The organism is Photobacterium sp. NCIMB 13483 (genome assembly GCF_003025475.1).
GTDB lineage: Bacteria > Pseudomonadota > Gammaproteobacteria > Enterobacterales > Vibrionaceae > Photobacterium > Photobacterium piscicola.
The window spans coordinates 57,672-102,322 of sequence record NZ_PYLV01000015.1 but is presented as its reverse complement, the minus strand read 5'-3'; the positions used below and the strand labels follow the sequence as shown (position 1 = coordinate 102,322).

The following is a 44,651-nucleotide window of genomic DNA, read 5'->3' as shown; positions in this document are numbered from 1 at the left end:
TATATATTGCAGCATTACAACACTAAGCGGGGCCATAGTTATAACAACTATTTACCGCCAGTGGTGATGGAAACAGCCGCTTAATTTAAACACCTATAAAGGTGTACAGTTTTACTTGACCACTTCAGCTCCTGATGAATATCATAAAAATTGTTTTTATATGTAGCAATGTAAGTCGCAAGGCTTTGCGGTGTGTGGTGTCGAATTGGTGAAATATATGTTTCTAATTCAAGGTGTCTTTTATCAACATCAGAAAGTTTGTCTTCCTTAATTTTTTCCTTATCAGAAAAACTAATTTCACGTTGGCGATCTTCAATTCCTTCTAAAATCTCATGTAAACTGAAACCTTCTCGGTGTATCGCTGTAGAGATGCGGAAAGAAGTATCGATCAATTTAGATTCTAGATAGTTGTAATTAACACCATCTACGCGTTCAAATAATGCACATACAGCTTTATATCGATCTATAGCCCGTCTGATTATTCTCAAGTTATCTAATTCGAGGGATTTAAGGCATTTTGCTACTTCAGACTGTTCATGGTCATTGAGTTTCTTCACACCAATATAGATCTTCTTGACTACATCTAGAGATTCTGTGGGTGTTGGCTTTATATAGACGATATCGCTAAATACCTTTTCTATATCAGCATGAGCACCAACCTTAACTTGGTTACCAATAACGACAATTTTTATGTGTTGCTTATTTTCTGTGAGGTTTAAACACTCGCCAATGACTTGAGTCCGTACCTTTTCACATGTAATTCGTTCGAGGTCATCTAATAGAAGTACTAGGTTGTCGAGCTTATTGAAGTAGTGGTGCTTGATAATTGAAGTAACACCCCCTAGAACAGCACCTACACCTCTAGTACCAGAAAGCACTTGAGCAGATGAACCAATAAGGTCAGTACTTTGCTTTGTAAGCCAACTTGATTTTTTATTCTCTGTATAGGTTAAGGAGATAACTCTATCTTTGAAATCGTCTAGGCTAGTCACACCGTACAACGATAAATAAATGACTTTGTATGGGGCAAGGTAATTGTTAACTAGATATGGTTGTAGTTCATGCTTTACATAGTAAGTCTTTCCGACTCCCCAATGACCATCCAATAAAACCATACTCGGAAAACTGCGGTCTTCTAGTAGTGAATATATTCGCATGTTTGTATTCATATTAAATCCTTGTAATTTCTCTACAAACAGAATATAGGACAGCCATACATTTACTGTATAAATTCAATACGCTGTAAGTAAATTTCCTATCTCCCGCTCAATAATTCTCGATTAGAAATGACAGTAGGTAGATAAAAATTATGGGTTCCAGTTTTACTCTTCCGCGACACATATCCTTATTTGTTAAATTTAATATTACTATAAACCGTAATATTTACTAATACCAGTTCCTAAAACGTTAGCTGCTGTTGCCAAAGATATTGCCCAGCCGCCACTAACTGCTTTGGTACACATATTTCCGACCCAAGAGCTTACACTTGAGCCAAATTGACCTGTAGAACCAATATTTCCATCACTGTCGATTGCTTGCTTTAATTCCACAATATCGTTTTCTGGGACATTATGCTCTACTAAATACTTTGCAAGCTCATCAAAATTGTTTGGCTCGCTAATAGTCATTTCTAAATTTTGATTAAGTTCACTATCTGTAACGTCACCTAAAACACCCTGAAAATTCTTTATGTTAATATGCGTACTCATATGTGCCTTTCTTACTTCATCTGAACTAAAACTAAGCCCTTCCCCTGTTACCCCCTCTTGCTCTAACCTCAAAGCCCATTTCAAGATTGTATTACGAACATTATCAACTATAGGAACTAATGATGTAGCTGAAAAATTTAGTCTAAACGGAAAGTCCGATTGAAAAAGATCTTGGAGTGATATCAATGGAGAACCTGTAAATGGAATTAAAAATCCTTTACTATGATTACTAATAATGCCTTCGATTTCAGCAATTGACTGACGAAAGTGAAACACGGAAATAGTATCTTCCATTTCGGTATTACCGACCTGAGCAGGAATAGGCCCTCGATATGGATTTACAGCCTGTAATGTACCTTTTATACACCGGTAAACTGGTACATCACTACCAGCATCATACCCATTCATTTCAGCTTCGATCCATTGCCTTGAATCTTCAACTGATAACTTTATAGCAATAGTGTATGCTTTACGTAATAAGGATTGAATTGAAACATTGTCATTCATTGCATCCGCTTGCAATTCTAAGATTATTGAACTCATACATCCCCGTAAATTTAATAGTGTATTAACAAGCCTTCTTACTTTTTACGTAAAAACACTCTTATATCTTGTATCGATCATATTCCATTCGTATCATAATTACATGAGATTTGTCGTATTTTTTGTTTCAAAGTATTTATTTGAAATGTAGAAAATAAGAAATGTATTAAGTAAAACTGATAATCAAAATAATATGTTAATAAAATTAATCCAAAATCACGTTAATAAGATATGAATAAGTATTTGGTCTAAACAATTTTGGGGCAACTATAATTCACACACCCTCAGTAATCACATTCCCCGAAACGGAGCTAGATCGATCCCCTCTATCTCACAAAAAATGAACATAGGACAGCCATATCTTTACTTTATAAATTCAATACACTGTGAGTAAATTCTCTATATCCATCTCAATAATTCTCGATTAGAAATGACAGTAGGCAGATAAAAAATTATGGGTGTCCAGTTTTACTCGTTAACATGTCATAACGTTATTATTGTTATTTTAACAGGTTCTTATTGGCGTCTTTAAGGCTCAAGCGCGCAATGATTAGATCACGGATAGCTCGTACCTCACTTCCGAGATGACGGATAATAACCCGTGTAATTATCGGGATTATGTCCAAAATTAATTATTCATCATCCCCTACAGAACAAGATCAAAAATCTATCATCAACATATCGTAACGTTATTATTATTGTTATTTTAATAGGTTCTTATTGGCGTCTTTAAGGCTCAAGCGCGCAATGATTAGATCACGGATAGCTCGTACCTCACTTCCGAGATGACGAATAATAAACCGGGTTATTTTTCAACAGAGCGTGATAACAATAGTGAGAGGAAATCTAATGATTTAAAAAATGGTCAGCTAATTATTAGGGTTGATATAAATTTGAGTTTCAATAAATATACGCCCGACTTTACTTCGTATAGATTACAAGTTAACCATTCAGTTAAAAGCGCGACTAAATAACCTTATTTTTTTAAATTTTTGCGAGCTAGGCTACAAAACACCACTACTAATCGTTGTCTAATCTCACCCTATAAAATTATTTTAATAATCATACGATTGTACAGCTAACGAAGATAGATATGAACAATATAACGATAGCACCATCACAAGCTACAATAGCATTAACAACAGATTTGCTTATTACTCAAGTAAACGCAGAACTTACGTTACATCCTCTTGATTTAGTCAAAATAAAAGGTTCATACTCGCAGTTTTTTGCTTATTTTCATGCCAAATTAGCACCATCTATTGATGGTTGGGTTGATATGGTGAACCACGATGATATTACGTTGGCAAACCTTAATAGTGACTATGGCTATTTTGCTTTTGCACATTATCTCGCACGTCAATACGATCCTACACGCTGGTCAGAAGAAGTGATGGTGATGACGAAAGGCTTTATTAATATTACTGATAAAAAGCTTTCTTTTAATCCTATCAGCATTCATCATATTTACGATTATCTGATGGCAGAATTATTAGATATGAATAATTTAAAACACCAGCTACGCCATTTATTGATTACCGATAATATTAACTATTTATACCGTAACACTCCACCTTGCATTCACCGATATGCGGTTGACGATTCAGAAAATATAGCAAAACGTATTCAGCAGAATATCTGTTTCTTATTCATGTTATATATCAAAACAATCGCGACAACGACAAAATCAATCATTAGCAGTAAATAAGCACTGATATCAATCTCCACATCATTCCTGATGTTTTATATTAATGAATGATGTGGTGATAGTAATCAATAATAGTCTTAACGGGATTATCTTACAGTAGCTGTCTTAGTTTATGTTCAACTAATGGGTCGTTAGGAACCAGTTGCTGCGCCATTTCTAGTAATTGAATCGCATCTTGTGGATGATCATCTTGATGTTTCAAGGCTATATCAATCAAAGGTTGTACATCAATTTGAGCTTGATGCTCTTGTACATGCGCTTCTTTTTCATCAATCAAAATATTATGTGCTTTACTCAATAACCCTAATCGGTGTTCTGAATATGCATTGGCCTTACTTAGGCTTTGATAATAATCTTCTTTAAAGCGTAATGTTTTTGTTTGTTGACGAAACTGAGCAATATCAAGTTGCTGATAGCGAATAAAATCAACAGCGACCTGCTTATAGAAACCAAACTTATTAAGGTAAGTAGCATGAGTGCCATGCCCCATTCCAAATACACGTAAATGGGTCAATTCTGGATAACGTTTGGCATGTAAGCGATCGATATTATTGGTGGGGTCGTAAATAATATAGCCTTTAGCTTTACCTAAATCGAGATCATGGTAATCCCCTTCCCAATCAAATTGCTGCGCTAGTTCAGTACTAGAACGACTATCCCACGGGGCGATGGTTTTATTCTTGGTACTCACTGGATGAAATAATAAAACTTGATCAAGTTGCAATAAATTGGCAAAAGCACCCACCGCAAAACCACCACGACTGAGACCATAGCCTAAGCGATAGCTAAACGGTTCAAGCAACGTAGTTAACTGTTCAAGAAAGAAAATTAAGTTACGACTACGAAACCAATTACTCTTTCCTAAATGTTGAAAAGAGATAACATTCACGTTCTGTTTTTTAGCGAGGTGGAATCCCCAAGGTGCAAAATTCTCATCAATATCTTGCTGCTGTACGTTGGTTCCCGCAGGCGAAAATGTAAACAGTAGCGGCTTATTTACATCAACAAACTCATACTTAACAAACACATCATCAAGTAAGTCCCCTCCTGACATTGGAAGTTGCGCTTGCTGCTGTGAACGAGAGTGTGTTAGCCACTCATCTAACCAATACAATAATTTCATTTTACCCACCTTTAAAAACAACCGCGGGATTGTAGCAAAGATAGGCATTAAACGAAAATTTTAGTTAGAACACTAATTATTTAATTTAACTTGCTCGATTTTAAAGATAAAAAATATTCCATACGGTTTTTTACTTTTTAATGAAAAATAAACCAAATAATATTGACCTGTCTATAGCTTTACACTTCATACTAGCCAAATATTAACAATACACATATACACATCGGATCCGTCATGTATTTGATTTCAGAATTAGCGACTAAAGCAGGAATATCACGTACCACGCTACTCTATTATGAGAAGCAAGGGCTGATTAAAGGCCACCGACTGGATAATGGATATCGTCATTACAGTGAAAGCGATTTGCAACGGTTATTTTTAATTAAACAACTTCAAAGTGCAGGCTTGACGCTAAAAGAATGTCAAAGCTGCTTAGAAGCAAAGTTGGATAAAAGTATCTTGTCAGAACGGTTAACTCAACTGACAGAAGACATTCAAAAAAAGACCCAAGCGCGTGAGTTGTTATTAGGGTTACTTGGGGAACGATCACAGCGAGAATTACACAGTTCTTTAAGTAAAAGTGCACCCAATGTCCACCTTAACTGGCTCAACACGCAAGGCTATGATGAAAAAGAAGCTCTCAGACTAAAGTGGTTATCAAAAGACATGAATGAACACAATGCGTACATGAACGATTTTATGACAATATTTACACCATTAGAGCAATGGGCTCCGGGTAGTAAACAAGATACCTTAAATGCCATATCACTGATGCCTAATCAGCAAATGCGCCGTATTTTAGAAATTGGCTCAGGCAAAGGCGGATCGACAGTATTACTGGTTAACAACACCAAAGCACATATTACCGCGGTAGATAATGAACCCGTTGCAATTGAACAACTTAATCAAAAAATCAAAGACTCACAATTGGTCGATCGTATATCACCTGTTTGCGCATCAATGACAGCTCTACCCTTTGAAGCCAAGAGTTTTGATGCTATTTGGGCTGAAAGTTGTGTTTATATTATGGGAATGGAAAATGCACTTCAACAATGGAAACCGTTATTAAAAGATGATGGTATTCTGGTCGTCAGTGATTTGGTTTGGCTTACTGATATGCCTGATGAAAACGTTAAACAATTTTGGCTATCCAATTATCCCGATATTCAAACGATACCTACAAGGCTCAAGCTATTTCAGGCTCAAGGTTATGACGTAATTGATCATTTTTCACTGGGGCTAAACGCTTGGGAAAATTATTGGCTACCATTAAAAGCAAGGGTTGAAGCATTACAACCAACCATGCCAACCTCTCAAGCACTACTGGATGTAGAACAAGAAATTGGTATTTATGAAACCAGTGTTGCCAAAGATTTCACCTATCATTACTTTATCGTAAAACCGAGTAAATAAAGCTTATGAGCACACCATCATTAGTTGATTTAGGTTTACGTCCTTTTTTCCAACAACAATTATCGTTAGAAGAAGTCGTAAACTGTTTCCTTGGACGAATCATTGAACAACATAAATCCGACGTGATTATCTTAGCTGGTGATGATGCACTAAGGTATAAGCTACCACCAAATTTTGAGGCAATATGTGTTGGCGACTGGGTGGTTTTTAATCAAAACAGATTGGTTCGCGTTCTTGAAAGGCAATCCCTTTTTCAGCGAAAAGCCGCAGGTAGTAGCCGAGACCGCCAACTTATTGCAGCAAACCTCGATGTGGTATTTATCGTTAGCTCACTTAACGACGATTTTAATTTAAATCGAATCGAACGTTATTTAGCGCTGGTAAAAGAAACCCATGCCGAGCCTGTTGTGATCTTAACCAAAGCTGATTTATGTGATGACGTAGAAGATATTCGACAACAAGTTCAACAGTTAGACTCACTGTTAAGTGTTCACTGTGTTAATGGGCTTGCCCACAATAGCCTCTCCGTATTAAAAAGTTATTGTCAGCGTGGTAAGACCGTCGCCTTTTTAGGTTCATCTGGCGTGGGTAAATCGACACTGGTCAATAATCTACTTAACCATAATGAAATGGAAACCAATGCGATACGAGAACAAGACAGCAAAGGACGTCACACAACAACGTACCGTACTATAAAATGGCTACCTGAAGGCGGGCTGTTGATGGACACCCCTGGAATGCGAGAACTACAACTTAGTGATGTAAAAGAAGGGATAAAACTCACATTTGCTGATATTGAATCTCTCGCTACTGCATGTCGTTTTAAAGATTGTCAGCACCAAAATGAACCCGGCTGTGCGGTAGTAAAAGCAATCGCAAGCGGCGAATTATCGACAAGAAGATTGAATAACTTTCATAAACTATTACGCGAAGACGCTCATAATAGTGCGACATTGGCACAAAAAAGAGCAAAAGATCGCACCTTTACTAAAATGGTCACCGCCATTCAAGATCAAGCGAGGTCGATAAAAAAATTCAAATAAAAGAAAAAACAGCATAATCATCTTGACCTTCCCTGTAATGGAAGCTTTATGCTGTCATTCTAATAACAAATACATATCGAGCTCATCATGAAAAAATTATCTTTAGCTATTGTTTTATCAGCACTACTTTCTACCACTGCATTTGCAAGTGAAAATGTGGTCGATCACAGTCATGCAATGCCAACTAAATCAGTCGTTAGTCTACAAGCATCACAAACAATGATGAAAGACTCGATGGCGGCAATGTCAGGTATGCATACGTTAAAATTAACCGGTGATCCTGATTTAGATTTTATAGCGGGTATGTTGCCTCATCATGAAGGGGCTATTGTGATGAGTGAATCAATTCTACCAACACTGACTAACCCTGCGGTGCATAAATTAGCACTTAATATTATTAAATCACAAAAAGAAGAAGTGGTTTATATGAAGCATTGGTTAGCCACACACAAAGAAATACCACTAGCACAACGTGATATTGCTAACTCACAAGAAATGATGACCAAATCAATGAAAATCATGCACAACATGATGGAAGTTAAATTAACCGGTCACCCAAATGTTGATTTCATTGCGGGTATGATCCCTCACCATGAAGCAGCAGTAGAAATGGCAGAAGTCATCATGCCTTATCTAAAAGATCAATCAACGAAGACTCTCGCACAAAGTATTATCAAGTCACAACAACAACAAATTAGCTTTATGAAAACATGGCTAAAAGATAATACACCAGCGACAGTGCCTGCGAAGTAAATAAGATCACACTTACTTATACATAAATCCGACTTAAATAAGTCGGATTTATTTTATCTGTTTTTAATCAATCGAAAACTCTCGATATTGACCACTTTCAAGCCCAGCTACCGATAAGTGTCCTACCGATACACGATGCAGTGCTAATACTTCATTTTGAAAAAAGCCAAACATACGTTTCACTTGGTGGTACTTCCCTTCAACCAATGAAAGCCGTGCTTGATACTCTGAGACGATCTCTAAATGCGCGGGCTTAGTGGTGATATTCTCATACCCAAAATAAATACCCTCTTTGAACACGGTAATATATTCTTCAGTAACAGGTTTTGATAAAGTCACTTCATATACTTTTGCGAGTTTGGTTTCAGGTAAACTTATTTGACGTGACCATGCGCCATCGTTAGTTAACAACACTAATCCTGTCGTATTAAAATCTAATCGCCCAACAATATGTAATTCATCTTTTTGAGGATGATCAATTAAATCTAATACAGTTGTATGCTTAGAATCTTTGGTCGCACTGACAATACCTTGCGGCTTATTCAACATAATATAAATCGGTTTATTATCTTGAAGGCTGTGACCATCTAATTCAACATGCATAAATTGAGTCACTTTCTGATGCGTTGAATGTGCGGCTTCTCCATCCACGATGATCCTTTTCTGAGCAACCAAAAGACGAGTGTCTGATATAGAGTAAATACTATGTTGACTTATAAAACGATCGAGTCGAGTGGTAGACGATTTCATAACATAACAATATCCGCAGTATGTAAAAATGCATTCGAAAATGTACTTTTTAAGAAGTGAACATCTTTACATATAACAACAAAAATAGAACAGCTATATTTTGAAAATTAATGTTCAGGTGTACTTGATGTTATTTACTTTTAATAACACTTTAAATATTGATTAATTATCATGGGCTAAATATGATATTATTCTGTTAAATATTTCACCACAGAGTTAATTTTTTGAAATTCTCACTCTTACAATATAAGCGTCAAACTCTCGCTTCATGGTCACTGATTTTAGTGAGTATTGTGCTATTGATGTGTATTTCTCAAAATTTAGGCCTTTCTACATTATGTTCTTTAACGCCGATAACTGACGCAACTGAACAGCTTCAATCTCATCCACAAACGCACTCAGATCTAGAAACGCAATGCAGTAATAGTGAGCATCTTGTTAATGCCAACACGATTAACATTGATTTTGCGATTCCAATGTTTATCCTCGCCCTTGTTATTATTGCAGCGATATTAAAGCAATCGGGTGTTAAGTACTTCCCTCCTGAGCCAACAACCTCCTATGGTGTACGGCGACATTTAGCTTTTTGTACCTTTCAAGAATAAACACAATCAGGGTCTGAAGATCGAGCATTATTACGCCTTAAAAAACCAAGGCATCATAGTGTGTGATAACAGCCCCTCCTAATACTTATATCTTTTTATATAATTATTCACGGAGCAACATTGTGTTTAAAAATCAAATTATTAGTACTGTTTTATTTACGGTATCGTTAGTATCAGTGCTATTTCTAGCGACGATCCCTGTCGCTACGCCATCGTTAAAAACAGGCATGTTAACCCATCCACCAGCACAACTCTGTTTAATACTAACGGAATTACTCAATCACGATACGGTGATGCAAACACTAGAATTTGGAAGGGGGAAATAATAATGACAACTAAAAAAAACCAATCTAAAAAAGCGACCAATGTAGCAACTAAGCTATGGCTAAAAGCAAAAGAAATCATAAAACTGGTGCTCATTTTATCACTCTTTTTTATCGCTATAGATGCTTGGCGCAGTAAAGATATGCCATCAGACGTGATCCCTACATTAGCGGCAAATACACTGGATCAGCAATGGGTTGATATTAAAAAGATGAGTGATGAAAAACCCGTATTACTCTATTTTTGGGCGACATGGTGCTCAGTGTGTAAATTGGTTAGCCCTAGTGTTGATTGGCTTGCGGATAATCATCAAGTGGTATCGGTTGCGGTTACATCTGGCGAGAACCAACGGGTTGCCCAATTTATGAAGTATAAAGAATACAATTTCCCGGTCATCAATGATCCAACAGGTAAAATTGGTCGAGAATGGGGCGTTACTGCGACACCTTCAATCATAATTATTAAAAATGGTCAGATTTCATCAATAACAACCGGAGCAACAACCCCGATAGGCTTATGGTTACGGCTGATTTTTGCTTAGCTCGTGATATAAATCATGTCATAGTTACTACCAACAATGGTTGTTGGTAGTAACTTATGCAATAACTATCGTTGTAAAATAAGCTGTGCAAAATAGCCGAATTAACGCTTAAATTTATCAGCCCATTGTGGCCATATAGCCGCGAGATCCATGTGCTGTTCGATAGTATCTGCAATACGATCAATGCCTTGCTGACGAATTCCATCAAAATCAGGAGTTTGAGTCGCTTCTAAACCAGCCCATCGTAAAATAGCATCACATGCACCTTGTTGTTCGAAAATGCCATGCAAATAGGTGCCAAACACGTGATCATCACAACCTAATTGGCCATCAGGACCATCGGTTAACTGTAATGGTGCATTGGCACTCACACCTTGAGTAACACCCGCATGAATTTCATAACCTTTAACGGTAACAGGCATTTGATTAGGCATGGTTAGTGTGCCCTCTGTTTGTTGCAGGCATTTGTTTTTCTCAATGGTGGTAGCAATAGATAAATACCCTAAACCTTGGCTAACCCCCGCTTCACCTTCAATCGCATGCGGATCAGCAATGGTTTCACCTAACATCTGATAACCACCACAAATACCCATCACTTTGCCGCCTAAACGCAAATGACGTTGGATCTGTTTATCCCAACCTTGTTCACGTAAGAACGCTAAATCACTGCGAACGCTTTTGGTTCCTGGAATAATGATCAAATCGGCGGCAGGAAAAGGCTGACCTTTGCCGACAAACTGCAAGTTAACTTGCGGATGCATGCGCAGGGGATCAAAATCAGTATGGTTACTGACGCGGGTTAAAACAGGCACTACCACCTTTAATTGATGATCAGCGGCATCAACTTGTTGGCAGTTAATCGCATCTTCAGCTTCTAGCATTAAGCCATGTAAATACGGTAACACGCCTAATACTGGCTTACCTGTTTTTTGTTCTAGCCACTCTAAACCCGGTTCAAGTAACTTAATATCACCACGGAAACGGTTGATAACAAAACCTTTGACGCGCGCTTGTTCTGATTCAGACAATAACGCTAACGTGCCATAGATATGAGCGAACACCCCACCGCGATCAATATCTGCAATAATGATCACCGGCACATGGGCTTTTTCAGCAAAGCCCATGTTTGCCACGTCATTTTCACGTAAGTTGATTTCAGCAGGACTACCCGCACCTTCAATAACAATGGTTTGGTATTGTTGTTGCAGCAATGCGAATGATTCCATGATCGGCGTCATTACCACTTTCTTGTAGTTATGAAAACCCACAGCATCCATATCAGCTAAAGCGTGACCTTGTACGATCACTTGTGCGCCAACATCGGTATTGGGTTTAAGCAATACAGGATTCATATGTACACTAGGCTCAATACCACAGGCTTGAGCTTGAACGGCTTGTGCTCGCCCAATCTCACCGCCATCTTTGGTCACAGCGCTGTTTAATGCCATATTTTGTGATTTAAACGGTGCCACACGAATACCTTGGCGTGCCAACACGCGACATAATCCAGCCACCAGCACACTTTTACCTGCATCTGACGTCGTACCTTGTACCATTAATGCACGTGTTGTCGATTGTAATGTATCCGTCATTTCCTAATTCCATATTCATATAATAAAAGTGAGTAATCGCAGATCATCGTTATCTATATCGAATTAACCATCTTAGCTACTGCTCATATTTGGTAATAAATCATAAAAAACAAGTTTGAATAATCATCAATTTGGTGTATATGATAACGATTATCATTTTTTATCACTTCTTTTTTATGAATTATCTTATTTTACCGACCATGTTGGTATGGCTATTGTTGGCAATTAGCATCGGTTGTGCGTTAACAAAAACAACTTCTTGGCGTATACCACTACTATTGTCACTGATCACAGCCGTAACGTTTAACGTTTTAACAGTTATCGGTGCAGCCATTATGATCAGTGGTATTGCTATTGCCAGTTTTACTGCTCGGCAACAATCTAAGCCCTTGATCTACGCGGGTCATACCATTGTGATTTTGTGGGTCATCGGGCTAATTCTACATTTATACCCTGGTATCAATAATTTGTTGGTGCTTGATCACGTCAATAGTGGCCCACTTAGTCGATCATTTACGCTTTACTTTAATATCGATAAACCCATACTTATTTTTGCACTGCTACTACTCGTGCCCAATATAGTAAGCAATAACGAATATAACTGGCATCATCTTTCGCTCTCACGCATGCAAAAAAGTATTATTGGTGGCGGATTAATCACATTACCGTTATTAGCATGGGCATTACAACTGGTGCAGCCTGAATTCACTTTACCGTCATGGTGGTGGATCTTTGCTATTAATAATCTCATTTTTACTTGTGTCGCTGAAGAAGTACTTTTCCGTGGTTATATTCAGGGACTGCTATGTAAGAAATTAGCTCCACCTATAGCGATTATTATTGCGAGTGTTTTATTTGGATTTGCACACTTTGCTGGTGGTCCATTGTTTATCGTAATTGCGACACTGGCTGGCATACTTTATGGTTTAAGCTATTATTGGACTAAGAAGATAACGGTCGCTATCGTGGTTCATTTTGCATTTAACTTACTTCATTTAGTCTTTTTTACTTACCCACTGCCCTTGTAATAATGCAAAATAAAAAAGAAGTCTTATCCCTTCTTTGAACACAGCACCGTGTGCTTCAAAAGCATAAACAGGGATAAGGAACAGGATGGAATGTCACAATTATTGCTTATAGATGTTCTCAATAATCCAACACTATTATTGAATGCTAATCATAAATGCAGTTATCAGATCATGACTGAAGCCCGCCACCTCTCATTATTAGGGCAATTAAAGGCGTGTTGTGAGCGGGCGAATATCGAACACGATCTTCCCCTCCACACCCAACAGCAATTACTGTCTGGGTTTCACAGCTACCAAAAACAACAACAACAATTGTTACTTGAACATCAATATCTCACTGAGCACTTACAAGGGGTTATTAGTTCATGGCGCTACTTACGCGGTAGCGCCTTGCAATTACTTGATAACGATATGTTTGCTGGCAGAATTAAGCATAATATTGATATTTATGTTCCACAGCAACACGTTGCCAATGTAGAAAAAGCACTGTTAAATAATGGCTGGCGCTATAAAAACATTGCTGATTATGAAGAAACGTTTTATCGTCGTTGGGCACAGCAAACCACGCCATTGATCCATAAACAAAGGCGTACTGAGCTGGCAATTCACTTTCAATTATTACCTAAAACATTAATCAACAAACTCGACCCAACCCCTTTACTCCACCACCACTTATCACCGCCATTGTGTGAACCTGCCACATTATTATCGCCAGATGCAATGGTACTTCATCAAGCAATTATGTTATTTCACCAAATGGATTACCATTATGGCTTACGGGATATTTACAGCCTATATTTGCAGTTTGTTTTCTTCAGTAAAGACCCCACGTTTTGGCATAATTTAATTCAACTTCACCAACAAGTCGGCAATGATAATAGCCTTTATCTTGCGGTCAATTTATGTCACCGCTTATTTGATTTATCTGTGCCTGATAATGTATGGGCATATTTTAAGCAACATAAGTTAAACCGATTATCCTATTGGTTCTATCAACAACATTTTATTGATGCCTTTCTCTACCAGTTTCCTTTGCATCGCAACATTGGTTATCGTGACGCCGTAAAATCACTGCGTTTTCGTGGCCGTTTAAAACAAATGCCAGTCTACTGTATTGTGCCGCATATTATTAAACGATTAATTGTTAATAGTATTCCGCATGACGATGAAGAAGTGATCAACTAAATACGACTAACTTCCAATTATCATTCTTTGATACCTAATAAGACAGGCACGCGTAAGAATTCTCATGTTACTATGTTAAGCCATTCTCAAGGAAGGAAGAAGAATTTGGATAACATGCTGTTTTACAAAACATACCCACATAAACAAAGTAAAGAGTGGGTCGTATTTGTCCATGGTGCGGGGGGAAGCTCTGCTATTTGGTTTAAGCAAATAAAAGCCTATAAACAGCATTTTAATTTATTGCTCTTAGATTTGCGTGGTCACGGTAAATCTAACACCATGTTTCAGGATGTGATGGACAATCGCTATACCTTCAAAATGGTGACTAAAGATATTATAAATGTGCTTAATCATCTTAAAATTGAGTCGGCTCACTTTGTTGGTATCTCATTAGGAACAATCATTATCCGCCATCTGGCTGAACTGGCGCCAGAGCGAGTACAAACAATGACATTAGGTGGCGCGGTAACACGTTTAAATACACGCTCTCAAGTGTTAATTAGCTTGGGGAACTTGAGCAAACATGTTCTGCCTTATATGTGGTTATACCGTATATTTGCTTATGTAGTGATGCCACAAAAAAACCAACGTCAATCACGTCATTTATTTATTCGAGAAGCTAAAAAGCTTTGCCAACAAGAATTTAAACGATGGTTCAAATTGGCAACGGATGTTAACCCGATTATGAAATACTTTAAGGAAAAAGAACTCGCTATTCCGACTTTGTATTTAATGGGTGAACATGACTACATGTTTATTAAGTCTGTCAAAGAGATGATTAAACGTCATCAAAATAGTGTGTTAACCCAATTATCAAATTGCGGCCATGTGTGTAATGTTGAACAGCCAGAAGCATTTAATCATCATTCAATTGAGTTTATTCAATTGCACAGCCAACCATTACCGGCCCACTAAAATAATAAAACCCAGTGAGAATTGAATCTCACTGGGCTTAACTTATACTGTACTGAAACACGCTTTAGTTAAGTAAACTGAGCTTACATCACCACCACTTTATTTAAAAAACGCTGCAATTGAGCGGTAACAAATTGTGGTTGTTCAAGGTTACTAATATGCCCAGCCTCAGGAATCAGCACATATTCACTGCCATCAATCGCGTCATGCATTAATTGTGCTTCAAGTGGCGGGCGCGGATTATCTTCTAAGCCTGACATAATTAATGTCGGAACCGTAAGTTGCTCGATATCATCAAACGTATCACGACGCCCAAACACCATGCGTCCCATCTCAGACACTGCCACCGCGCGATCCCCTTGTAATTGTGCAAGAGAATTACGGAATTCACTCACTAACTGCGGATTATGCAAATGACCATCACGACGGAAAAATAATGGTGCAATCATATCGATCAATGGCGCAGGAACATGTTGTTGATCGCGTAAAGTATCTAACATCGCAAAATATCTCGCGTGCAGTACTTCAGGCTCATAACCTAAGAAGGTATCCATTAGTACTAATGCCGTCACTCGCGCAGGCGCTTTAAGGGCTAATTCTGCGCCCCACATCCCCCCCACGGACAAACCAATAACAGCAAATTTTTCAATCTCTAAGTGATCCAATAATGCCAACACGTTATCAGCATAATCACGCAATGTTCGTGTTGCTGATGGCGCACTGTCAGAGCCACCATGCGCCCAAAAATCTGGCACAATACAACGGTAATGTTGGCTTAATACCGCGATCTGCGGTGCCCACATTGCACTATCCCATAAATAGCTGTGACCAAAAACAAGCACTGGCCCTGTTCCTTGATCACGGTAAGTCATTTGCTGACCATCAATAGCGAATGTTTGCATTGCAGGTATCCTTTCTTGATTCACATATCATGAATATTAATTCGTTATTTTATTATTAAGCTAAGATTATCCATCTGAATTATCACGCACATTATCATAACCGTTACGCCATTGATGTAACTCGATACTTATTTCTAATGTGGACTAATCCTTGGCGATAGAACACCCACGCGCAGAGTCCAGCGGCAATATTACCCAACATTGCGCCAGTGAACAGCCCTGACAAACCTGCGAAATGCGCACCCAACCATAATACGGGCAAATAACACACAAATAATCGTAATGCAGAAATCAATAAAGCTCGCATCGGTAATCCCATGGCATTACAAACAGAAACCATCAGCATGCAAACCCCTAATGCACCAAGACTAATAGGCACCCGCGTTAAATGGATCATCAAAATGTGTTGTACCGAACTATCACTGGTTAATAGCTGGGTTAACGACGGCGCACTTAAAAAGAGCACGATCGCGATAACCACTTGCCATATCAATACAAATCGCACCGCTATCATGATCAATTTTTCAATACTGACAATATCTTTACGACCAAGTAAACGTCCCACCATCGGTGGCATCGACATGGTTAATGCCAAAACGATAACCAGTGAAAAGAACTCTAATCGTGATCCTAATGCCCAAGCAGCAACGGTTGCCGCACCAAAACTAGCCACTAATTTTGTTGCTAAAATGGCAGAAACAGGGGGTAACAATTGGCTTAGCATTGCTGGAGCCATGATATGTACTAATTCTTTGATGGCTTTATAAACGGCCAATCCACGCCAGTCAAAACTCAACCATTGGCGTTTAAATAATAATGGAAACACCACCAGCATACCGATGCTAAACGACACAATAGTCGCCCATGCCGCACCATTAATACCCATATTAAAGGTAAACATAAACAGTGGATCTAAACCAATATTTAGCACACTGGTGATCACCATCATAATGCCGGGTAACAAGGTATTACCGTTGGCACGACAAATACTGTAGGCAAAGTACACCATCGAACCGCACCATGCACTTGTTAGCCATACGGGCCAATAGCTATCAATAACACCAAAAACATTATCAGGCGCACCAAGTAACCATAACAACTGATGTCGGCCAAACCAGATTGCCGCACACAGCGCCATGATGCCAATATCGCCAAGGATCACCACTACCCCGCCTAATTGACGCGCACGATGATGATCATTATTACCTAATACCCGTGAAATTAAGGCGGTGGTTGCAATTCCTAATCCCACTTGTAAACCAATGACTAACATTTGCATCGGTAAAGTAAAACCTTGCGCGGCTAACGGTAAAATACCAAGTTGGCCAATAAACGCACTGTCGACTAACTGAAAACTCATCAGTGATAATACGCCAAAGAGCATTGGCCATGTCATGGTAAACAATTGATGAGCTAAACTGCGGGACGCTGGAAGTGTCATTGTTTTTACATTCATAATAACAACTTAAATAAAACGTTAGTAACGAGTACAACGCATCGATTTTCGACTTGGTACTGATTACCAATAAAAAATCCCCGCCATAGCGAGGATCAAAAATAACTTTAGATGTGAATTAACGAATAACTAATTTAACAAGATCAGCCGGACGGTAATAAACAGATTTCAAAACTTTACCGGTGCGGATCAGCTTACCATTGACTTCAACATCTTGTGCACATTTAGCAATGATATAATCACCTTTGGTACTTGCCATCAATGCAACACCTTGCTCGGCGTAAAAAGCTTCAGTCTCGTCATACTGCTGCTGGCTACGGCATACTTTGCTCATGTTGCTTGAGTGGACTTCATTCCAACAATCAATGAATGTAAATCCTAAACGCTCAGACATCTGCAATAAAATATCAATCAAGTAACTGATACCAATATTATCAGTGATTTTTTTATCACCTAAATGTACTAAACGCCCCATTAATACATACACCGAATCAACAATCGCGTCAGCTTGCTCAACCAATGAATCAGCTTCAGCAAGCTCTGTCATTTCTTCAACAGCTAATGAAGTATGTAATGCATCAGCTTGAGCATCTAGGCTCGCAGGGGTTTCAATATCTAAGTCAAAGGTAGAACGAAACTCTCGAATATCGCTGTAAAGGTGATCGAAAAGGGGTTGGTCTAGCGCAGAAAGCTTCATTCGAATATCCTTGTTTCAGATTTAAGGGAAGAGATTATTTTATTACTCACAGCGCAAGGTTATGCTTAATAAAATAACACGACGGGCAAAGATACTAATCCAATCTCGCACCAGATACAAAACCAATCACCTAAAATCTGTTAGCTTGATGACAAAATAGACTTAACCATTATAGCAATGAGTTAAAACGTAACAATTGAGATATCATTATTCGTATTTAATCACTTGCGAATTAAAGGAAAGCCAATAAAATTTCAACCGTAACTCTCTATGTTGAGATAATAATATGTATGTTGGAGAAGTGATGATTGCAGGTCACCGTGGCGCGCGCGCAGTTGCCCCAGAAAACACATTAATATCCATGAAAGCCGCGGCAAATGCTGGCGCTACATGGATTGAAACGGATACCCAACTTTGCGAGGATCTCATTCCCGTTATTATTCATGATAAAAGTGTCCGTCGTTGTACCAATGGTTCCGGAAGTGTGCGTCATAAGCCACTCAGTGAGCTAAAGCAATTAGATGCAGGAAGCTGGTTTGCTGCTGAATTTGCCGATGCTACCATTCCAACATTGACAGAATTACTGCAAGCTTGTGATGATTATAGCTTAAATATCAACCTTGAAATTAAAGTCCATTATGAGGAAGAAGTTGAGCTTCAAGTTCGAAAAACCATTGAAACAATTAAAGATTATGGTTTCGATACCGATAGGCTCATTTTATCTAGTTTCTCTTATAACGCAGTAAAACACTGCTTAAAACTATGGCCTGAAGTTCGCCGAGGCTTAATCATTGAAGACTGGGTGCCAGACATCGCTCGTTTAGATGCCAAACTTAACCTATACAGCATCCACTTAGATCACCACTTACTCAATGAGAAGTTGGCAAAAGAAATTACGGATGCAGGGAAAGTACTACAAATATGGACCATGAATGATCCTCAGCAAATAGATAAATTTACCCGTTGGGGTGTTAGCACTATTATTAGTGACAACCCTGGTTTATTAATCTCAGCAGCAAAGCAATAATCATCACCTCTTAATATATTGTTCACGAGTCAATGAATAGCCAATATTGACTCGTAACAAACCTCACTTTCATTTCCTCTTATTCTTTTTACACCCCACATATTGATTTTCATCTATATTTTATACGGCAGTTTTATTACCACTAAAAGTGGAACTTTACATTTCAAAACAATATAAACAATTTATGTTTGATATCATTAAAATGTAAAAATATGTTTATAGAGAATATAAATTAAACCCCATTTATTTATAACTCTCTTTTATTACACACAATATCAGATAATTATGCCAACAACTGTCTAACGACAACTTATTTGATGCCTAGTGGAGCACATTATTCATGTCAGCTTATGACACCGTCTGTATAATGGCAGCCATTGCTGTCTTTATCTCAATTATTAACCACCGTATTGGTAAGTTTCAACCAACCATTGCCATCACTGGCTGGTCAATTGCAATATCACTGACTCTCTTAACACTCAGTAAATTAGGCTATATTCCTCATAAAGAGGAACATGAAGTCATTCAGATGATACAAGCAGTCAACTTTGATGACTTCTTACTCAAAGGCGTATTAGGCTTTCTCCTTTTCGCTGGTGCATTAAATATTCAATTGCCTCACCTTAAAGATCAAAAATTTGAAATCACGTTTTTAGCACTTATTGGCACTCTTTTCTCAACCTTCTTTATTGGGATTGTGTTATGGGCGTTATTTAAGCTTTGTACTATTGATATCGATTTTATTTACTGCTGCCTATTTGGTGCTTTAATTTCACCAACCGATCCTATTGCTGTTTTAGCTATTGTTAAAAAGCTTAATGCTCCTCAACGTATTTCAACTCAAATAGAAGGCGAATCGCTGTTTAATGACGGTGTTGGCTTGGTTATTTTTGTTACCTTATTTGAAATTGCATTCAGCAAAACAGCACCGACAGTCGCTAGTACTGCGCTATTATTTGCCCGTGAAGCATTAGGGGGTATTGCATGTGGTGCGGTTATTGGAGTGGTATTCCACTTCTTAATTAAAAGCTCACATGACAATATGTTCCGCTTAATTTTAACGATTCTAATTCCAACATTTGGGTATGTCGTTAGTGAACATATTGAGGTCTCTGCACCATTGGCGATGGTGGTTGCGGGTATTATTATTGGTAACTGGACTCGTAATTCAATCTCAGAAGAAGCTGCACATCAAATATCACATTTATGGGAACTCGCTGATGAGATCTTAAATGCGGTCTTATTCTTATTAATTGGCTTAATGATGATCACGTTCACCTTCCATGCCATTGATATCGTAGCAGTAGTGATTGCAATTCCATTAGTATTACTGAGCCGTTACCTCAGCGTAAAATATTCTTATAAAATCTTTAACCGTTACCGTACCTATAACCCATTATCGATTAAAATTCTAACATGGGGTGGATTACGTGGCGGTCTAGCGCTTGCGATGGCAATGGCGATTCCAAGCGGCATTCCAATTGGTTTTAGCCCAGACATTGATGTAAAAGAAATCGTGGTGTTAATGACTTATGCTGTAGTTATTTTCTCTATTATTGTGCAAGGTTCAACAATTACACCAATGATTTACAAAGCGAAAGCAGAACAAGAGAAAATGGATCACACACCAGCAAATTCTGCATCAGCAGTGAACATTTCAAATACCACAACAGAAACTAATACAACTAACAGCTAACCAGACGCGATTGTAAGCTCAATTTAATAGCCACTGTTGATCACGGTGGCTATTTTTTATGTTGTTATTTTTATTCAACAAATACGTAACAAAAATATTGACCATCGCAAAATTAGTCATATGATAATAATTACCTATTGATGAATAGTTATGACGCTTATGAGCAAGGATTGCACTCTCGTTGAATGGGCTACAAATCGTATTTGGTATTGTGATATGCCATACCGAGTAGCCGGAGCACCTATGGGTCACCGAATGACCATTATTCGATTAGATAACCATAAACTCTTTATCCATTCCCCCGTTGAAATAACAGCAGCCTTACAACAGCAACTTAACCAACTGGGTGAGATTGCCTATGTGGTAACGCCTAATAAAAACCACAATATTTATCTCTCTGATTGGTGGTTAACTTATCCTCAAGCGTATTTTTATGCTCCTCCGGGGCTAGTATATAAGCGAAGCGATCTTACTTTTGATGGTGCGCTTAGTAGTCACACCCCCTCCCTCTGGCAAGGACAATTACTACAAACGGTAATCAGAGGCAGTGACAGCATGGAAGAAATTGCTTTTTGTGATCCACAATCAAAAACCCTGATTGTCGGTGACGCATTAGCATGGATGGTCGACAGTCATCACCCTCTCACCTTTGCTCTTGCTGTAATTAATGGTTGTTATTTTCATCCAGCAATGCCTTGGTATTGGCGGATCACCTTTCGCAATCACACCCAATTACGCCAATCAATTCAAGAAATCCTAACATGGCCTTTTGATCGTATTATTTTGTCTCATGGGCGGGTGATAGATAACAATGCAAAAGCTTATTTTTCCGCCGCATTTCAGTGGGTAATACCGCATAAATTAAACATCACACCAGTTCAATAAATAGAAACACGCATATTTATCGGCTATTTAAATGTATAAGCATTAATTTATGTGCAAGATCAATATTGCTCTTATTTTGAAGGCGCATAGTAATAAAATAACGGTGGAAACACGCTCTTATTTATTCTTTATGCAATAACAAACCGTCGAGGTTAGGAGTTAATTAATGAACCTTTTTAAACTTTACTCTCGAGATATTCTTGGTCTTGGTGTCGTTGGCTTTTTTATATTAAGTATTCTCGGTGTTATTTTTGGGACAATTGCATTCTTCAATTATGCCAGTGGTAACACAGCATTAGCTGCGTCAAATGTGCATTTAGCGTTATCACACATTATCTTTGTTATTCCCGCACTGATCATCGGTCACTATATCAACCGCCCAGCTTGGGTTGCAGAGGTAGATAAAATTAAATTTGCACGCGAAATACAATGATCACACACGAAAATAACCCTGCTTCATCGTATTATTTATTGTTGATCTGCAAATCTCTCACGTAACATCGTCACCATTGCGCGCGTTTTTTCTGGTAAAAAACGCCGTGATGGGTACACCACTGTCATCATGATATCGGAGTAATTAACATCCGTTAGCACTTGCACTAACTTTCCCTGCTGTAAAGACTCTTGCATTAAAATGTTAGGTAACAACGCGATTCCCTGCCCTAAAATAGCCATCTGCTGAATCATATTAATATCTTCAGACATTAACCGTAACCGTGTTCCCTCTTGCAGCAACGTTGAATTATAACGGCTCGCTAATAGCCAATGCTGTTGCAGCTCAGCCGTTGATTTAGGCTCCGTATGCTTTTTTAAATAATCAGGTGATGCAAATAAACCATTACTAGAGGTCAAAAAGGCCTGCTGTACATAATCTAAATTAATAATTTCAGCCATATTCGGCAACAGTTGAAGATCAATATTTTCTCTTTCTAAATCAACACTTTTCTGCAAATATAATAACTCTATCCGCACCAATGGAAACTGACTCGCATAATTATCTAGCACTTCAGCAAACATCGATGATGCAATAAAAGATGATGTAGCCGCTAAACGTAGAACCCCTTGCAAACTGTTTTGCTGGCTTTCAAGTAAATTAACAGCATGGTTCACTTCCGTTAATGGTTGATTGATATGTTGATACAATAAGCGCCCATTTTCGGTTAATTCTATGTGGCGGGTAGTACGAATTAATAACTGACAATGCAGCGCTTTTTCTAATTCTTGTAAGCGGCGGCTAATTTTTGAACGTTGTAATCCATGCGCTGTTGCCGCAGCACTGATTCCACCATGACGTACCGTTAACATGAACAAATACAAGTCATCCATTGATGCTTTCATTATGCGTCCCCACATTGTCCTATATTTAGCTCACAAGTGTGACATTTGTCGCAGTATTCTAGCAAGTTAATTTTTCTTATACTGATCAGCTTGATTGTGATCACTGGAATATCTCATGCCTAATTCTCATACTACTTTTCAACATTGGATGCGGTGTCTAATTGTTATTTTTATTTTATTTATGGCCTATATTGTTATTGCAGATAGGTATGTACCGTTAACCAGTGAAAGTCGTGTGCAAGGTTATGTAGTACAAATTGCACCTGAGGTTTCAGGCACAATCACACAAGTAAATATTAAGAATAATCAGGCCGTTGTTAAAGGTGAATTATTGTTTAGTATTGATGATCAAAAATACCTTTTAGCGGTAGATCAAGCGCAAGTTGCTTTAGAGCAAGCACATCAACAAGAGCAAGCTCTGTATGCTCAAGCCAGTGTTGCTAAAGCCAATATTGCCACCAGCCAAGCAAATTACAATAATGCCCATAACGACTTTAACCGCATAAACAAATTAGCGAAAAAGAAACTGGTTTCAGCGTCAATGCGTGATAATGCTTATGCTAAAAACCAAACAACCCAAGCAAATTTAGCCGCAGCAAAGCAACAAGCTGTTGTCATACAAACTCAATTGGGCGCTAAACACGGCCAAAGTACTATTGTACTCGCGGCTGAAAATGCCCTTGCACAAGCTAAACTTAATTTAACCCATACAAAGGTTATTGCACCCAGCAATGGCGTAATCACCAACCTGCAAGTTGATGTTGGTACGATGGCAAACACTAACCAACCTATGCTGACCTTTATTCCAACCGATTCAATGTGGGTTGCGGCAGATTTTAGAGAAAAATCAATAGCTAACTTTCACTCCAAGTCAATGGCTTATGTCGTTTATGATGCTTTGCCTGGCCAAGTATTCCCGCTCACTATTAATAATCGTGACTTTGGTGTTGCCGCGGCACAACAAGTCGCCAATGGACACCTAACAAGCATTGAAACCAGTAACCGTTGGGTACGAGATGCGCAGCGAGTACGAGTCAATTTCATCAGCCAACAGCCCTTACCACCCCAATTATTCGTAGGTTCACGTGCGACTGTTGTTGTCTATCCGCAAAACAATCCGGTATGGCAATTATTAGCAAAAATAGAAATCCATTTAGCCAGTGTGCTGCATTATATTTATTAACCACAACAATAAGTTAAAGCGATTAATTATTAATTTTCGGAGTCATAACTTATGAAAACAATGCGCCTTTGGTTTGGTTGTGTCGTGGGCTTAGCAATCAGTATGATCTTTGGGTGGTCGTACGGTTTTTTTATTGCCTTATTACCCATTAATATCATGATTAATTCAGATAGTTGGCATTGGGATAGCTATGTCCAATTAGTGATTGGTGTGGTGTGGGTGACGCTTGAGGTCAGTTTTATTCATGGCTTTTTTCAGTCATCACCACTGCTATTAACCATTGTCGTCGGCATATTCTTCCTTGAAAAATGTGTTGCGATGAGTAACAAGAATAGCTATTTGTTTGGCTTTATCGGACTACTTGTTGGCTCAATAGCGCTTAACTTTGCCAGCTACAGTAGTTTTGATTTAGAAGATTTTTCAATTACTTTATGGTTCAGTGCGATTGCAACGGTACCAGTCTGTGCGCTGGCTTATTACTTTTTTCCAGAACCCACAACTGAAACAACAATAGATGCCGTAAGTGATACCACCAACAATGTGCAACGTTACGACCATATTGGCATGATAAGACAAACCGCACTAGGCTGGATCATCGCTATGCTTGCATTTTTGGTGTTTCAATTTGGCGATCTGAATGATTCATTATCGGCGCAAGCATCTATATTGATCGTACTTTCACCGATGACATTAATTGGATCACTCGCTGCATCAAAAATACGTATTATAGGAACATTTCTAGGCTGTTTAGCGGGATTATTTATTCAAATAGGACTCTATTCATGGGCTGATAATGGAGTGTTATTTATTATGGCTTATGCGATTGCAGCAGGATTTTTTTGCTCTTGGCTTGCCCTTGGCACCATCAAATCTAGCATTGCGTTTTCGGCAATGTCGGCATTAACGGTTCCCTTAACGACATCACTGATTCCCGATCAAAAAGATGCGGTATTTGCTATTTTCTATCGCTTTAGTTCTATTTTGGTTGCCGTCATTTTAACCTCAATGGCTATTTGGATTATTCACCATTTCTTAGTACGAGTGATCAAATCACCCAATGAACATTTTAGTCACGGCTAAGATTTTGTTGGCACAACCATAACTTGATATTGGCTCTTTTTATAGCTGAAGTGGATTATAAATTGGATCACAACGTTAACGTTCTGGGTATAAAGGCAACTAATTCAAATTGCGAGGGGTGAAATCAGCTTCTCACTTTGGGGTGTTTTTTAGTTAGCCGTTCTGACTAACTAAAAAGTGGACAAATTTGAGCTAGCCATTCGAGCCAGCTCAATTTTGGACAGAAACGGCTTAGATTATTTGCTCTATTTCGGTTAGCAGGTATTAGGAAAAGTAAGGATATGTTCAACTTTTAACATCACCCTTCATGATATTTACTTATATAAGGTGGCTTGGTCTTGTCCAACACTTCGGATAGGTGTCGGCTACGCGACACGTATCCTTATTTATTAGCCGTCTTGTTCAGTAAGGCAGCTTAAACATACGTCTTGCCCTAGTTCACACCCATCATCAATAGTAAAGATCACATCTGATTTACAGGTATCACTTACACAATCTCTTCTAGTGAACTCGAATTCTCCCTGACATAAGTAACAGGTTATAACATCTTGACCTGGAGTAATAAGTGCATATTCTACGTCAAAAATAGAGCCTGCTTCTTGACGGTTAAATTCACATGAAGGACACGTAAACCGCCTGCCCTTATTAGGCATTCTGATAAGTTCATTGCAAGCGGTTTTATTAAAGTATTTTTCAAACAGCTTATAATACTTAAGGATTTTAAGGTCTTCACATGCTTCGCTGTCTACACCATATATATCCTCAACAAGAAGTACATGCCTAAATTCAATAAGCCAATTGTCTTTCCAAATTTGAGATAAGAAAGAGTGCATTATTTCTAATATATATAACGGTAATAGCAATTCCCTTAGCACGCCGTGAGTGCATTTATTACGCTTTTTACGTAACTCTTCGAAATCCTGCTTTAAGTCTTCACCTAAATTTTCACCCAGCAATTCTTGATAAATGACCAGTAAATCATCAAACTGATGAAGATATAAATCCTCGAAATCTTTATCAGCATTTTTAACATTCCACTCTGATGGTTTTTGCCCTAACAATAACAATGGTGAAACTTTACATATTTCGCTCTTCAAGTAATTTTCGATACTTAGAAAAAGCATGATCAGCGAGTTACCTAGAGTGCCTTGATGAAATTCCCATAGCTCATCGGTTATATCTTCGCTATTGAGAAAGTAATCGCCAAAAGCGAGTTCAGTATTTAAAATCAAGTCTATTGATTGAGCTAGATATTGTACACTCAGAGTTGTGAAGTCGCCCGACTTCGGAATGTTTTTGATCAATTTGTAACTCCTTTACGAAGGCTAACAGTTTATTAGTAAGCATTCTTACTTTCACGCAAAAGAATGCCCCTAAAGCCCTACAATCATAATCAATTTAATTTATAAATATTATGAGTTTGATTGCATTATTTTGTTTCAAAGTATTTATTGGAATGTTAGAAGTAAGAAATTTATTAAACAAGTCTGATTAGGATAAGAATATGTAAATAAAACTAATCCAAAATCACGTTAACGCAATATGAACGAGTAAAAGCACTAAGTAGGAATGGGGCAATTTTGAGTTAGCTGAATAGCTAACTCATCTGTGGACAAAAATGAGTTTCGTTTTCACGGAAGTACCTTTTTTCAGATTAGTTCAGGTAGCAAAAGGTAAGTTTTGATGAGCATGTCTGGCATCCAAGTAGTGGTTTGAATGCCAGATTACGGTTTTGAGGGGTGCAGTGAGATTAACGTCGGTTATTGGATCTTAATATTTAGCTATTTCATAGCCTAAGCAGTAATATTAGTTAAATTTGACAACTAAAAATGAATTATGGAACGTGTTTGCGAACAAGTTAAACAGTGTTTAATAGAGGGAAGTTTTGCATCAATTGTTCTCCTGTCAGGCCCTTGGGGTAGTGGAAAGACACATTTTGCTAAAAATAAACTCATCCCCGAACTTAACAATATCCCTGACATGAAGGCTCACTATATTTCTTTGTTCGGGTTATCCAGCCTAGATGACTTTAGAGATCGTGTTCTAGCTAGTACAAGTTTAGGGGCTAGTTCAACAATGAATGTTGGGGCATATATTAAAAATTTGGTTGGAGCTTCGACTGCAATAGCTGGAGACAGTGGGACAACTTTGAGTGCTATGAACGCTATGACTAAGCCTATTAAACATAGACTTCTCTCGAAAGTTAGCAACCGAATACTAGTCGTTGATGATCTTGAACGAGCTTCTAGCGATCAGTTAATTTCAGAAGTTTTAGGAGAATGCTTAAACTTTGCTGAAAACAACACTAATGTTTGGGTGGTAGTAATTGCTAATAAAGACCAGATTAACAACACTGATTTATTAGAGAAAACATTTTTAGACCAAGTTCATATTAGCCCTACTACGACAGACATAATTAACTTTGTTAACAAAGTTTCCCCAAGCCTGTTGGATCATGAAATAAAGCAACATTTTAAGCACGTTGTCGAACAACTCAAGTTAACAAACCTTAGGGTTGTGCAGCGTATATTGCAGCGCTATGCGCGAATAAAAAGCTCGATTAAACACTTAGAGAACGTCGATTACCAAGTAGCAAAGGCCGTTTTAATAGACTCCGTAGCTAGAATCTGTCATGCGCATTATGAGCATGGCTTTAAATTTGATGAGTTGTGTGAAAACTCTGAATCTAAGAAACAAAAGTTCTTAGACATCATTGATAAACGAAAGAAACCTCCTGAAGAGGCTAAATTGACCGAAGAGGACAAGCGCCAAGATTTATTGGAAAGTATTATGAGATCACCCAGAGGACGCATTCCACCCGCCATGATCAAGCTCGCTCTAGGACTCGGTGATTTACCAGATAACCCATGTGAAGTGCTTAATCTTCCTTTAAAATCTAACCCATTAGATACGTTGATTTCGCTCAATTTTGCAGGTATGAATGAGCCAGATTTTCAACTAGGTATTGATGCACTGAAGAAATTTGTTTTTGAAGGAGAATCTAAACCATTTTATAAATGGATAAACGCTTTAGACACCTTACTTTACTTAACGGAACACGGTTACCTACTTGGAAACATTCCTGATTCAATAAAAAAAGCACGTGCTGTTTGTTTCCACAAGGGCTTCTTCATACATGAGTTACACTCATTTGCCAGATTCTCCTCACGCGATCTTTATAACTCTGAGGTAGCTAAGCTTAGAGACGAGGTTAAAACAAAATTACTTAGTTTCGTTTCAATCAAGGAATCAAATGAGCTTCAGGAACTGTTTGTTCGATCGTGGAGCGAACCTAGTAGCGTTATCTACCAAAAGTATGACACCAAGCCATTTCTTGATTCTGTTGATCTAGATGTTGTGGTTGAAGGAGTTGTCAATAATTGGAGCCGCTACGATACTATTATGTTTGGTCAATTTATGGCGGCTAGATATAAAATATCTAACATTTACGAATTCCTATCTGATGAGTTCGATACGGTTGGGCAGTTAAAAGAAAAACTAGAAGTAGCCCATAAGTCCCTCAGCGAATCTTTACAGAAAGGAAAGATTAGTGAACTGCTCGAATATTTAGATGAAGCTGTAAAACTTATTAAAAATGCTAAAACTAGACAGGCAATAGCTCAAGCAAAGGAATAAATTATGTTTAAAACCGTTTAAACGCTGTTTAATTTAAAAGGAAGCCCTAGCTCACGACAAGAGCTAGGGCTTTTGCAAATTTCAATACTTAGAATCGCTTACAGTGCGTTTTCGCTTTTTGACTAAAGTTGATGATTAATGGGGCGCGGCGTATACACAATAGAGCGAATGCGACACGGTGATATTCTCCCGGCCGTAACACGCAGTAGGAGTAAGCTTACGTGAGTTGAAATGCTATGTGGGGTTGCTGACTTAGTCAGATTGAGAGGCCCCACCATTCGCTTAGTTTTCCCTTTCCTTCTTAACCGGTTCAACTCTTAATCTCGCTTGGCCTCATCGGTCGACAGCCTCCTAAAGTTGCTGAGAAATACCGCTTTGCCTGATTGAGTGGCTTTCACCACTGAGACATAACCGGCTTGCTCGTGAATGTAGATGAGTGTGGTTGCGGTATCTTGAATCACTTCGCACTGGTCTTGCATCAAGGTGAACCAATCCAGTGTTGCCGTCGGTGTAACTGCCCATGTATTGGCACTGCATCAACTAACCAATTTGCGCACCCATTCCAGATAATATTTTCTAAGGAAAAATGAAGCTCAGCATTTTAAGGAGAGTCTCTACGCTAAAACGTTTCGGGGCAAATATGAGTTAGCCAAGTAACTAACTCATATGTGATCACCAAGCGATTCTGTCGTACCTTAACTACCAAGCGACTTTAAAGCCTCAAATTAATCAAACTTTTTTGTATCTGAACAATTTTTATCGTGGTCGATCAGACTATCTTGTTAGCCGACAGCTAACCGAGAATATTGAGATAGTGGCGAGAGTCAGCGCGGTAATTAAAGGCCAGATAAAACAAAACCGCCATGCTCGGCGGTTTTATTAGCGATAGCACGGCGGCTATTAATCAATGAAGGTTTCAAAAGGTAAATTGAAATACTCACTGAAGCCTTTTGCTTGAGCTAAATTAATAGCTCTTTTGCCATTTAAAATATCGCTGATCACGCTTTGAGGCGCGATATGTTTTAAATCAGATTGTTTAAGCTCCTTAATATCCATCAAGCCCTTTAGCATTTCTACAGCGGGAACTTTAGGCATAATTAAATGGTTCGTTTCAAATTCTTCGATGCGGTCTGAAATTGCATGGGCATAAACCATACAAACATCAGTTTCAGAGGTCGCCATATCCATTAGCTCATCCATTAATTCAGCGCGTTCTAGCACTTCCGCTTCAGTTTCAATTGGTTTCGTTGAATAGTTAAATAAAATTAGGGCATTCTGTGCGTAGTCACTTAGGACATCTGACATTGCCTCAAACATGCCGCTTAGATTTGCGGTGTTCAATCCAACATTTTCATGGTGTTTAATCATAACTGCTCCAAAATATACGGAGGTGATTACTTAATATGACTTTTAATCCATTTGTCATAGTCTGCATGAGATAAAATCTCACGAATAAAAATCTTGCTGCGAGTGCTATCAATACGAGCCAAAATGCGACAGTCGTTCTTATGAACGTCAAAAATGTAAAGGTCGTAATTGTCACCGTTAAAAGCCGTTTCACCTACTTTACGCGCAGGGACACGATCAATATTCCAGCCACTTTGTGTACGCCAAAGCGCTTTAATTTGAGTAAAAGATTCAAACTTTAAGCCTGCTCGATTGAATGTCTGTTGCCAGAGAGTCAACCCAACTCGCCACAGTGGGAACATCAACATTGCCTGTTTAGTTCGAGTTGTAGTGATGATCCGCACGCATATTAACCCTTTACTGTGAATTTTAGACCAAATTATCGCAAAGTACGATATATAGCGATATGGCTTGTTTTCAGAAATGAGATGCAACAGGAAAAAAAAAAGCCTCCACTGTGGGAGGCTTGGTATGATGCAAATACTGACTATTACTTACAGAATACGCGGGCTTGACGTGGTGTATAAATACCAAATGTAACGACACTCAATAGACCGTTAACAAACGTTTGTTGCACTTCAACTTTAGCCACGTTATCGGCACCGCCACATAGCTTCGCAGCATCAACAGTTTTATGTTGACCAATACCTGAAACGAAAAATGGTTGTGATTTATTTAATTCAGCTGTTTTTGTTTGTGGTGCAGGTGACATAATAAATGTTTGGCGTGCACAACCTGTCATAACCGTCGCTGCAATTACTGTTGCTAAAATTACTTTTTTCATTAAGTTAACTCTAAAATGGATAAATAAAAGTGATACTCATTTAATCACATAAACAACAGTTAACATATTCTTTTGGGGTATAATTGTGCTATAAATTCATACTCTCAATTTTTTAGGTTATATTTTAACCACAATTGGATAATAAATATATAAATCATAGCGTTATTTATAAGATGCTAAGCTAAATCATCTTTAGTAACACTCACACCTTTTATCTGAGCAAACACCTGATCACCGACTTTTAGTGCTAATTCATCCGCTGCCCATGCGGTAATATTGGCCCATAAATGGGTTTCACCAATACGTAATTTAACTTCCACACGTTCATCATTAGCGTAATGAATCTTATCAACCCTTGCCGCAAGAATATTACGAATACTGCTCGCTTGAGGATAATGACGCGCAATTGAAACATCATTAGAAAATATACGTACCCGCACCCACTCCCCTCGTTGATGTGGCAACTGTGTCACCCATAATGAGGCATCGTGGCTCAACATTACTTGTGTTAAGGCATAACGAGGATGGTTAATATTTACTCGCGCACTTAATAGTGAACTCTGTTCTTTTGCAGGTAACCACGGTCGCATTTCAGGAGAACTCCACACAGAATTCACATGCCCTGAAATCAGTACCTTGCCTTGGTTTAACATCACCATTGAATCGGCTAAACGTAGAATCTCATCTAAACTGTGGGTCACATAAATTATCGGTGTATTGACCTCTTTGGCTAACTTCTCCAAATAAGGCATCAGTTCTTGTTTACGTGGCATGTCTAATGAAGCTAAAGGCTCGTCCATTAATAACATATCGGGTTTAGTCAATAATGCTCGCCCAATGGCTACCCGTTGCTTTTCACCACCAGATAACGAAGCCGGATAACGTGATAATAACGGTGCAATACCTAATAAATTAACCACATCATCAAAATGTTGTTGATCGGTATGTTTAACGCCGTAATTCAAATTACCTTTTACCGTATAATGTGGAAACAAACGCGCATCTTGAAATACATAACCAATATTACGTTTATCAGCACTTAACGCTATACCTTGCTGGCTATTGAATAAGACACGATCACCAAGCTGTATATAGCCATCGTCAGGATGACTTAACCCACTCAGCACATTCACTAATGAGGTTTTTCCTGCACCTGAGCGTCCAAAAATGGCCGTGATCCCTTGCATCGGCACATTAAGATCAATGGCTAACGCAAGATCACCTAATTGTTGGGTAAAGCACATTTTTAATCTTTTTTGCGCTGTTTTCGTACTCATTACGCAGCCCCTAATCGTTTTCTTGCCACGCGGGTTAACCATTCAGAAGCAAACAATGATAATAATGCAATCACAATAGCGACAATACATAAGCGTGCCGCTTCACTTTCAGCACCGGGGGTTTCAATAAAGGAGTACATCGCCAAAGGAATGGTTTGAGTTTGACCCGGTATATTTGACACAAAAGTGATCGTTGCACCAAACTCACCCAGAGCACGCGCAAAAGCTAAAATTGTACCCGTCAAAATACCAGGGATCATTAATGGTAAGGTGATGGTCATAAACACACGAGTAGAAGATGCACCTAGCGTGCGAGCCGCTTGTTCTAACTTCTTATCAACACCTTCTAAAGCTAATCGAATTGAGCGTACCATTAAAGGAAACGACACCACCGCAACAGCTAACGCAGCACCGCGCCAACTAAAACTGAACGTAAATCCAAACCAATCATACAGCCACTTGCCCACCATGCCTTGGCGACCCATAGTGATTAATAATAGGTAACCGATCACCACAGGTGGTAGCACTAACGGTAAATGAATCAGTCCATCGAGTAATGATTTACCCCAAAACTGGCGGCGTGCCAATAACCAGGCACAGCCAATCCCTAATGGTAAACTGAAAATTACCGCGACACTGGCAATTTTTAAACTTAAAAATAACGCTTCTAATTCATATTCAGTGAGCACTACCAACAATCCTGTAAAAACTTTTATTCGTTATAGCAATAGCATAGGTAATCATTTACCGTCAGTCAGCAATGATTTGATTTCTGTGCTTTATTCGCTGTATTTTTAAACACAATCAAGGGTAAAACATAAAAGGTACTAAGCTTTCACTCAGTACCTTATCGTTAACCTATTACTATTATGCGTTTAATCAATCACGCTATTTTTTTGTAACCTGATCAAAGCCATAAGATTTGAAAATTGCTGCGGCTTGAGGCTGTTGTAAATACTGGTAAAAACCTTTAGCTGCTGGTGTCACATTGCCTTTCACTAGCGCCATTGGATATACAATCGGTTTATGTGAATCAGCGGGGAATTGATAGACTGTTTTTACTTTTTTAGAAATTTCAGCATCTGTTTTATAGACAATGCCCAATTGAGCTTCCCCACGTTCAACTAACACCAGCGCTGAACGCACATTATTGGCGCTGGCTAACAGTGGTTGTGCTTGTTTCCATAAACCTAAAAACTCTAATGCTTGTTTTGCATAAATACCAGCAGGCACATAGTTAGGATCACCAACCGCTAAACGGGTGCCATCTAATGCCTTGGTTAAATTCCAGCTCGCGCTAACATTCACTTTATTTTGTGGGTATGCCAAAGGAGCAACCATCACTAAGCTATTTTTAACGATATCTTTACGGGTATTGGCCGCTATAGCCCCCTGCTGCTCGGCATAATCCATCCATTTTTCATTCGCAGATAAATAAATATTAGCGGGTGCACCTTGGCTAACTTGGCGTGCTAAAGTTGATGATGAAGCAAATGATAATGTGGTTTCAACACCTGTTTGCTGTTGATATTTTGCCGCAATGGCATTTAACGCATTGGTTAATGATGATGCAGCAAAAACAGTAACATTATCAGCAGCGAAAGCGGGTTGTGCAAAAAGAGATAATACAGCAGCAGTAATAACCGCAGATTTAAGTGACATAACAACCTCCATAATATTTCGATGTATAGTAATGTACATATCGATATTTACCAAGCATAAATTTTAATTCCTAGAGCCAATACTTCCCTTTTCCCTGATTCAAACTTATGCCATGTAAAAGCTTAAAAATTCACAAAACAACAAAAAGCAATCGATTACCAATCTGATAATTGAGCATTTTTACACCCTTTATTTAAAAATTCAGGTTTTCAATACGATCTTCGTCACAAATAAAAGTAATGCATAAAATAGTTATTTTCATTCATTTATTGCTCTGTATTATCAGCAAAAATCCATCGTTACGGTAATACATAATGTTTAAGAAGACTTTACTTGCTGTTTCTTTAGCTGCAACTTCGCTTATTAGCCCATCTGCTTATGCCATCGAAAATGTCGACTTGTTAATAACAAATGCGACAGTCCTCACCATGGATCAAGATAAAACCGTCTTTGATAATGGTTTGGTCGCAGTAAAAGGCAATAAGATTTATGCCGTTACTGATGGTACAAACATCAAAGAATACCAAGCAACTAAAACTATTGATGCTGATGGTGACATTGTTATGCCTGGCCTCATTAACTCCCATACTCACGCCTCAATGACCGTTTTCCGTTCAATGGCTGATGATGTGCCCGATCGTTTACACCGCTATATTTTCCCATTAGAGAAAAAATTAGTTTCACGAGATATGGTGCGTATTGGCGCACAACTGGGTAACGTCGAAATGCTAAAAGGCGGCGTGACCACTTACGCTGACATGTATTACTTTGAAGATGAAGTGGCTAAAACCGTTGATCAGATAGGTATGCGTGCCATCTTGGGTGAAACCATTATTCAATTCCCGGTGGCGAGTGCTAAAACACCGGAAGATGGTATTAAATACACGCTCAACTTTATTGAACAATATAAAGATCACCCGCGTATTACACCAGCATTTGCACCACATGGCCCTTATACAAACTCGACTGAAACGCTGCAAACCATTGCCAAGCTATCGTTAAAACATGATGTGCCCGTAATGATGCACCTTGCAGAGTCTGATCGTGAGCGTGAAGTGATTGCTAAGCGTTCAGGCGGCTTATCCCCAATTAAATACATGGAATCGATTGGCGCACTTAATTCAAACTTCTTAGCCGCGCACGTCATTGATGCTAATGATGAAGATATCGCTATTTTGAAAAAGCACGATGTTGGTGTCGCCCACAACATGAGTGCCAATATCAAATCAGCCAAAGGCGTCGCACCTGCATTGAAAATGTTTAACGATGGGTTACGTATTGGTTTAGGCACAGACGGCCCAATGTCAGGCAATACATTAAGTACGATTGATGAATTTAACCAAGTAGCGAAAGTTCACAAATTAGTCAATAAAGATCGCGCGGCAATGCCTCCAATCAATGTGATTAAAATGGCTACCATTGGCGCGGCACGTGCATTACACATGGAAGATAAAATTGGTTCTTTAGAAGTGGGAAAACTGGCTGATATTATCGTGATTGATACCAAAGCACCCAACATGATCCCGGTTTATAATCCATACTCTGCGTTAGTGTATTCAGCGTATGCTACCAATGTTAAGCACTCAGTGGTTGACGGTAAGTTACTTATGGAAGATCGTAACATTCTGACGGTGAATGAAAAAACCGTGCGTGATGAAGCATTGAAATTTGCTGATGTAGTACGTAAAACCGTGGTTGAGAGCGGCGAAATAGTACAATAACACGCAAAAAATGGGTTATGAGAAAAGAGTGTCGTGCACTCTTTTCTCTACTTTATGCTTAGTTCTTAGCACATAAATCACATAGCACTAATTACTCAGGTGCTATACGCGCAACACCTCTAATGGTTGGCTGCACGACGGCAATCATTTTACGCATTTTTTCATATTGAATATCTTCAATCACAAAGCCTGCATCAATGATTGACTGCTCTGTATTTCGGTTAAGATGGCAATTATCTGCAACTCGACGCCAAATAAAATTCAACCGTTGTTGCCAATGATAACAACGAGAATTTGGCTCGGCGGCAACATGTTCTAAAAAAATGAAACGCCCTGTCGGTTTGAGTACCCGTTTAATTTCTTGTAATGATGCAGCCACATCTTTAACCGAACAACACACTAATGACACAAAAACATAATCAAAAAAGTCATCATCACTATCAATATTTTCAGTTGAACAAGATAAAACGGTCGCTTTAATATTCGATTGTGAATGTAATTTTTGCTCTAATTGCATTCGCATATGTTGATCTGGTTCAGATAAATAAAGCGCTAATGACGATTTTTGTGGATAAAGGCCTAAACTCGCTCCAGTTCCCGCACCTATTTCTAATACATTACCATCTACATTTTCAAGCAACGTTCGACGCCATTCCACCAAACAAGCTTCTTCGGTATATTTCATTACATTGTCATAAAATAAAGCAGTAAAGAAAGACATTACAACGCTCCAAAGTGATAAGTGGCTACCTTAACACTTTAAAAAGTGACAAACAGAGTTTTTAACTAATCTTTATTGTTAACAATAAAATATAACAACAAAGGAGTAAAAACTTGCCAACGATTCACCACACAGATAACATTAACAATAGTCATCCGTAGTCATGTGAAATGTAATGAGCATTAAGCAAAGAATAACCAGCGCTTACCGCTATATCGAGCCAAATCTATTTTTTATAGGATTATTTGGTTTTCTCGGCTTCCCTGCTTATTATCTTATTTGGGCTTATGTTTTCCCCCAGCCCTATGAAAATTTACCATTACGGTTAGTTTGTGCCGCATTATTTTTGCCGTTTGCGATTAAAAATCATATGCCAAGCTTATTTTCTCGTTATAAAGAAAAGCATTTTGTTTTTACTATATGTTTTTGTTTACCTTTTTTCTTTTTCTATATGATGATACGCAATGAATGGTCTGTTGAATGGATCATGTCTTTTATGGCCGCTATTTTTCTGTCTATTATTATTATCTATGATTGGCTAATTATTCTAATATGCACCACAATAGCAACATGCAGCGCTGCCTTATTGGGCTATCTATCGATGGGCAATATTGGCATTGGCTTCCATTATTCATACCTTATTGTGTTTAGCTTTTCTTATTTCACAGGTATCTGTTTTAATTACCGTAATCGAATTGAAATTGAAAGTAAGCAATTATTCTCACGATCATTCAGTAGCGGTATCGCCCATGAAATGCGTAATCCCCTAGGTGCTTTATACGCCTCTCAAGAAGTCTTATTAGAATTACTTCCTGAAACATTAACCAATGATCCTCAACAACATCGACTGATCTCAAATGCTGAAATACATAAATTACGTAATATTATTCAAGACAATATTTCAATAATTAATAATGGCCATAATACTATCAATCTTTTACTTAATTCTATTGATAGTCAAAAAATATCACCTCATTCTTTTCAATACCTTTCTATTAACGATGTGATTATTGACGCACTTAATGTTTATGGCTATCAACAAAAAAGTGATCGCCAATTAGTCAGTTTTCAAATAAACAAGGATAATCTATTTTTTGGTAATGATATTTTATTGCGCTATGTTATCTTTAATTTATTAAAGAACTCTTTTTATTATAAAGATAAACTAAACTTTAAAATTGTCATTTCTGTTTATAGTAAAAAAAATGAAACAATTATCAGTGTTAAAGATTATGGGAAAGGTATTCCACTAACCGCGATTAAAAATATTTTTACCGAATATTATACTTCAGGGAAAAAGAACAATTCAGGTTTAGGGTTATCTTTTTGTAAAAAAGTCATTACAGCTTTTGCTGGTAACATTGAATGTTATTCAACTGAAGATATTTCAACAACGTTTATTATTCGATTACCAAGCGTAACATCTTCAATCGTTGAAAAAATGAAATATGACCTAATGTGTCATAAAAAAATATTATTCTTAGGTCGTCAAAATCAGTTATTAACAGATATTAGTCATATTGCGTTCTTTTATAATTTCACGTTGTATTATAAACAAGCATCGACTTACGACATTACTGACATTAATGCAATTGATTATGATTGCATCGTTATTGATATGCATTCAATTCAAAATGAATTATTAATGAAACTGTATAACCATATAACGACAACAACAATAAAGATGATACTAATCCATCATTTAAATGATACTAAAGAAATAGTGTTATCAAAAATTTATCAGCCCTATTTATTTACATATGACCATATTGATGAATTACAGAAGAAATTAAGCACTCAAATTTTTACACATAAAACACCAGTAAATGACGTATTTAAAACAGTCAATATAACCAAAGCTAAAATCATGCTTGTTGATGACAATATTTCATTACGTTTGTACTCAGGTATTTTATTAAAAAATGCAGGTTATGAGGTTGTAGAAGCAGACAATGGACGTACAGCCCTCTCTTATCTACAAGAATCTACAGTTGATCTTATTTTGATGGATTCACAAATGCCGATCATGTCAGGTATCGATGCGACCAAAGAAATCAGAACTAATCTTCAATATTCTGCACATCAAGACGTTCCTATTATCTGTTATTCAGGATCTTTAGATGAAGAGCATAGAAACCATTTAATCAATATTGGAATCACTGACTTTTTACTAAAACCATCATCAAAAACAACGTTATTAAGTATCGTTCACAAATGGTTAAAGGTATAAATTCACCAATAAAAAGTAGGTATGGTTTCATACCTACTTTTAAAAAATGACTTAATTACATTATTTTACGACGGCCATAAGCCACCAGCGACATCATCATCACCCAAAATAGAGACAAGCTACCACCTGAACCTTCTTTTTTATCATGATTTAATGGCCACTGTGTATTGTGATCCAATAGGTTAATATCCGTTGGCACTACTTCATCTTTAGTCACGGCAACTAAGTACGTACCTTCATTAGAGATTGCGTTATCAAACAATGGATATACTTGATCAAAAGGTAATGTTAACGTCGCAGTTTTACTGCCTGCGCTAAACCATACCTCTTTAGGTGCTAGAGCGGCTTGTTGCTTACCACTGACTTTAGTCGCAACATAAACCATTGCTTGCTGCGCGTTATCAATATCTTTGCTTCTAGTAAGTGTGACTTCAAATTGTTGAGCATTGATATCTTCGCGTACTTTTGCAGCTAATGTTTGTACATTCGTTAATGGCGTAAGGCCTTTTTTTGCAATAGCCGTTTCATTTAATAAACTCACGACATCACCACGACCTTGATCACAACCAGCTTGACCATTGATAAACGGTAAGCCATTTGCCGGGTTATAGCTGCTAAAGCCAGACATTAAACTGGTTGTTCCTTCCGCATTACATTGTTTGGTGCCGTAAGCGTTTTTAAACAGAGCATCAGTACTATCAACAGTATTCGCCTCAGTATGCTTAGCGCCAAAAGTATGTCCAACTTCATGAGCATAAACAAATTTATAACGACTATTTATTACACTATCAGCACTTAAGATCAATTGAGCATTATTCATTGACTCTAGATCTTCAAATCCTATTGGTGAGCGTGCATGCCCCTTGGTTGTATTTGAAACCTGTGATGCAAAAGTCGTTAGTGTATTATTAATAATACTTGGGTCATTTGCGATCATTTGTTTAATATTGTCAGAAACTTCCTCAATGGTCTCATAAGGATAGTCAAGGTAACTAATAGTAGCCGGTGACAATTTAATATCAATATTATAATGATTCCAAACTCGGTTCGCTTGCTTAATATTTTGATAATGACCAACAGCCCATTGTGATGCAACCTCTGTATGGGCAATCTCTGTTGGTAAAATTAATGGTGACTCAAACTCAGCCGCATTTACACTTCCTGTAAACATAGCTAATAATATACATAATTTTTTCTTTTGCATGAGTATCCCTTAAAATAACATCTGCATGTTTATTTTATTTGGTTAAATAATTAATCGTTAATCTTGTAATAAATACTACAGCTGCAAAAAACAATATCAACAATTAATTAAAATAATCGTATTCATTACTCATTAAAGTATTAATATCGACTCAAAAATACATTAGAAGTATATATTTAATAATATAAAAAACTGTATACTTAAAAATAAATAAGCCCACTAAATACTATTAGCAGGCTTAATATTATTTATTGTTTTAATACCATCTATTTAGCTATTGGAACATATTAGTAATAATTATGATGCTAATTCGATTTTCATCAAATAACACGCTTGTAATATAGCCTCTATTTCTTGATCTGTTAATTCACTATTGACAGAAAAACGAATAAGATTTTTATTTTTTGGTGTTGCGGGCGCACAAAAAACAGAACCAAAGATATTCATATTTTCTAAATGATCACGCATTATTTCAGTATTTTCTTCATTACCTGTTTCAAGAGCAATAATTTGAGATTGGCTTTGAATATTAAATCCAAGTTGGATTAAGCCATGACGTAATTTGTCAGCTTGCTCTACCAATCGTGAGCGGCGATCATCACTGTTTTTAATAACATTCAATGTCGCCTCTAATACTGCAATTTCATGAGGTAATAACGCAGAACTAAAGATAGCAGGACGCGCAACAAACGGTAATGCTTGCCCAATTTTGTGACTACACAATATCGCCCCTGCGCGATAAGCAAATGCTTTTGCTAAACTAACTGTTATAAAATCAACATCATCGGTTAAACCTAATTCAGCAACGAGCCCCGCACCTTTTGGTCCATGAGTACCTAATGAATGTGACTCATCAACCAAAATAGCACAACCATAATCTTTGGCTAACGCGACAATCTCAGTTAAAGGCGCGACTGTACCTAAGGTACTGTAAACAGAATCAACTAAAATAAGTCCTGGGCCATTACGCTTTATTAGCTTTTCTAGATGACGAATATTATTGTGTAAAAAGCTATGAATCTGCGCTTCTGCAACCCGAGCCCCTTCCCATAATGACATATGAGCAAAGAAATCAATGTAAACTGGCGTATTAACAGGCAAAATTGTTTGAATTAAGCCCACATTCGCCGCCCATCCAGATTGAGACAATATACAATGCTCAAAGCCAGTATAACTCGCCAACTGATGCTCAAATGAATGATCATCTTCTTTATGTAAAAATATAGCGGACATAACAATGTCTTTTTTATTATTACTGAGCGACTCTATATATGCTTCTCGAATGTGATCATGATTAGAAATGGCAAGATAGTCATTACTCTGTAATAACACCCCATTTTCTGTTGGTTTTTTACCTAAAACTAAATGTTGTTGGTTTTTTCGAGGATAAATAAGTTCTTCAAGATGAAATTCAATTTTTTTTTATAAAGTCTGGTAGTGGCTTAGATAGGTTATGGTTTGTCATGGTATATTCCTTTTTAATTAAAATAATATTATTTACATATTTATAAATAACGAAGATATATTATTATCAAATAAAAAATACACAACCTATTATTTGCTCATCTTATAAAATCATCCTGATAAAACAATTATCATTATTTGTTATATATAACCTATTCTGAATTTTAATATTATGAGAGACTACCTAAAAAAATAACCACACTGAGAATATGATGAAATATAGTGCAGCAATTTTTGATATGGATGGATTACTGCTTGATACCGAACAAGTGTGTATGACTGCTTTTAAGCAAACATGCTGTGAGATGGACCTTCCTTTTAAGCAAGAGGTTTATCTTTCTATGATTGGACGAAACCAAGCTGGGATTAAACCTATCATTAAGCAAGGCTACGGTGATATGTTGGATTATAGCCTTTTTCACCCTCGCTGGATGCAGCACTACCACGCCGTTGTTGAACATCAAGCCATTCCCGTTAAACACGGTGTCATCGAATTATTAAACTGGCTACAAGCCCAAAAAATCCCCATGGTTGTCGCCACTTCCACTCACAAAGCACTCGCACAGAAAAAACTTCATCTCGCTGGATTATCAACATACTTCTCACATATAACCTGTGGCGATGAAGTAACTCAAGGTAAACCTCACCCTGAAATATATTTACTCGCGGCACAACGTCTGCATGTAGAGCCTAATCAATGTATTGCCTTTGAGGATTCAAATAACGGCGTCAAAGCGGCAGTCGCTGCCAATATGGCTACGTTACAAATTATCGACCTTGTAGAGCCTGATACTGAAACTCGCGCTTTAGGACATGATATTTTTAACACTATGGATGATGCATTAACGTTTTTACAAACACACCAATAAAGCGTAACTACCACATTAAAAGTAATAAAAAAGCCCACAAGCTATTAACCTGTGGGCTTCTTTTTAAGTAAAGATATTACTTCACTGCATTTGCTATTTGAGTTGTTAATTCACCAACCGCAGTTGATAGCGCTTCAACTTGGGCGCTATAACCGTCTTTAGATAATGGCACACTAAACTCAAATGGATGCACTGTTTGCAGGTCACCATTAGCACCAATGATCATCCACTCACCAGCCACATTAGCGACACCTGTATATACACCATTAAACTGGTTAATACGTACCTGTAAACGCGGTGCTCCCACTGTTGATAAGGTTGGTGTTAGCTGTGTTGCCCATAAACGATGTTGCTTTTGGCGTAAGTCATGAGTAATGCGACGTGTTAGCTGTTTCGCTAATGCCTCACCCCATAAGTTTTGCTGTGCTTCCACTATTTCTGTTGCTGACGTTTGATAAACTAAGCCAGTACCTGATAAGTGTGCTGCAACTTCAACCGGACGCACAATCAATAATGGTTGATTATTGGCGTGTGATACGGTCAATGTTTTACCCGCGGGCAACAAGAAGGTATTTATTCCTTCAGGTGCACTACTACAACCCGTTACGGCTAAAGTAGCCATTGCTATGATTAACCACTTTTTCATTATTAACGACCTCCAACAGGTACTGGATCTTTTGTTTGCTCATCACCAAACACAAGTGAATTTGGTTTTTCATTTAGTTGGCGTAACACAGGTTGTAATTCAGTCATCACTGCTTCAAAACGTGTTAATGCACCTTCAAGGTTCTGATATGGTGCTGCATCAGGACCAAACCCATTGAGTGTTGTCTGAATCTGTTTTAGGCTCGCACGTACATCACCAGGTAATGCTTGTGTGTCTTTTTGCTTTAATAAACGATCTAAATCATTGATCGTTGTTTGCATAGTCGCCATGGTTTTTTCAGATGCTTTTAACGTTGCCGTCATTGAGTTTAAAGTATCTTCAACAGGCAGCTTATTAAATTTCGTTAATAAGTTTGTTAGTTGCTTCTGTACCTCAGCTAAATCACCTGCTTTAGTTGGGAAGATATCATAACCATCATATTCCAATGCTTGAACTGGCTTTTCACCTTTATAAACATCAGTGCCAACATACAATGCACCAGTCAATAAATTACCGGTTTTCAATGTTGCTCGTAGGCCTTTCTTAAATTCTTTTTCAAGATTGGCATGCAATGACGCTAAAGTACCTTCATCAGTATGATCATAAACACGACCAAGATCGATGCGTACTAATACTGGAATCTGCTTACTGGTAAAACCTTCTTGGCTTGTAGGTAAACGTAATGGCACTTTTTGTACTGTACCAATTTGAATACCGCGATATTCAATTGGAGCGCCAGCTTTTAAGCCACGAATAGATTCACTAAATAGCATCACAAAATCAAGATGTTGTTCAAACGTCTTCTCGCGAACTTCCGCTGTATTATCGTATAAACGGTAGTATGATTTTTGCTTCGCTTGTTGTGTACCTTGGTCATCAATCGGCGTAGAGAATGTTACGCCACCTGTAATTAATGATTCTAATGAGCCAATTTTAACATCAAAACCTTCAGCACCAACTTTCACTTGGACACCAGAAGATAAGATGAAGTTACTACTGGTGCGTACTAAGCGATCGTAAGGTTCAAAAATAAACAATTGGTAATTAGCGCGTTTACTATTGATGTCAAAACCTACTTGTTCAACACGACCAACAGTAAATCCGTCATAAAGAACTGGATCACCAACACCTAATTTACCCGCCTGACGACTGGTTAAAATAACACGTAACCCTTTTGCATCCGCAGGAGCAACTGGCGGAACATCAAGTGCAACAAAATGATGCTTATCTTCTTTGCCTTCACCTGGTTGCATTTCAATATATGAACCAGAAAGTAAAGTATCTAAGCCAGATACACCACCTTTACCGATGCGCGGCTTAACCACCCAAAATAGCGTGTCATTTTTAAGCATGCGCCCTGTATCGTTATCCATTTGAGCTGTCACGGTAATGTAACTATAGTCTTCACTTAATTGGACTTTGGTTACCACACCCACTTTAACGTTCAACGATTTAATCGCGGTTTTACCCACTTCAATGCCTGATGCATTTGGCAATCGAATCGTAATGACAGGCCCTTGGCTATTTAGATATT

At 37.9% G+C, this 44,651-nt stretch carries 40 protein-coding genes and 1 pseudogene (1 of these 41 only partly in view); 20 read left to right on the top strand and 21 right to left on the bottom strand.

Features of this window, described 5'->3' with window-relative positions:
* Window positions 1-80 precede the first annotated feature (80 nt).
* A complete protein-coding gene (locus tag C9I86_RS12910; protein ID WP_107276551.1) occupies window positions 81-1,169 on the bottom strand; it encodes a hypothetical protein in 1,089 nt (362 codons plus the stop codon).
* A gap of 198 nt (window positions 1,170-1,367) precedes the next feature.
* On the bottom strand, window positions 1,368-2,252 hold the full coding sequence (locus tag C9I86_RS12905) for a hypothetical protein (protein WP_107276550.1): 885 nt from the start codon (window positions 2,250-2,252) through the stop codon (window positions 1,368-1,370).
* 1,093 nt (window positions 2,253-3,345) lie between these two features.
* Between C9I86_RS12905 and C9I86_RS12900 the strand changes: the two genes are divergently transcribed.
* On the top strand, window positions 3,346-3,960 hold the full coding sequence (locus C9I86_RS12900) for a hypothetical protein (protein ID WP_107276549.1): 615 nt from the start codon (window positions 3,346-3,348) through the stop codon (window positions 3,958-3,960).
* A 91-nt stretch (window positions 3,961-4,051) separates the two neighbouring features.
* Here the strand turns inward: C9I86_RS12900 and C9I86_RS12895 are convergent, their stop codons facing one another.
* Window positions 4,052-5,083 (bottom strand): cytosolic protein, encoded by a 1,032-nt coding sequence (locus C9I86_RS12895; protein ID WP_107276548.1) that lies wholly within the window; start codon window positions 5,081-5,083, stop codon window positions 4,052-4,054.
* A gap of 234 nt (window positions 5,084-5,317) precedes the next feature.
* Between C9I86_RS12895 and C9I86_RS12890 the strand changes: the two genes are divergently transcribed.
* The 3 genes from C9I86_RS12890 to C9I86_RS12880 all read left to right on the top strand — a co-directional run bounded on the left by C9I86_RS12890 (window position 5,318) and on the right by C9I86_RS12880 (window position 8,292).
* Window positions 5,318-6,496 (top strand): MerR family transcriptional regulator, encoded by a 1,179-nt coding sequence (locus C9I86_RS12890; RefSeq protein ID WP_107276547.1) that lies wholly within the window; start codon window positions 5,318-5,320, stop codon window positions 6,494-6,496.
* A 5-nt stretch (window positions 6,497-6,501) separates the two neighbouring features.
* Window positions 6,502-7,539 carry a ribosome small subunit-dependent GTPase A gene (gene rsgA / locus C9I86_RS12885; RefSeq protein ID WP_107276546.1) on the top strand — a complete coding sequence of 346 codons (1,038 nt, stop codon included), beginning with the start codon at window positions 6,502-6,504 and terminating at the stop codon, window positions 7,537-7,539.
* 87 nt (window positions 7,540-7,626) lie between these two features.
* Entirely contained in the window at window positions 7,627-8,292 is a 666-nt protein-coding gene (locus C9I86_RS12880; protein WP_107276545.1) for a DUF305 domain-containing protein, read from the top strand.
* 63 nt (window positions 8,293-8,355) lie between these two features.
* Here the strand turns inward: C9I86_RS12880 and C9I86_RS12875 are convergent, their stop codons facing one another.
* Entirely contained in the window at window positions 8,356-9,042 is a 687-nt protein-coding gene (locus C9I86_RS12875; protein ID WP_045038680.1) for a pseudouridine synthase, read from the bottom strand.
* Window positions 9,043-9,266: 224 nt separating this feature from the next.
* On the opposite strand from C9I86_RS12875, the gene C9I86_RS12870 reads away from it, so the two are divergent.
* The 3 genes from C9I86_RS12870 to C9I86_RS12860 all read left to right on the top strand — a co-directional run bounded on the left by C9I86_RS12870 (window position 9,267) and on the right by C9I86_RS12860 (window position 10,512).
* A complete protein-coding gene (locus C9I86_RS12870; protein WP_107276544.1) occupies window positions 9,267-9,647 on the top strand; it encodes a hypothetical protein in 381 nt (126 codons plus the stop codon).
* A 122-nt stretch (window positions 9,648-9,769) separates the two neighbouring features.
* Window positions 9,770-9,973, top strand: coding sequence for a hypothetical protein (locus tag C9I86_RS12865; RefSeq protein WP_107276543.1), 204 nt, complete (start codon window positions 9,770-9,772; stop codon window positions 9,971-9,973).
* Window positions 9,974-9,975: 2 nt separating this feature from the next.
* Complete coding sequence (locus C9I86_RS12860; protein ID WP_107250810.1) at window positions 9,976-10,512, top strand: protein disulfide oxidoreductase; 537 nt, start codon at window positions 9,976-9,978, stop codon at window positions 10,510-10,512.
* A 101-nt stretch (window positions 10,513-10,613) separates the two neighbouring features.
* Here C9I86_RS12860 and C9I86_RS12855 read toward each other — a convergent pair whose 3' ends face one another.
* Complete coding sequence (locus C9I86_RS12855; protein WP_107276542.1) at window positions 10,614-12,104, bottom strand: cobyric acid synthase; 1,491 nt, start codon at window positions 12,102-12,104, stop codon at window positions 10,614-10,616.
* Window positions 12,105-12,244: 140 nt separating this feature from the next.
* Between C9I86_RS12855 and C9I86_RS12850 the strand changes: the two genes are divergently transcribed.
* From C9I86_RS12850 to C9I86_RS12840, 3 genes are all read left to right on the top strand, one after another.
* Window positions 12,245-13,132 carry a CPBP family intramembrane glutamic endopeptidase gene (locus tag C9I86_RS12850; RefSeq protein ID WP_241956893.1) on the top strand — a complete coding sequence of 296 codons (888 nt, stop codon included), beginning with the start codon at window positions 12,245-12,247 and terminating at the stop codon, window positions 13,130-13,132.
* Between the two features lie 90 nt (window positions 13,133-13,222).
* Window positions 13,223-14,317 carry a nucleotidyltransferase family protein gene (locus tag C9I86_RS12845; protein WP_080156169.1) on the top strand — a complete coding sequence of 365 codons (1,095 nt, stop codon included), beginning with the start codon at window positions 13,223-13,225 and terminating at the stop codon, window positions 14,315-14,317.
* Between the two features lie 114 nt (window positions 14,318-14,431).
* Window positions 14,432-15,232: an alpha/beta fold hydrolase gene (locus C9I86_RS12840; RefSeq protein ID WP_080156563.1), complete on the top strand. Its 801-nt coding sequence runs from the start codon at window positions 14,432-14,434 to the stop codon at window positions 15,230-15,232.
* An 83-nt stretch (window positions 15,233-15,315) separates the two neighbouring features.
* Here C9I86_RS12840 and C9I86_RS12835 read toward each other — a convergent pair whose 3' ends face one another.
* From C9I86_RS12835 to C9I86_RS12825, 3 genes are all read right to left on the bottom strand, one after another.
* A complete protein-coding gene (locus C9I86_RS12835) occupies window positions 15,316-16,134 on the bottom strand; it encodes an alpha/beta fold hydrolase (protein WP_080156170.1) in 819 nt (272 codons plus the stop codon).
* Window positions 16,135-16,237: 103 nt separating this feature from the next.
* Window positions 16,238-17,590 (bottom strand): MATE family efflux transporter, encoded by a 1,353-nt coding sequence (locus C9I86_RS12830; RefSeq protein WP_369925689.1) that lies wholly within the window; start codon window positions 17,588-17,590, stop codon window positions 16,238-16,240.
* 118 nt (window positions 17,591-17,708) lie between these two features.
* Window positions 17,709-18,287: a nucleoside triphosphate pyrophosphohydrolase family protein gene (locus tag C9I86_RS12825; protein ID WP_080156171.1), complete on the bottom strand. Its 579-nt coding sequence runs from the start codon at window positions 18,285-18,287 to the stop codon at window positions 17,709-17,711.
* A gap of 286 nt (window positions 18,288-18,573) precedes the next feature.
* Between C9I86_RS12825 and C9I86_RS12820 the strand changes: the two genes are divergently transcribed.
* The 4 genes from C9I86_RS12820 to C9I86_RS12805 all read left to right on the top strand — a co-directional run bounded on the left by C9I86_RS12820 (window position 18,574) and on the right by C9I86_RS12805 (window position 22,328).
* On the top strand, window positions 18,574-19,314 hold the full coding sequence (locus C9I86_RS12820) for a glycerophosphodiester phosphodiesterase family protein (protein WP_241956892.1): 741 nt from the start codon (window positions 18,574-18,576) through the stop codon (window positions 19,312-19,314).
* A gap of 340 nt (window positions 19,315-19,654) precedes the next feature.
* Window positions 19,655-21,010 (top strand): sodium:proton antiporter, encoded by a 1,356-nt coding sequence (locus C9I86_RS12815; RefSeq protein ID WP_080156173.1) that lies wholly within the window; start codon window positions 19,655-19,657, stop codon window positions 21,008-21,010.
* Between the two features lie 159 nt (window positions 21,011-21,169).
* Window positions 21,170-21,895, top strand: a complete 726-nt coding sequence (locus C9I86_RS12810; protein ID WP_107276553.1) for a DUF4336 domain-containing protein — start codon at window positions 21,170-21,172, stop codon at window positions 21,893-21,895.
* Between the two features lie 166 nt (window positions 21,896-22,061).
* The gene (locus tag C9I86_RS12805; RefSeq protein WP_080156174.1) at window positions 22,062-22,328 is read left to right on the top strand and encodes a hypothetical protein; all 267 of its coding nucleotides are present in this window, start codon (window positions 22,062-22,064) and stop codon (window positions 22,326-22,328) included.
* A gap of 35 nt (window positions 22,329-22,363) precedes the next feature.
* Here the strand turns inward: C9I86_RS12805 and C9I86_RS12800 are convergent, their stop codons facing one another.
* A complete protein-coding gene (locus C9I86_RS12800; RefSeq protein WP_080156175.1) occupies window positions 22,364-23,233 on the bottom strand; it encodes a LysR family transcriptional regulator in 870 nt (289 codons plus the stop codon).
* Window positions 23,234-23,348: 115 nt separating this feature from the next.
* Here C9I86_RS12800 and C9I86_RS12795 point away from each other — a divergent pair, with 115 nt between their 5' ends.
* A complete protein-coding gene (locus C9I86_RS12795) occupies window positions 23,349-24,416 on the top strand; it encodes an HlyD family secretion protein (RefSeq protein WP_107276539.1) in 1,068 nt (355 codons plus the stop codon).
* A gap of 51 nt (window positions 24,417-24,467) precedes the next feature.
* Window positions 24,468-25,496 carry a DUF2955 domain-containing protein gene (locus tag C9I86_RS12790; RefSeq protein WP_107276538.1) on the top strand — a complete coding sequence of 343 codons (1,029 nt, stop codon included), beginning with the start codon at window positions 24,468-24,470 and terminating at the stop codon, window positions 25,494-25,496.
* Between the two features lie 389 nt (window positions 25,497-25,885).
* Here C9I86_RS12790 and C9I86_RS12785 read toward each other — a convergent pair whose 3' ends face one another.
* A complete protein-coding gene (locus C9I86_RS12785) occupies window positions 25,886-26,800 on the bottom strand; it encodes a hypothetical protein (RefSeq protein WP_107276537.1) in 915 nt (304 codons plus the stop codon).
* 532 nt (window positions 26,801-27,332) lie between these two features.
* On the opposite strand from C9I86_RS12785, the gene C9I86_RS12780 reads away from it, so the two are divergent.
* On the top strand, window positions 27,333-29,132 hold the full coding sequence (locus C9I86_RS12780; RefSeq protein ID WP_107276536.1) for a P-loop NTPase fold protein: 1,800 nt from the start codon (window positions 27,333-27,335) through the stop codon (window positions 29,130-29,132).
* 900 nt (window positions 29,133-30,032) lie between these two features.
* Here the strand turns inward: C9I86_RS12780 and C9I86_RS12775 are convergent.
* From C9I86_RS12775 to modA, 6 genes are all read right to left on the bottom strand, one after another.
* Window positions 30,033-30,500: a type II toxin-antitoxin system HigA family antitoxin gene (locus tag C9I86_RS12775; protein ID WP_107180346.1), complete on the bottom strand. Its 468-nt coding sequence runs from the start codon at window positions 30,498-30,500 to the stop codon at window positions 30,033-30,035.
* Between the two features lie 26 nt (window positions 30,501-30,526).
* The gene (locus C9I86_RS12770) at window positions 30,527-30,883 is read right to left on the bottom strand and encodes a type II toxin-antitoxin system HigB family toxin (RefSeq protein WP_107276535.1); all 357 of its coding nucleotides are present in this window, start codon (window positions 30,881-30,883) and stop codon (window positions 30,527-30,529) included.
* A 146-nt stretch (window positions 30,884-31,029) separates the two neighbouring features.
* Window positions 31,030-31,323: a Bor family protein gene (locus C9I86_RS12765; RefSeq protein WP_080156180.1), complete on the bottom strand. Its 294-nt coding sequence runs from the start codon at window positions 31,321-31,323 to the stop codon at window positions 31,030-31,032.
* 176 nt (window positions 31,324-31,499) lie between these two features.
* Window positions 31,500-32,600 carry a molybdenum ABC transporter ATP-binding protein ModC gene (gene modC / locus C9I86_RS12760; RefSeq protein WP_107276534.1) on the bottom strand — a complete coding sequence of 367 codons (1,101 nt, stop codon included), beginning with the start codon at window positions 32,598-32,600 and terminating at the stop codon, window positions 31,500-31,502.
* The gene (gene modB, locus C9I86_RS12755; protein WP_080156182.1) at window positions 32,600-33,289 is read right to left on the bottom strand and encodes a molybdate ABC transporter permease subunit; all 690 of its coding nucleotides are present in this window, start codon (window positions 33,287-33,289) and stop codon (window positions 32,600-32,602) included. The genes modC and modB overlap by 1 nt, the downstream gene beginning before the upstream one ends.
* 199 nt (window positions 33,290-33,488) lie before the next feature.
* Window positions 33,489-34,262 carry a molybdate ABC transporter substrate-binding protein gene (gene modA, locus C9I86_RS12750; protein ID WP_080156183.1) on the bottom strand — a complete coding sequence of 258 codons (774 nt, stop codon included), beginning with the start codon at window positions 34,260-34,262 and terminating at the stop codon, window positions 33,489-33,491.
* Window positions 34,263-34,576: 314 nt separating this feature from the next.
* Here modA and C9I86_RS12745 point away from each other — a divergent pair, with 314 nt between their 5' ends.
* Complete coding sequence (locus tag C9I86_RS12745) at window positions 34,577-35,983, top strand: amidohydrolase (RefSeq protein ID WP_107276533.1); 1,407 nt, start codon at window positions 34,577-34,579, stop codon at window positions 35,981-35,983.
* A 91-nt stretch (window positions 35,984-36,074) separates the two neighbouring features.
* Here the strand turns inward: C9I86_RS12745 and C9I86_RS12740 are convergent, their stop codons facing one another.
* The gene (locus C9I86_RS12740) at window positions 36,075-36,704 is read right to left on the bottom strand and encodes a class I SAM-dependent methyltransferase (protein ID WP_080156185.1); all 630 of its coding nucleotides are present in this window, start codon (window positions 36,702-36,704) and stop codon (window positions 36,075-36,077) included.
* 175 nt (window positions 36,705-36,879) lie between these two features.
* Here C9I86_RS12740 and C9I86_RS12735 point away from each other — a divergent pair, with 175 nt between their 5' ends.
* Window positions 36,880-38,934, top strand: a complete 2,055-nt coding sequence (locus C9I86_RS12735; protein WP_107276532.1) for a hybrid sensor histidine kinase/response regulator — start codon at window positions 36,880-36,882, stop codon at window positions 38,932-38,934.
* Between the two features lie 55 nt (window positions 38,935-38,989).
* Here the strand turns inward: C9I86_RS12735 and C9I86_RS12730 are convergent, their stop codons facing one another.
* Window positions 38,990-40,138 carry a M12 family metallo-peptidase gene (locus tag C9I86_RS12730; protein WP_107276531.1) on the bottom strand — a complete coding sequence of 383 codons (1,149 nt, stop codon included), beginning with the start codon at window positions 40,136-40,138 and terminating at the stop codon, window positions 38,990-38,992.
* Window positions 40,139-40,435: 297 nt separating this feature from the next.
* A pseudogene (gene cqsA, locus C9I86_RS12725) lies at window positions 40,436-41,603 on the bottom strand (alpha-hydroxyketone-type quorum-sensing autoinducer synthase).
* A gap of 211 nt (window positions 41,604-41,814) precedes the next feature.
* Here cqsA and C9I86_RS12720 point away from each other — a divergent pair.
* Entirely contained in the window at window positions 41,815-42,471 is a 657-nt protein-coding gene (locus C9I86_RS12720; protein WP_080156188.1) for an HAD family phosphatase, read from the top strand.
* A 76-nt stretch (window positions 42,472-42,547) separates the two neighbouring features.
* Here C9I86_RS12720 and C9I86_RS12715 read toward each other — a convergent pair whose 3' ends face one another.
* Both C9I86_RS12715 and pqiB read right to left on the bottom strand, forming a co-directional pair.
* Entirely contained in the window at window positions 42,548-43,117 is a 570-nt protein-coding gene (locus tag C9I86_RS12715) for a membrane integrity-associated transporter subunit PqiC (protein ID WP_107276530.1), read from the bottom strand.
* Window positions 43,118-43,119: 2 nt separating this feature from the next.
* A protein-coding gene (gene pqiB / locus C9I86_RS12710) for an intermembrane transport protein PqiB (RefSeq protein WP_080156190.1) crosses the window boundary here: on the bottom strand, window positions 43,120-44,651 show its 3' portion. The gene runs 109 nt beyond the window's last position; only the last 1,532 of its 1,641 coding nucleotides appear in the window; its start codon lies beyond the right edge, outside the window; its stop codon occupies window positions 43,120-43,122.

Coding starts and splice junctions, on each gene's coding strand:
- C9I86_RS12875 (WP_045038680.1), bottom strand. CDS start 9,042: ATGAAATCGTCTACCACTCGACTCGATCGTTTTATAAGTCAACATAGT.
- C9I86_RS12715 (WP_107276530.1), bottom strand. CDS start 43,117: ATGAAAAAGTGGTTAATCATAGCAATGGCTACTTTAGCCGTAACGGGT.
- C9I86_RS12860 (WP_107250810.1), top strand. CDS start 9,976: ATGACAACTAAAAAAAACCAATCTAAAAAAGCGACCAATGTAGCAACT.
- C9I86_RS12740 (WP_080156185.1), bottom strand. CDS start 36,704: ATGTCTTTCTTTACTGCTTTATTTTATGACAATGTAATGAAATATACC.
- C9I86_RS12775 (WP_107180346.1), bottom strand. CDS start 30,500: ATGATTAAACACCATGAAAATGTTGGATTGAACACCGCAAATCTAAGC.
- C9I86_RS12910 (WP_107276551.1), bottom strand. CDS start 1,169: ATGAATACAAACATGCGAATATATTCACTACTAGAAGACCGCAGTTTT.
- C9I86_RS12835 (WP_080156170.1), bottom strand. CDS start 16,134: ATGCAAACATTCGCTATTGATGGTCAGCAAATGACTTACCGTGATCAA.
- C9I86_RS12855 (WP_107276542.1), bottom strand. CDS start 12,104: ATGACGGATACATTACAATCGACAACACGTGCATTAATGGTACAAGGT.
- C9I86_RS12815 (WP_080156173.1), top strand. CDS start 19,655: ATGTCAGCTTATGACACCGTCTGTATAATGGCAGCCATTGCTGTCTTT.
- C9I86_RS12730 (WP_107276531.1), bottom strand. CDS start 40,138: ATGCAAAAGAAAAAATTATGTATATTATTAGCTATGTTTACAGGAAGT.
- C9I86_RS12780 (WP_107276536.1), top strand. CDS start 27,333: ATGGAACGTGTTTGCGAACAAGTTAAACAGTGTTTAATAGAGGGAAGT.
- rsgA (WP_107276546.1), top strand. CDS start 6,502: ATGAGCACACCATCATTAGTTGATTTAGGTTTACGTCCTTTTTTCCAA.
- C9I86_RS12735 (WP_107276532.1), top strand. CDS start 36,880: ATGAGCATTAAGCAAAGAATAACCAGCGCTTACCGCTATATCGAGCCA.
- modA (WP_080156183.1), bottom strand. CDS start 34,262: ATGTCACTTAAATCTGCGGTTATTACTGCTGCTGTATTATCTCTTTTT.
- C9I86_RS12745 (WP_107276533.1), top strand. CDS start 34,577: ATGTTTAAGAAGACTTTACTTGCTGTTTCTTTAGCTGCAACTTCGCTT.
- C9I86_RS12895 (WP_107276548.1), bottom strand. CDS start 5,083: ATGAAATTATTGTATTGGTTAGATGAGTGGCTAACACACTCTCGTTCA.
- C9I86_RS12765 (WP_080156180.1), bottom strand. CDS start 31,323: ATGAAAAAAGTAATTTTAGCAACAGTAATTGCAGCGACGGTTATGACA.
- C9I86_RS12795 (WP_107276539.1), top strand. CDS start 23,349: ATGCCTAATTCTCATACTACTTTTCAACATTGGATGCGGTGTCTAATT.
- C9I86_RS12845 (WP_080156169.1), top strand. CDS start 13,223: ATGTCACAATTATTGCTTATAGATGTTCTCAATAATCCAACACTATTA.
- C9I86_RS12810 (WP_107276553.1), top strand. CDS start 21,170: ATGAGCAAGGATTGCACTCTCGTTGAATGGGCTACAAATCGTATTTGG.
- C9I86_RS12805 (WP_080156174.1), top strand. CDS start 22,062: ATGAACCTTTTTAAACTTTACTCTCGAGATATTCTTGGTCTTGGTGTC.
- C9I86_RS12840 (WP_080156563.1), top strand. CDS start 14,432: ATGCTGTTTTACAAAACATACCCACATAAACAAAGTAAAGAGTGGGTC.
- C9I86_RS12720 (WP_080156188.1), top strand. CDS start 41,815: ATGAAATATAGTGCAGCAATTTTTGATATGGATGGATTACTGCTTGAT.
- modC (WP_107276534.1), bottom strand. CDS start 32,600: ATGAGTACGAAAACAGCGCAAAAAAGATTAAAAATGTGCTTTACCCAA.
- C9I86_RS12820 (WP_241956892.1), top strand. CDS start 18,574: ATGTATGTTGGAGAAGTGATGATTGCAGGTCACCGTGGCGCGCGCGCA.
- C9I86_RS12825 (WP_080156171.1), bottom strand. CDS start 18,287: ATGAAGCTTTCTGCGCTAGACCAACCCCTTTTCGATCACCTTTACAGC.
- C9I86_RS12880 (WP_107276545.1), top strand. CDS start 7,627: ATGAAAAAATTATCTTTAGCTATTGTTTTATCAGCACTACTTTCTACC.
- C9I86_RS12790 (WP_107276538.1), top strand. CDS start 24,468: ATGAAAACAATGCGCCTTTGGTTTGGTTGTGTCGTGGGCTTAGCAATC.
- C9I86_RS12800 (WP_080156175.1), bottom strand. CDS start 23,233: ATGAAAGCATCAATGGATGACTTGTATTTGTTCATGTTAACGGTACGT.
- C9I86_RS12830 (WP_369925689.1), bottom strand. CDS start 17,590: ATGAATGTAAAAACAATGACACTTCCAGCGTCCCGCAGTTTAGCTCAT.
- C9I86_RS12900 (WP_107276549.1), top strand. CDS start 3,346: ATGAACAATATAACGATAGCACCATCACAAGCTACAATAGCATTAACA.
- C9I86_RS12890 (WP_107276547.1), top strand. CDS start 5,318: ATGTATTTGATTTCAGAATTAGCGACTAAAGCAGGAATATCACGTACC.
- C9I86_RS12905 (WP_107276550.1), bottom strand. CDS start 2,252: ATGAGTTCAATAATCTTAGAATTGCAAGCGGATGCAATGAATGACAAT.
- C9I86_RS12850 (WP_241956893.1), top strand. CDS start 12,245: ATGATAACGATTATCATTTTTTATCACTTCTTTTTTATGAATTATCTT.